The sequence below is a fragment of the Streptomyces sp. NPDC048185 genome, assembly GCF_043202495.1.
In the GTDB taxonomy this organism is placed as follows: domain Bacteria; phylum Actinomycetota; class Actinomycetes; order Streptomycetales; family Streptomycetaceae; genus Streptomyces.
In genome coordinates this window covers 55,256-110,771 of record NZ_JBIDAN010000007.1, presented here as the reverse complement: position 1 = coordinate 110,771, position 55,516 = coordinate 55,256, and the positions used below count along the sequence as shown (strand labels likewise).

General features: G+C 72.9%; 56 protein-coding genes and 1 riboswitch (1 of these 57 only partly in view). Of the genes, 34 read left to right on the top strand and 22 right to left on the bottom strand.

What is annotated here, in order from left to right; genetic code table 11:
• The first annotated feature begins 25 nt into the window (after positions 1-25).
• Genes ACGF3H_RS21585 through ACGF3H_RS21570 form a run of 4 tightly spaced genes read left to right on the top strand, consistent with a single transcriptional unit; the run spans position 26 to position 5,658 of the window.
• The gene (locus ACGF3H_RS21585) at positions 26-1,558 is read left to right on the top strand and encodes a GMC oxidoreductase (protein ID WP_362489590.1); all 1,533 of its coding nucleotides are present in this window, start codon (positions 26-28) and stop codon (positions 1,556-1,558) included.
• Positions 1,555-2,763, top strand: a complete 1,209-nt coding sequence (locus ACGF3H_RS21580; protein WP_362489592.1) for a glycine betaine/L-proline ABC transporter ATP-binding protein — start codon at positions 1,555-1,557, stop codon at positions 2,761-2,763. Before ACGF3H_RS21585 ends, ACGF3H_RS21580 begins: the two co-directional genes overlap by 4 nt.
• Positions 2,763-4,706, top strand: coding sequence for an ABC transporter permease subunit (locus ACGF3H_RS21575; protein ID WP_362489594.1), 1,944 nt, complete (start codon positions 2,763-2,765; stop codon positions 4,704-4,706). The genes ACGF3H_RS21580 and ACGF3H_RS21575 overlap by 1 nt, the downstream gene beginning before the upstream one ends.
• 1 nt (position 4,707) lies before the next feature.
• The gene (locus tag ACGF3H_RS21570; RefSeq protein ID WP_362489596.1) at positions 4,708-5,658 is read left to right on the top strand and encodes an ABC transporter substrate-binding protein; all 951 of its coding nucleotides are present in this window, start codon (positions 4,708-4,710) and stop codon (positions 5,656-5,658) included.
• Between the two features lie 3 nt (positions 5,659-5,661).
• On the opposite strand, the gene ACGF3H_RS21565 is transcribed toward ACGF3H_RS21570, so the two are convergent.
• The 3 genes from ACGF3H_RS21565 to ACGF3H_RS21555 are packed head-to-tail and all read right to left on the bottom strand — an operon-like array spanning position 5,662 to position 7,330.
• Positions 5,662-6,381 carry an isocitrate lyase/phosphoenolpyruvate mutase family protein gene (locus ACGF3H_RS21565; RefSeq protein WP_362489598.1) on the bottom strand — a complete coding sequence of 240 codons (720 nt, stop codon included), beginning with the start codon at positions 6,379-6,381 and terminating at the stop codon, positions 5,662-5,664.
• Positions 6,378-6,824 carry a carboxymuconolactone decarboxylase family protein gene (locus ACGF3H_RS21560; RefSeq protein WP_362489600.1) on the bottom strand — a complete coding sequence of 149 codons (447 nt, stop codon included), beginning with the start codon at positions 6,822-6,824 and terminating at the stop codon, positions 6,378-6,380. The genes ACGF3H_RS21565 and ACGF3H_RS21560 overlap by 4 nt, the downstream gene beginning before the upstream one ends.
• On the bottom strand, positions 6,821-7,330 hold the full coding sequence (locus ACGF3H_RS21555; RefSeq protein ID WP_362489602.1) for a carboxymuconolactone decarboxylase family protein: 510 nt from the start codon (positions 7,328-7,330) through the stop codon (positions 6,821-6,823). The genes ACGF3H_RS21560 and ACGF3H_RS21555 overlap by 4 nt, the downstream gene beginning before the upstream one ends.
• A 47-nt stretch (positions 7,331-7,377) precedes the next feature.
• On the opposite strand from ACGF3H_RS21555, the gene ACGF3H_RS21550 reads away from it, so the two are divergent.
• From ACGF3H_RS21550 to ACGF3H_RS21525, 6 genes are all read left to right on the top strand, one after another.
• Positions 7,378-8,763: a PLP-dependent aminotransferase family protein gene (locus ACGF3H_RS21550; RefSeq protein ID WP_362489604.1), complete on the top strand. Its 1,386-nt coding sequence runs from the start codon at positions 7,378-7,380 to the stop codon at positions 8,761-8,763.
• 78 nt (positions 8,764-8,841) lie between these two features.
• A complete protein-coding gene (locus ACGF3H_RS21545; protein WP_362489606.1) occupies positions 8,842-9,192 on the top strand; it encodes a hypothetical protein in 351 nt (116 codons plus the stop codon).
• A 5-nt stretch (positions 9,193-9,197) separates the two neighbouring features.
• Positions 9,198-10,382: a glutathionylspermidine synthase family protein gene (locus ACGF3H_RS21540; RefSeq protein WP_362489607.1), complete on the top strand. Its 1,185-nt coding sequence runs from the start codon at positions 9,198-9,200 to the stop codon at positions 10,380-10,382.
• 187 nt (positions 10,383-10,569) lie between these two features.
• Positions 10,570-10,656, top strand: a riboswitch (ZMP/ZTP riboswitch).
• A 29-nt stretch (positions 10,657-10,685) separates the two neighbouring features.
• A complete protein-coding gene (locus ACGF3H_RS21535) occupies positions 10,686-12,131 on the top strand; it encodes a glycine hydroxymethyltransferase (protein WP_362489609.1) in 1,446 nt (481 codons plus the stop codon).
• Between the two features lie 157 nt (positions 12,132-12,288).
• Entirely contained in the window at positions 12,289-13,299 is a 1,011-nt protein-coding gene (gene trpS, locus ACGF3H_RS21530) for a tryptophan--tRNA ligase (RefSeq protein WP_362489611.1), read from the top strand.
• Positions 13,300-13,473: 174 nt separating this feature from the next.
• Entirely contained in the window at positions 13,474-14,052 is a 579-nt protein-coding gene (locus tag ACGF3H_RS21525) for a 2'-5' RNA ligase family protein (protein ID WP_362489613.1), read from the top strand.
• Positions 14,053-14,060: 8 nt separating this feature from the next.
• Here the strand turns inward: ACGF3H_RS21525 and ACGF3H_RS21520 are convergent, their stop codons facing one another.
• Entirely contained in the window at positions 14,061-14,816 is a 756-nt protein-coding gene (locus tag ACGF3H_RS21520; protein ID WP_362489615.1) for a decaprenylphospho-beta-D-erythro-pentofuranosid-2-ulose 2-reductase, read from the bottom strand.
• Between the two features lie 17 nt (positions 14,817-14,833).
• Positions 14,834-16,201: an FAD-binding oxidoreductase gene (locus ACGF3H_RS21515; protein WP_362489616.1), complete on the bottom strand. Its 1,368-nt coding sequence runs from the start codon at positions 16,199-16,201 to the stop codon at positions 14,834-14,836.
• Between the two features lie 133 nt (positions 16,202-16,334).
• Here ACGF3H_RS21515 and ACGF3H_RS21510 point away from each other — a divergent pair, with 133 nt between their 5' ends.
• From ACGF3H_RS21510 to ACGF3H_RS21495, 4 genes are read left to right on the top strand one after another with little or no spacing between them, the layout of a single operon-like run.
• Entirely contained in the window at positions 16,335-16,841 is a 507-nt protein-coding gene (locus ACGF3H_RS21510; protein WP_362489618.1) for a phosphatase PAP2 family protein, read from the top strand.
• The gene (locus ACGF3H_RS21505; protein WP_362489620.1) at positions 16,838-17,788 is read left to right on the top strand and encodes a decaprenyl-phosphate phosphoribosyltransferase; all 951 of its coding nucleotides are present in this window, start codon (positions 16,838-16,840) and stop codon (positions 17,786-17,788) included. Before ACGF3H_RS21510 ends, ACGF3H_RS21505 begins: the two co-directional genes overlap by 4 nt.
• Positions 17,782-18,252, top strand: a complete 471-nt coding sequence (locus ACGF3H_RS21500) for a GtrA family protein (RefSeq protein WP_362489622.1) — start codon at positions 17,782-17,784, stop codon at positions 18,250-18,252. The genes ACGF3H_RS21505 and ACGF3H_RS21500 overlap by 7 nt, the downstream gene beginning before the upstream one ends.
• A complete protein-coding gene (locus ACGF3H_RS21495; protein ID WP_362489624.1) occupies positions 18,240-19,148 on the top strand; it encodes a YihY/virulence factor BrkB family protein in 909 nt (302 codons plus the stop codon). Before ACGF3H_RS21500 ends, ACGF3H_RS21495 begins: the two co-directional genes overlap by 13 nt.
• On the opposite strand, the gene ACGF3H_RS21490 is transcribed toward ACGF3H_RS21495, so the two are convergent.
• Positions 19,096-20,370, bottom strand: a complete 1,275-nt coding sequence (locus tag ACGF3H_RS21490) for a D-alanyl-D-alanine carboxypeptidase (protein WP_362489626.1) — start codon at positions 20,368-20,370, stop codon at positions 19,096-19,098. The genes ACGF3H_RS21495 and ACGF3H_RS21490 overlap by 53 nt on opposite strands.
• Positions 20,371-20,461: 91 nt before the next feature.
• On the opposite strand from ACGF3H_RS21490, the gene ACGF3H_RS21485 reads away from it, so the two are divergent.
• Positions 20,462-20,701: an SCO4848 family membrane protein gene (locus tag ACGF3H_RS21485; RefSeq protein WP_115743824.1), complete on the top strand. Its 240-nt coding sequence runs from the start codon at positions 20,462-20,464 to the stop codon at positions 20,699-20,701.
• 35 nt (positions 20,702-20,736) lie between these two features.
• A complete protein-coding gene (locus ACGF3H_RS21480) occupies positions 20,737-22,035 on the top strand; it encodes a metallophosphoesterase (RefSeq protein ID WP_362489629.1) in 1,299 nt (432 codons plus the stop codon).
• Here the strand turns inward: ACGF3H_RS21480 and ACGF3H_RS21475 are convergent.
• The 9 genes from ACGF3H_RS21475 to sdhC all read right to left on the bottom strand — a co-directional run bounded on the left by ACGF3H_RS21475 (position 22,026) and on the right by sdhC (position 28,442).
• Complete coding sequence (locus ACGF3H_RS21475; RefSeq protein WP_362489631.1) at positions 22,026-22,772, bottom strand: TetR family transcriptional regulator; 747 nt, start codon at positions 22,770-22,772, stop codon at positions 22,026-22,028. The two genes, ACGF3H_RS21480 and ACGF3H_RS21475, sit on opposite strands and share 10 nt — an antisense overlap.
• A gap of 11 nt (positions 22,773-22,783) precedes the next feature.
• Positions 22,784-23,269: a DCC1-like thiol-disulfide oxidoreductase family protein gene (locus ACGF3H_RS21470; protein ID WP_362489633.1), complete on the bottom strand. Its 486-nt coding sequence runs from the start codon at positions 23,267-23,269 to the stop codon at positions 22,784-22,786.
• 4 nt (positions 23,270-23,273) lie between these two features.
• Positions 23,274-23,681 (bottom strand): hypothetical protein, encoded by a 408-nt coding sequence (locus tag ACGF3H_RS21465; RefSeq protein WP_362489635.1) that lies wholly within the window; start codon positions 23,679-23,681, stop codon positions 23,274-23,276.
• Positions 23,682-23,790: 109 nt separating this feature from the next.
• Positions 23,791-24,201, bottom strand: coding sequence for a VOC family protein (locus tag ACGF3H_RS21460; protein WP_189229025.1), 411 nt, complete (start codon positions 24,199-24,201; stop codon positions 23,791-23,793).
• 41 nt (positions 24,202-24,242) lie between these two features.
• Positions 24,243-24,863 carry a Uma2 family endonuclease gene (locus ACGF3H_RS21455; protein WP_362489637.1) on the bottom strand — a complete coding sequence of 207 codons (621 nt, stop codon included), beginning with the start codon at positions 24,861-24,863 and terminating at the stop codon, positions 24,243-24,245.
• 163 nt (positions 24,864-25,026) lie between these two features.
• The gene (locus tag ACGF3H_RS21450) at positions 25,027-25,800 is read right to left on the bottom strand and encodes a succinate dehydrogenase iron-sulfur subunit (RefSeq protein WP_239765570.1); all 774 of its coding nucleotides are present in this window, start codon (positions 25,798-25,800) and stop codon (positions 25,027-25,029) included.
• Positions 25,800-27,554, bottom strand: a complete 1,755-nt coding sequence (sdhA, locus tag ACGF3H_RS21445; RefSeq protein ID WP_362489640.1) for a succinate dehydrogenase flavoprotein subunit — start codon at positions 27,552-27,554, stop codon at positions 25,800-25,802. Before sdhA ends, ACGF3H_RS21450 begins: the two co-directional genes overlap by 1 nt.
• Before the next feature lie 19 nt (positions 27,555-27,573).
• Positions 27,574-28,056: a succinate dehydrogenase hydrophobic membrane anchor subunit gene (locus ACGF3H_RS21440; protein ID WP_362489642.1), complete on the bottom strand. Its 483-nt coding sequence runs from the start codon at positions 28,054-28,056 to the stop codon at positions 27,574-27,576.
• A gap of 5 nt (positions 28,057-28,061) precedes the next feature.
• On the bottom strand, positions 28,062-28,442 hold the full coding sequence (gene sdhC, locus ACGF3H_RS21435; RefSeq protein WP_164332902.1) for a succinate dehydrogenase, cytochrome b556 subunit: 381 nt from the start codon (positions 28,440-28,442) through the stop codon (positions 28,062-28,064).
• Positions 28,443-28,585: 143 nt separating this feature from the next.
• On the opposite strand from sdhC, the gene ACGF3H_RS21430 reads away from it, so the two are divergent.
• Positions 28,586-28,687: a 2Fe-2S iron-sulfur cluster-binding protein gene (locus tag ACGF3H_RS21430; RefSeq protein ID WP_362489644.1), complete on the top strand. Its 102-nt coding sequence runs from the start codon at positions 28,586-28,588 to the stop codon at positions 28,685-28,687.
• Here the strand turns inward: ACGF3H_RS21430 and ACGF3H_RS21425 are convergent.
• Complete coding sequence (locus ACGF3H_RS21425) at positions 28,653-29,168, bottom strand: 2-oxo-4-hydroxy-4-carboxy-5-ureidoimidazoline decarboxylase (protein ID WP_362489646.1); 516 nt, start codon at positions 29,166-29,168, stop codon at positions 28,653-28,655. The two genes, ACGF3H_RS21430 and ACGF3H_RS21425, sit on opposite strands and share 35 nt — an antisense overlap.
• 273 nt (positions 29,169-29,441) lie before the next feature.
• Between ACGF3H_RS21425 and ACGF3H_RS21420 the strand changes: the two genes are divergently transcribed.
• The 8 genes from ACGF3H_RS21420 (at position 29,442) to ACGF3H_RS21385 (ending at position 37,257) form a co-directional block, all read left to right on the top strand.
• Positions 29,442-31,013, top strand: coding sequence for a glycoside hydrolase family 20 protein (locus tag ACGF3H_RS21420; protein WP_362489671.1), 1,572 nt, complete (start codon positions 29,442-29,444; stop codon positions 31,011-31,013).
• A gap of 104 nt (positions 31,014-31,117) precedes the next feature.
• Complete coding sequence (locus ACGF3H_RS21415) at positions 31,118-31,660, top strand: hypothetical protein (RefSeq protein ID WP_362489648.1); 543 nt, start codon at positions 31,118-31,120, stop codon at positions 31,658-31,660.
• Between the two features lie 87 nt (positions 31,661-31,747).
• On the top strand, positions 31,748-32,317 hold the full coding sequence (locus tag ACGF3H_RS21410) for a hypothetical protein (RefSeq protein ID WP_362489650.1): 570 nt from the start codon (positions 31,748-31,750) through the stop codon (positions 32,315-32,317).
• A gap of 233 nt (positions 32,318-32,550) precedes the next feature.
• Positions 32,551-32,925, top strand: a complete 375-nt coding sequence (locus ACGF3H_RS21405; RefSeq protein ID WP_362489651.1) for a hypothetical protein — start codon at positions 32,551-32,553, stop codon at positions 32,923-32,925.
• A gap of 143 nt (positions 32,926-33,068) precedes the next feature.
• The gene (locus ACGF3H_RS21400) at positions 33,069-33,686 is read left to right on the top strand and encodes an RNA polymerase sigma factor (protein WP_362489653.1); all 618 of its coding nucleotides are present in this window, start codon (positions 33,069-33,071) and stop codon (positions 33,684-33,686) included.
• Positions 33,687-33,736: 50 nt separating this feature from the next.
• On the top strand, positions 33,737-35,011 hold the full coding sequence (locus tag ACGF3H_RS21395; protein ID WP_393816524.1) for a hypothetical protein: 1,275 nt from the start codon (positions 33,737-33,739) through the stop codon (positions 35,009-35,011).
• Between the two features lie 360 nt (positions 35,012-35,371).
• Positions 35,372-36,034: an RNA polymerase sigma factor gene (locus tag ACGF3H_RS21390; protein WP_189229014.1), complete on the top strand. Its 663-nt coding sequence runs from the start codon at positions 35,372-35,374 to the stop codon at positions 36,032-36,034.
• A complete protein-coding gene (locus tag ACGF3H_RS21385; RefSeq protein WP_362490486.1) occupies positions 36,034-37,257 on the top strand; it encodes a hypothetical protein in 1,224 nt (407 codons plus the stop codon). Before ACGF3H_RS21390 ends, ACGF3H_RS21385 begins: the two co-directional genes overlap by 1 nt.
• Before the next feature lie 204 nt (positions 37,258-37,461).
• Here the strand turns inward: ACGF3H_RS21385 and ACGF3H_RS21380 are convergent, their stop codons facing one another.
• The gene (locus tag ACGF3H_RS21380) at positions 37,462-38,403 is read right to left on the bottom strand and encodes a L,D-transpeptidase family protein (RefSeq protein WP_362490484.1); all 942 of its coding nucleotides are present in this window, start codon (positions 38,401-38,403) and stop codon (positions 37,462-37,464) included.
• Between the two features lie 252 nt (positions 38,404-38,655).
• Here ACGF3H_RS21380 and ACGF3H_RS21375 point away from each other — a divergent pair, with 252 nt between their 5' ends.
• Both ACGF3H_RS21375 and leuE read left to right on the top strand, forming a co-directional pair.
• A complete protein-coding gene (locus tag ACGF3H_RS21375; RefSeq protein ID WP_362490482.1) occupies positions 38,656-40,254 on the top strand; it encodes a methylmalonyl-CoA mutase family protein in 1,599 nt (532 codons plus the stop codon).
• A gap of 99 nt (positions 40,255-40,353) precedes the next feature.
• Positions 40,354-41,004: a leucine efflux protein LeuE gene (gene leuE / locus ACGF3H_RS21370; protein ID WP_362490480.1), complete on the top strand. Its 651-nt coding sequence runs from the start codon at positions 40,354-40,356 to the stop codon at positions 41,002-41,004.
• A gap of 25 nt (positions 41,005-41,029) precedes the next feature.
• Here the strand turns inward: leuE and ACGF3H_RS21365 are convergent, their stop codons facing one another.
• Positions 41,030-42,433 carry an FAD-dependent oxidoreductase gene (locus ACGF3H_RS21365; RefSeq protein ID WP_362490477.1) on the bottom strand — a complete coding sequence of 468 codons (1,404 nt, stop codon included), beginning with the start codon at positions 42,431-42,433 and terminating at the stop codon, positions 41,030-41,032.
• A 79-nt stretch (positions 42,434-42,512) separates the two neighbouring features.
• Between ACGF3H_RS21365 and ACGF3H_RS21360 the strand changes: the two genes are divergently transcribed.
• A complete protein-coding gene (locus ACGF3H_RS21360; protein WP_362490474.1) occupies positions 42,513-43,163 on the top strand; it encodes a TetR/AcrR family transcriptional regulator in 651 nt (216 codons plus the stop codon).
• Here ACGF3H_RS21360 and ACGF3H_RS21355 read toward each other — a convergent pair.
• The 4 genes from ACGF3H_RS21355 to ACGF3H_RS21340 form a co-directional block, all read right to left on the bottom strand.
• A complete protein-coding gene (locus tag ACGF3H_RS21355; protein ID WP_362490471.1) occupies positions 43,148-44,143 on the bottom strand; it encodes a class I SAM-dependent methyltransferase in 996 nt (331 codons plus the stop codon). The genes ACGF3H_RS21360 and ACGF3H_RS21355 overlap by 16 nt on opposite strands.
• A gap of 77 nt (positions 44,144-44,220) precedes the next feature.
• A complete protein-coding gene (locus ACGF3H_RS21350; protein ID WP_393816523.1) occupies positions 44,221-45,375 on the bottom strand; it encodes an acyltransferase family protein in 1,155 nt (384 codons plus the stop codon).
• A gap of 244 nt (positions 45,376-45,619) precedes the next feature.
• Positions 45,620-46,954, bottom strand: a complete 1,335-nt coding sequence (locus tag ACGF3H_RS21345; RefSeq protein WP_362490468.1) for a polysialyltransferase family glycosyltransferase — start codon at positions 46,952-46,954, stop codon at positions 45,620-45,622.
• Positions 46,951-47,931 carry a glycosyltransferase family 2 protein gene (locus ACGF3H_RS21340; RefSeq protein ID WP_362490465.1) on the bottom strand — a complete coding sequence of 327 codons (981 nt, stop codon included), beginning with the start codon at positions 47,929-47,931 and terminating at the stop codon, positions 46,951-46,953. Before ACGF3H_RS21340 ends, ACGF3H_RS21345 begins: the two co-directional genes overlap by 4 nt.
• Positions 47,932-48,129: 198 nt before the next feature.
• Here ACGF3H_RS21340 and ACGF3H_RS21335 point away from each other — a divergent pair, with 198 nt between their 5' ends.
• The 6 genes from ACGF3H_RS21335 to ACGF3H_RS21310 form a co-directional block, all read left to right on the top strand.
• Positions 48,130-49,446 (top strand): DUF6716 putative glycosyltransferase, encoded by a 1,317-nt coding sequence (locus ACGF3H_RS21335; protein WP_362490463.1) that lies wholly within the window; start codon positions 48,130-48,132, stop codon positions 49,444-49,446.
• 65 nt (positions 49,447-49,511) lie between these two features.
• Positions 49,512-50,774 carry an N-acylneuraminate cytidylyltransferase gene (locus ACGF3H_RS21330; protein WP_362490461.1) on the top strand — a complete coding sequence of 421 codons (1,263 nt, stop codon included), beginning with the start codon at positions 49,512-49,514 and terminating at the stop codon, positions 50,772-50,774.
• A gap of 13 nt (positions 50,775-50,787) precedes the next feature.
• On the top strand, positions 50,788-51,726 hold the full coding sequence (locus ACGF3H_RS21325; protein ID WP_362490458.1) for an N-acetylneuraminate synthase family protein: 939 nt from the start codon (positions 50,788-50,790) through the stop codon (positions 51,724-51,726).
• A gap of 48 nt (positions 51,727-51,774) precedes the next feature.
• Entirely contained in the window at positions 51,775-52,842 is a 1,068-nt protein-coding gene (locus tag ACGF3H_RS21320) for a hypothetical protein (protein ID WP_362490456.1), read from the top strand.
• Positions 52,843-53,084: 242 nt separating this feature from the next.
• Positions 53,085-54,317, top strand: coding sequence for a M20 family metallopeptidase (locus ACGF3H_RS21315; protein WP_362490453.1), 1,233 nt, complete (start codon positions 53,085-53,087; stop codon positions 54,315-54,317).
• Positions 54,318-54,491: 174 nt separating this feature from the next.
• Positions 54,492-55,516: the 5' portion of a BMP family ABC transporter substrate-binding protein gene (locus ACGF3H_RS21310; RefSeq protein WP_362490451.1), read on the top strand. It continues 28 nt past the right edge of the window; 1,025 of the gene's 1,053 nt are visible here — the first part of the coding sequence; it begins with the start codon at positions 54,492-54,494; the stop codon falls past the right edge of the window.

Genomic DNA, 55,516 nt, shown 5'->3' with positions numbered 1-55,516 from the left:
CCCACGCCCTCCTGGAGTACCCCCCATGCCCGAGACCCCCCAGGTCTACGACTACGTCGTCGTCGGCGGCGGCACCGCAGGCTCCGTCATCGCCTCCCGCCTCACCGAGAACCCGGACGTCACCGTCGCCGTCATCGAGGGCGGCCCCAGCGACGTCGGCCGCGACGACGTGCTGACCCTGCGCCGCTGGATGGGCCTGCTCGGCGGCGAACTCGACTACGACTACCCCACCACCGAGCAGCCGCGTGGCAACTCCCACATCCGGCACAGCCGCGCCCGCGTCCTCGGCGGCTGCTCCTCCCACAACACCCTCATCGCCTTCAAGCCGCTGCCGTCCGACTGGGACGAGTGGGAGGCCGCCGGCGCCAAGGGCTGGGGCGCGGTGCAGATGGAGGCGTACTTCGCCCGGCTGCAGAACAACATCGTCCCGGTCGACGAGAAGGACCGGAACGCCATCGCCCGCGACTTCGTCGACGCGGCGCAGAAGGCGCTCGAGGTGCCCCGCGTCGAGGGCTTCAACAAGAAGCCGTTCACCGAGGGCGTCGGCTTCTTCGACCTGGCCTACCACCCGGAGGACAACAAGCGCTCCTCGGCCTCGGTGGCGTACCTGCACCCGGTGATGGACGAGCGCCCCAACCTGACGATCATGCTGGAGACGTGGGCGTACAGGCTCCGGCTCGACGGCACCCGCGCCACGGGCGTCCACGTCCGCACCAAGGACGGCGAGGAGATCCTGGTCGAGGCGCGCAACGAGGTCGTGCTGTGCGCCGGGGCCGTCGACTCGCCGCGTCTGCTGCTGCACTCCGGCATCGGCCCCCGCGAGGACCTCGAGGCGCTCGGCATACCCGTGGCGCTCGACCTGCCCGGCGTCGGCGAGAACCTGCTCGACCACCCCGAGTCGGTGATCGTGTGGGAGACGAACGGCCCCATCCCGGAGAACTCCGCGATGGACTCCGACGCCGGTCTGTTCGTGCGCCGCGACCCCGAACACGCGGGCCCCGACCTGATGTTCCACTTCTACCAGATCCCGTTCACGGACAATCCGGAGCGACTGGGCTACGAGCGCCCGGAGTTCGGCGTCTCCATGACCCCGAACATCCCCAAGCCGAAGAGCCGCGGCCGCCTCTACCTCACCAGCGCCGACCCGGAGGTCAAGCCCGCCCTCGACTTCCGCTACTTCACCGACGAGGACGACTACGACGGCCGCACCCTGGTCGACGGCATCCGCATCGCCCGTGAGATCGCCAGGACCGAGCCGCTCGCGAACTGGCTCGCACGCGAGGTGTGCCCCGGCCCGGACATCACCGGCGACGAGGAGCTGAGCGAGTACGCCCGCAAGGTCGCGCACACCGTCTACCACCCGGCGGGCACGTGCCGGATGGGCGCCGCCGACGACGAACTGGCCGTCGTCGACCCCGAGCTGCGCATCCGCGGCCTGGACGGCATCCGCGTCGCCGACGCCTCCGTCTTCCCGACCATGCCCGCCGTGAACCCGATGATCGGCGTCCTCATGGTCGGGGAACGCGCCGTCGAGCTGATCGGCGGTGACGCCCGATGACCGCCACCGTCAACGGCACCGCCGCCGAGCGTCCCCCGGTCTTCTCCGTGGACGGCCTGTGGAAGGTCTTCGGCCCGAAGGCCGCCCGCGTCCCCGCCGCCCCCGAGCTGACCGCCCTGACCCCGGCCGAGCTGCGCTCCCGCACCGGCTGCACGGCCGCCGTCCGCGACGTCTCCTTCGACGTCCGCAAGGGCGAGGTCTTCGTCGTCATGGGCCTGTCCGGTTCCGGCAAGTCCACGCTGGTGCGCTGCCTGACCCGGCTGATCGAGCCGACCGCCGGCACCATCGCCATCGACGGCGAGGACGTCCGCGCCATGGACAGGGCCCGGCTGCGCGAACTGCGCCGCCACCGCGCCGCGATGGTCTTCCAGCACTTCGGCCTGCTCCCGCACCGCACGGTCCTCGACAACGTGGCGTACGGCCTGGAGGTCCAGGGCATGGGCCGCGCCGAGCGCCGCGAGCGCGCCGCCGCGATCGTCGCCAAGGTCGGCCTGGAGGGCCTGGAGCACCGCCGCCCCGGCCAGCTCTCCGGCGGCCAGCGCCAGCGCGTCGGCCTGGCCCGCGCCCTCGCCGTCGACCCCGAGGTGCTGCTGTTCGACGAGCCGTTCAGCGCGCTCGACCCGCTGATCCGGCGGGACATGCAGGAGGAGGTCGTCCGGCTGCACCGCGAGGAGGGCCGCACGATGGTCTTCATCACCCACGACCTCCAGGAAGCCCTGAAGCTGGGCGACCGCATCGCCCTGATGCGCGACGGCCGCGTCGTGCAGCTCGGCACCCCCGAGGAGATCGTCGGCTCACCCGCCGACGACTACGTCCGTGAGTTCGTCCGCGACGTCCCGCGCGAGCAGGTCCTGACGGCCCGTACGGCCATGCGTCCCGCCTCCTGCGCCGACGAGGCCGGCAGCGGCCCCGCGCTGCGGCCCGACGCCACGGTGTCCGAGGCCATCGAGGCGGTGGCCCGCGCGGGCTCCCCGGCCCGCGTGATGTCCGACGGCCGCTGCCTGGGCGTGATCGATGCGGACGCGTTGCTGTCGGTGGTGGCGGGCACATCCGGCACACCCGCACCCGCCCCGGCGGCCCCCGCTGCCGCAGCGCACCCAGCGGACCCGGCGGCCCCCGCCGACGTGGCTGCGGGCAGTCGTGCCGCCGGGGCGGACGAGCACCGTGAGCCGGCCGCCCCCGCCACCAGCGAGGAGCCGGTCTGATGGCGACGATCACCGCAACGTCCCAGAAGGTGTCGCCGCCGGGCCCCCTCACCCGCCCCGCCGTGCGCAAGCTCCTCACGCTGGCGGTCCTCGCCGCCGTCCTCGTCCCCCTCGCCGCCACGCAGTGGCCCGGCACCACCTGGCCCACCGCGCTCACCGTCGACGTCTCCGCCCCGCTCGGCAGCGCCAGCGACTGGATCATCGACAACCGCGACAGCCACCCCCTCTTCCTCTACTTCTTCGGCCACGTCAGCAACGCCGTCGTCATCGCCGTACGCGCCGTCTACCTCGCCCTCCTCGCCGTCGGCTGGGCCGGGGTCACCGCGATCGGCGCGCTGGTCGCCTGGCGCGTGGCCGGCGTGCGGCTGGCACTCGGCACCGCCGCCGCGTTCCTGGCCTGCGGCCTGCTCGGCATGTGGGTGCCGACCATGCAGACCCTCGCCCTGATGGTCGTCGCCGTCGTCGCATCGGTGGTCGTGGGCGCCCTGCTGGGCCTGGCCGGGGGGCTCTCCGGCCGGATGGACCGCGTCCTGCGCCCGGTGCTCGACACCATGCAGGTGCTGCCCGCCTTCGCCTACCTCCTCCCCGTCGTCCTGGTCTTCGGCATCGGAGTCCCCGCGGCCGTCCTGGCCACGGTCGTCTACGCCGCCCCGCCCATGGCCCGGCTCACCGCCCTCGGCCTGCGGGGCGCCGACAAGGAGGTCCTGGAGGCCGTCGAGTCCCTCGGCACCACCGCCCGCCAGCGGCTGCTGACCGCCCGCATCCCGCTGGCCCGCAAGGAACTCCTCCTCGGCGTCAACCAGACGATCATGATGGCGCTGTCCATGGCCGTCATCGCCTCCGTCATCGGCGCCGGCGGCCTCGGCGACCGCGTCTACCAGGCGCTCGCCTCGGTCGACGTCGGCGCGGCCCTCGCCGCCGGCATCCCGATCGTGCTGCTCGCCGTCGTCCTGGACCGCGTCACCGGCGCGGCCGGGGAGCGGCTCGGAGAGCCCGGGAAGTCCCCCGTCACCTGGCTGTACGCCCTGGCCGTCGCCGTCGCGGTGGCACTCGCCGGACGTCTCGCGGGCCTCCTCGACTGGCCCGAGGCGTGGGAGGTGGACATCGCCGAGCCCGTCAACCGGGCCGTCGACTGGATGACCGCCCACCTCTACTCCGGCGTCCCCGTGGTCGGCGGCACCGCGGACTGGGCGGCCCACTTCACCGACTGGGTGCTCAACCCGCTGCGGAGCGGCCTCCAGTGGCTGCCCTGGTGGTCCGTGCTGCTGATCGTCGCCGCCCTGGCCTGGCTGATCGGCACCTGGCGCACCGCCCTCACCGCCGTCCTCGCCATGGCCGCGATCGGCGTCCTCGGCGTGTGGAACCCGTCCCTGGACACCCTCTCCCAGGTGCTGGCCGCCGTCGCCGTCACCCTGGTCGTCGGCTTCGCGACCGGCATCGCCGCCGCCCGCAGCGACCGCTTCGAACGCCTGCTGCGGCCCGTGCTGGACGTCTTCCAGACGATGCCGCAGTTCGTCTACCTGATCCCGGTCGTCGCCCTGTTCGGCGTCGGCCGCGCCCCCGCCGTCGCCGCCGCCGTCGTCTACGCCCTCCCGGCCGTCGTCCGCATCACCACCCAAGGGCTGCGCCAGGTCGACCCGGCCGCGCTGGAGTCGGCCCGCTCGCTCGGGGCGACCAGCGGACAGCAACTGCGCCAGGTCCAGCTCCCGCTGGCCCGCAGGTCCCTGCTGCTCGCCGTCAACCAGGGCGTCGTCCTCGTCCTCGCCGTCGTCATCATCGGCGGCCTGGTCGGCGGCGGGGCGCTCGGCTACCAGGTCGTCTTCGGCCTGGCCCAGGGCGACCTGGCGACCGGCCTGGTGGCCGGAGCGGCGATCGTCTGCCTCGGTCTGATGCTCGACCGGGTCACCCAGCCCACCGAACGCCGTACGAAGAAGGGAGCCTGAGATGTCCCGCAAGCGGATCACGGCGGCCGTCGCCGTGCTGCTGCTGGCGACCGGCTGCGGCGCCGCCGACATGACCGAGCAGGCGTCCCCGTTCGCGAACGCCCAGGGCGCGAAGACCGTCACCCTGTCCGTGCAGTCCTGGGTCGGCGCCCAGGCCAACGTGGCCGTCGCCCAGTACCTCCTCGAGCACGAGCTCGGCTACCGCGTCGACACCGTCCAGGTCGACGAGGTCCCCGCCTGGGACGCGCTCAGCCAGGGCCGGGTCGACGCCATCCTGGAGGACTGGGGCCACCCCGAGCAGGAACAGCGCTACGTCGCGGACAAGAGGACCATCGCCGCCGGCGGCGACCTCGGCGTCACCGGGCACATCGGCTGGTTCGTCCCGACGTACTTCGCCAAGAAGCACCCGGACGTCACGAACTGGAAGAACCTGAACAAGTACGCCGAGCTGCTGCGCACCGCCGAGAGCGGCGGCAAGGGCCAGCTCATGGACGGCTCCCCCTCGTACGTCACCAACGACAAGGCGCTGGTGAAGAACCTCGGCCTGGACTACCAGGTCGTCTTCGCCGGCTCCGAGGCCGCCCAGATCACCCAGATGAAGCAGTTCGCCAAGGAGGAGAAGCCCTTCCTCACCTACTGGTACACACCCCAGTGGCTGTTCGAGAAGGTGCCGATGACCGAGGTGAAGCTGCCGCCGTACAAGGAGGGCTGCGACGCCGACCCGGAGAAGGTCGACTGCGCCTACCCGGTCACGCCGCTGCAGAAGTACCTCAACGCCGGCTTCGCGCGGCACGGCGGCAAGGCGGCGGAGTTCCTCAAGAACTTCCGGTGGACGACCGAGGACCAGAACCAGGTCTCCCTGATGATCGCCGAGCAGAAGATGCGGCCCGAGGAGGCGGCGGAGAAGTGGGTGGACAGCCACGAGTCCGTCTGGCGGAAGTGGCTGCCCTGACCCTCACTTCGTCAGCCCGGCCGCGATCTCCCGCACCGCCCGCTCCGCGCGCCGCTGGAGACCCGGCCCGAACGTGACCCGGGTGGCCCCGAGTTCGCCGAGTTCGGCGGGTGAGGGGCCCTCCCCGGGCCGCCCCACCACGTTCACCGGCCCCTGGATCCCGGCCCGCAGCAGCGGCAGCACGGCGGTGGGGGCGGCGATGGGGTACACGCAGTCGGCGCCCGCGGCGACGTAGGCCGCGGCCCGCTCGATCGCCGCTGCCGGATCGCCGACGCCCCTGAGGAACGTGTCGATCCGGGCGTTCAGGAAGAGCCGGTCGCCCGCCTCCGCCCGCACCTCGGCCAGCCATTCGGCGTGCTCCGCCGGGTCCTTGAGCACCCCGTCCGCGGAGTCCTCCAGGTTGCAGCCCACGACGCCCGCCTCCAGCAGCCGCGCCACCAGCTCCTTCGGAGCCAGCCCGTAGCCGCCCTCGACGTCCGCCGACACGGGCACGTCCACGGCACGCACGATCCGCGCGACGGCCGCGAACATCTCGTCGGCCGGGGTCGACCCGTCCTCGTACCCGAGCGAGGCCGCCACCCCGGCGCTCGGAGTGGCGAGCGCCGGGAACCCGGCGTCCGCGAACACGCGGGCGCTCGCCGCGTCCCAGGGGCCGGGCAGGACGAGGGGATCGCCCGGAGCCCGGCCGCGGTGCAGGGCGCGGAAGACGCCGACCTTGCTCATGGTGTGTAACCCCCCGGCGGGATGCGACGGCTGACCATCAGCCGGTTCCAGCTGTTGATGACCGCGACCAGCCCGACGAGGTGGGCCAGCTCGCTCTCGGAGAAGTGCGCGGCGGCCCGCTCGTACACGGCGTCGGGCACGAAGCCCTCCGTCAGGACCGTCACCGCCTCGGTCAGCGCGAGCGCGGCCCGCTCCCGCTCGCCGTAGAGCTCCTCGGCCTCCTCCCAGGCGTCGAGCAGACCGAGCCGCTGCTCGCTCTCCCCGTTCTTCCGGGCGAGGGTGAGGTGCATGTCCAGGCAGAACGCGCAGTGGTTGAGCTGCGAGGCCCGGATCATCACCAGCTCGGCGAGCACGGGATCGCCGAGCCCCTTCTTGGCCGCGGCGCTGAGCGCGGACATGGCCTGGGCGACCTCCCGGTCCAGGAGCCGCGTGCGGGCCGTCATCCGTGCTGTCCCGGCCGGTAGTGCCCCGGGGTCAGGCGGCAGGTCACGCCGAAGCGGTTCCAGGCGTTGATCACCGTGACGACGGCGATCAGCTGCGCCAGCTCCGGCTCGTCGAAGTGCTGCGCGGCCCGCTCGTAGACCTCGTCGGGGACGAAACCGTCCGTCAGCACGGTCACGGCCTCCGTCAGCTCCAGCGCCGCCAGCTCCTTCTCGGTGTAGAAGTGCCGCGACTCGTCCCAGGCGCTGAGCTGGATGATCCGCTCGACGCTCTCCCCGGCCGCCAGGGCGTCCTTGCTGTGCATGTCGATGCACAGGGCGCAGCGGTTGATCTGCGAGGCGCGGATCTTCACCAGCTCGAACAGCGTCGGGTCCACCCCCCGCCGGGCGGCCGTGTCCAGCCGGATCATCGCCTTGTACACCTCGGGTGCGTGCTTGGCCCATTCCAGCCGTACGGGCAGTTCGGAAGCGTACTCCGCGGTCCTCGTGTCATCGGTGTGCGTCGTCATGCCCTCGACCCTAGGAAGGAAGCAGCCCAGGGGTATGGTCCATTTCCATGGCGAAAACGTGGGCCACTCTCGGCGTCGACCTGCACCTGGAACCCACCGGGCCGGGCCTGCGCCGCGGCCTCACGGACGCCCTGCGCGAGGCCGTCCGCACCGGCCGCCTGGCCCCGGGCACCCGGCTGCCCGCCTCCCGCGTCCTCGCCGCCGACCTCGGCATCGCCCGCAACACCGTCGCCGACGCCTACGCCGACCTCGTCGCCGAGGGCTGGCTCACCGCGCGCCAGGGCTCCGGCACCCGCGTCGCGGACCGCGCCGTCGTCCCGCCCGCCGGCTCCTCCCCGCGCCCCCGTACCCCCACCCGCCCCGCCTACGACCTCCGCCCGGGCACGCCCGACCTGTCCTCCTTCCCGCGCGCGGAGTGGCTCAAGGCGGCCCGCCGCGCCCTCACCGCCGCCCCCCACGACGCCCTCGGCTACGGCGACCCGCGCGGGCACCCGGAGCTGCGCACCGCGCTGGCCGGCTACCTCGCCCGGGCCCGCGGCGTGCGCGCCGACCCCGAACGCGTCGTGGTCCTCGGCGGGTTCGCGCACGGACTGACCCTGCTCGCCGCCGTGCTGAAGGCCCGCGGCGTGCACACCGTCGCCGTCGAGTCGTACGGCCTCCACGTGCACCGCGACCTGCTCACCGCCGCCGGACTGCGCACCGTCCCACTGCCCTTCGACGCGCGCGGCACCGACCCCGTCGGGCCGGCCGGCGCGGGCGCCGTCCTGCTCACCCCCGCCCACCAGTTCCCGATGGGCGTGCCCCTGCTCCCGGACCGGCGGGCCGCCGTCGTCGACTGGGCGCGGCGCACCGGCGGCCTGGTCCTGGAGGACGACTACGACGGCGAGTTCCGCTACGACCGCCAGCCCGTCGGCGCCCTCCAGGGCCTGGACCCCGACCGCGTCGTCTACCTCGGCACCGCGAGCAAGTCCCTCGCCCCCGGCCTCCGGCTGGCCTGGGCCGTGCTCCCGCCGGGCCTCGCCGACGACCTCACCGCGACCCGCGGGGGCCTCGACACCACCGGCGTGCTGGACCAGCTGACCCTGGCCGAGTTCCTCACCTCCGGCGCCTACGACCGGCACGTCCGCTCGGCCCGCCTGCGCTACCGGCGCCGCCGGGACGCCCTGGTCGCGGCGCTCGCCGACCGTGCGCCCGAGGTGCGGGTCACCGGGATCGCGGCCGGCCTGCACGCCGTGCTCGGGCTGCCGCCCGGCACCGAGCAGCAGGTGGTCCGCGCGGCGGCCTGGCAGGGCCTCGGCCTGTACGGGCTGTCCGTCTTCCGTCATCCCGAGGCGGTGACCGAGCCGCGGGACGCCGTGGTCGTCGGCTACGGCACCCCGCCCGACCACGCCTGGGCGGGGGCCCTGGACGCGCTGTGCCGGGCGCTGCCGTAGAGTCCACCCGCGGCGCGGGCCGTACACTCGATCGGCCCAACTGTCGTACAGGTGCGTGGACAACGGGGAGACAAGGACATGGCAGAGACCCGGCGGCGGCTGCGGTCGAGCACCGTGGTGCTCGGCGGCATGGGAGTGCTCGCGGCGGCCCTGAGCGCGTGCGGCTCGGACCCCGACCGCCGCTGCGTGGACCGTGACAGCTACGACTACCTCAACGGCTACAAGGTCGTCGCCGACAAGAACTGCAAGTCCGGCTCGTCCGGCAGCTCCTCGAGCAAGGGCCGCAAGACCTCGCGGGTCTCGGACGCCGACTGGTACTACGACGCCGACGTCAGCAAGGGCTGGGCCGACTCCGGCACCTTCAGCCGCGACGAGGCCGTCGACCGCGGCGGCTTCGGCTGCTCGGGCTCCGGCAGCGGCGGCGGCTGAGCCGCGTGGAACGCCGCACCGTCGAGCCCCGCCCCGGCTGGCAGCAGACCGTCGAGGAGCAGGGGCTCATCTACCCCCTCACCCGCTACCCCGACGACTCCCTGCGGCCCTACTGGGACGAGAGCGCCTACTACGTCTTCCCCCTGGACGAGGTGGAGGCGCTGGAGGAGGTCGTCGAGGAACTGCACCGCATGTGCCTGGCGGCGGCCGAGCACATCGTGACCGCCGGCCGCTTCGGCGACCTCGGCATCACCGACCCGCGCGTCGTCCACGCGGTCACCGAGGCCTGGCGGCGGCGCTCCGAACTCCCCTCCGTCTACGCCCGCTTCGACCTGCGGTACGACGGCACGGGCCCGGCCAAGCTCCTGGAGTACAACGCCGACACCCCGACCTCCCTGGTCGAGGCGGCCTCCCCGCAGTGGTTCTGGATGGAGGAGCGCTTTCCCGGCGCCGACCAGTGGAACTCGCTCCACGAGCGCCTCGTGGACGCCTGGAAGAAGCAGGCCGCCCTCCTCCCGCCGGGCAGCCCCCTGTACTTCGCGCACTCCTCGGACGACGAGCTCGGCGAGGACCTGATGACGGTCGCCTACCTCAAGGAGACCGCCGAGCAGGCGGGGCTGGCCACCGACTGGATCTCCATGGAGGAGATCGGCTGGGACCGCCTCTCGGGCCGCTTCGTCGACAACAGGCTCCGCTTCATCCGCAGCATCTTCAAGCTCTACCCCTGGGAGTGGCTCACCACCGACCGCTTCGCCGACCACGTCCTGGAGACCCTGGACAACGGCGGCGGCACCGGCACCACTCTGTGGATCGAGCCCGCCTGGAAGATGCTGCTCAGCAACAAGGCCCTGCTGGCGATCCTCTGGGAGCTCTACCCCGGCCACCCGAACCTCCTCCCGGCCTACCTGGACGGCCCGCGCGAGCTGGCCGGCACCACGGGCTGGGTCGCCAAGCCCCTCCTCGGCCGCGAGGGCGCCGGCGTCACGGTCCACGCCCCCGGCACCGACCCGGCGCCCCGCGACGAGCCCTGCTGCTACCAGGAACTGGCCCCCCTGCCCGCCTTCGACGGCAACCACGTGGTCCTGGGCGCGTGGGTGGTCGAGAACGAGTCGGCGGGCCTGGGCATCAGGGAGTCGAGCGGCCTGATCACGGACGAATACGCCCGCTTCCTGCCCCACGTGATCCTGTGACCGGCCCCGACCGGCCCCGAACGGCCCCGTAGGGACCGCCGAGGGGCGCGGGGCCGTGGCATGTGCGGCTCCGCCGCGTGGGCGCGACCAGCCACTACGGCGCCGCAGCCCGCGACGGACGACGACCCCGCAGACGCTCCCGCATCCCGGACACGACACGCATCGCCGGAACACACCCGGTACCCTGACCACGGGCCGTGACTGGCGCGCAAGGATGGGACGAACCATCGGGAAGCGGTCCGAGCGACGAGTGCCGAGCGCCTGGGCCGACCTGAACGCTGATCCCCACGTCCGGAGGCCCCCGTGTCCGCAGACCTGACCCCCGAGTCCGTCGCCTACCGTGCCGCGCTGCAGGCGATCCGCGCCGTCGAGCCGCGCGTCGCCGACGCCATCGGCCAGGAGGTCGCCGACCAGCGCGAGATGCTCAAGCTGATCGCCTCCGAGAACTACGCCTCCCCGGCCACCCTGCTGACCATGGGCAACTGGTTCAGCGACAAGTACGCCGAGGGCACCGTCGGCCGCCGCTTCTACGCCGGCTGCCGCAACGTCGACACCGTCGAGTCGCTGGCCGCCGAGCACGCCCGTGAGCTCTTCGGCGCCCGCCACGCCTACGTCCAGCCGCACTCCGGCATCGACGCCAACCTGGTCGCCTTCTGGGCCGTGCTCGCCGACCGCGTGGAGGCGCCGTTCCTCCAGAAGACCGGCGTCCGCCAGATCAACGACCTCTCCGAGGCCGACTGGGCCGAGCTGCGCCAGGCCTTCGGAAACCAGCGCATGCTCGGCATGTCCCTCGACGCGGGCGGCCACCTCACCCACGGCTTCCGCCCGAACATCTCCGGCAAGATGTTCGACCAGCGTTCCTACGGCACGGACCCCGAGACCGGTCTCATCGACTACGAGGCCCTGCGCGCCCAGGCCCGCGAGTTCAAGCCGCTGATCATCGTCGCCGGCTACTCCGCCTACCCCCGCCTGGTGAACTTCCGGATCATGCGCGAGATCGCCGACGAGGTCGGCGCGACCCTCATGGTCGACATGGCGCACTTCGCCGGCCTGGTCGCGGGCAAGGTCCTCACCGGCGACTTCGACCCGGTCCCGCACGCCCAGATCGTCACGACGACCACGCACAAGTCGCTGCGCGGCCCGCGCGGCGGCATGGTGCTGTGCGACGACTCCCTCAAGGACCAGGTCGACCGGGGCTGCCCGATGGTCCTCGGCGGCCCGCTCCCGCACGTCATGGCCGCCAAGGCCGTCGCCCTCGCCGAGGCCCGGCAGCCCGCGTTCCAGGACTACGCGCAGCGCATCGTCGACAACTCCCGCGCCCTCGCCGAGGGCCTGACGCGCCGCGGCGCCACCCTGGTGACCGGCGGCACGGACAACCACCTGAACCTGATCGACGTGGCGTCCTCCTACGGCCTCACCGGCCGCCAGGCCGAGCAGGCCCTGCTGGACTCCGGCATCGTCACCAACCGCAACGCCATCCCGGCCGACCCGAACGGCGCCTGGTACACCTCCGGCATCCGGATCGGCACCCCGGCGCTGACCACGCGGGGCCTCGGCACCGCCGAGATGGACGAGGTCGCGGGTCTCATCGACCGCGTCCTCGCGGCCGCCGAGCCGGGCACCACCAAGTCGGGCGCCCCCTCCAAGGCGTCCCACGTCCTGGACGAGAAGATCTCCGACGAGATCTCCCGCCGCGCGACGGACCTGGTGGCGGGCTTCCCGCTGTACCCGGAGATCGACCTGGGCTGAGGCGCCCCGTCAGGGGCGCGGGGAACTGCGCGATCAGCACCCCACGATCCGCAGTTCCCCACGCACAGAACCCCCCGGGCGCTCTGAGACAATGAAAAACATGGCCTCTGAACGCCCTCCCGTCTCCCACCACCACCCTCAGGGGAATGGCTCCGCCATGCGGCACCGTCCTCGCGTGCTCTCCGGTATCCAGCCGACCTCCGGCTCGTTCCACCTCGGCAACTACCTCGGCGCCGTCCGCCAGTGGGTCGACATGCAGAACACCCACGACGCGTTCTACATGGTCGTCGACCTGCACGCGATCACGGTCCCGCAGGACCCGAAGGTGCTCCGGGAGAACACCCGCGTCGCCGCCGCCCAGCTCCTCGCGGCCGGTCTCGACCCCGAGCACTGCACGCTGTTCGTGCAGAGCCACGTGCCCGAGCACGCCCAGCTCGGCTGGCTCATGAACTGCATCACCGGTTTCGGCGAGGCCTCGCGGATGACCCAGTTCAAGGACAAGTCCGCCAAGCAGGGCAGCGACCGCACCACCGTCGGCCTGTTCACGTACCCGATGCTGATGGTCGCCGACATCCTGCTCTACCAGGCCGACCAGGTCCCCGTCGGCGAGGACCAGCGCCAGCACCTCGAACTGACCCGCGACCTCGCCGACCGGTTCAACCAGACCTACGGCGACACCTTCACCATGCCGAGCGCCTACATCCTCAAGGAGACGGCGAAGATCTACGACCTTCAGGACCCGACCGCCAAGATGAGCAAGTCGGCGGCCACCCCGAAGGGCCTGATCAACCTCCTCGACGAGCCGAAGGCCACCGCGAAGAAGGTCAAGAGCGCGGTCACGGACACCGACACGGTGATCCGCTTCGACCGTGAGCACAAGCCCGGCGTCAGCAACCTGCTGACGATCTACTCCACCCTCACCGGTACGACGGTCCCCGAGTTGGAGCAGCAGTACGAGGGCAAGGGCTACGGCGCCCTGAAGACGGATCTCGCCGAGATCATGGTCGAGTTCGTGTCGCCCTTCCGGGAGCGGACCCAGCAGTACCTGGACGACCCGGAGACCCTCGACGCGGTGCTGGCCAAGGGCGCGGAGAAGGCGCGCAGCGTCGCCGCGGAGACCCTCGCCCGGGCCTACGACGGCATGGGCTTCCTGCCCGCCAAGCACTGACCCGGCGGTACCGCACCGAGCCCCCGGCACGCCACCGGAGCGCTGCACATCACTCCGGTTGCGCCTGCCCGGGACAGGGTGGTGGCCGTACAGTCGATAACCGGGTGGCCGCATCGGCGGCCACCGCCGCACGCCGGTGGGCGGGCGGCACCGACAGAACGACAGGGAGACGACGTGGGGACCGTAACGATCGGCGTGTCGATCGCGGTCCCGGAGCCTCACGGCAGCCGGCTTCAGCAGCTGCGCGCGGGCTTCGGCGACGCCGCGGCGCACGGCATCCCCACGCACGTCACGCTGCTGCCGCCGACCGAGATCGACGGGGCCGTGCTGCCCGCCGTCGAGTCGCACCTGGCGGAGGTGGCGGCCCGTGGCCGGCCCTTCCCGATGCGGCTGTCCGGCACCGGGACCTTCCGCCCGCTGTCGCCCGTGGTCTTCGTCCGGGTCGTCGAGGGCGCCGCGGCCTGCTCCTGGCTCCAGAAGCGGGTCCGCGACTCCTCCGGGCCGGTCCCGCGCGAACTGCAGTTCCCGTACCACCCGCACGTCACGGTCGCGCACGGCATCGACGAGGCCGCGATGGACCGCGCCTACGAGGAGCTGGCCGACTACGAGGCCCAGTGGCCGTGCACCGGCTTCGCGCTCTACGAGCAGGGCGCCGACGGGGTGTGGCGCAAGCTGCGCGAGTTCCCCTTCGGCAGCGCGGTCGTGCCCCCGCAGGCCGGACGCGTGGAGAGCAGCTCCCTGCCGGCCCGCTGACGCGGCCGCTACAGCGGAAGCCGTCGGAACACCCCCCGCGGCAGGTGCCGCAGCGCCGACATCACCACGCGCAGCGCGCCCGGCACCCACACCGTCTCCGAGCGGCGCCGCAGCCCCAGTTCGATGGCCGTGGCGACCGCCTCGGGCGTCGTGGCGAACGGCGCCTCCTCCATCCCGGCGGTCATCCGCGACCGCACGAACCCGGGGCGTACGACCATGACGTGCACGCCCGTGCCGTGCAGCGCGTCGCCGAGGCCCTGCGCGAAGACGTCCAGGCCGGCCTTGCTGGAGCCGTAGATGAAGTTGGCCCGGCGGGCCCGCTCCCCGGCCACGGACGACAGCACCACCAGCGAACCGTGCCCCTGCGCCTGGAGCGCGCGGGCGCTCACCAGACCGGCCGAGACCGCGCCGGTGTAGTTGGTCTGCGCGACCCGCACGGCGTTCAGCGGCTCCCGCTCGTCGTGCGCCTGGTCCCCGAGGACGCCGAACGCGAGCAGCACCAGGTCGACGTCGCCCTCGGCGAACACCTTGCCCAGCGCCTCCTCGTGGGACCCGGGGTCCAGCGCGTCGAAGGCGACGGTGCGCACCTCGGCGCCCAGCCCGCGCAGCTGTCCGGCCGCCGCGTCCAGCGCGGGCGAGGGGCGGCCGGCCAGCCACACGGTGCGGGTGCGGCGGGCGACCAGCCGGCGCGCGGTGGCCAGCGCGATCTCGGACGTACCGCCGAGGACGAGAAGGGACTGGGGGAGGCCGAAGGCGTCCTTCACGACAGCTCCAGAGGGGGTCACAGGGCGAGGCGCCGGGACAGGTCGGACATGAACACCCCGCGCGGGTCCAGCTCCGCGCGCAGCGCGCGGAAGTCGTCCAGGCGCGGGTACATCGCGGCCAGCAACTCGGGCCGCAGCCGGGAGTCCTTGGCGAGGTAGACCCGGCCGCCGGCCGCGGCGACCTCCTCGTCGAGCTCGTCGAGGAAGGCACCGAGCCCCGGCAGCCCGGCCGGGACGTCCAGCGCCAGGGTCCAGCCGGGCACGGGGAACGACAGCCAGCCCGGGTCGGCGTCCCCGAAGCGCTTGAGGACGGCCAGGAAGGACGGGCAGCGGTGCGCGGAGATGCGCCGCACGATCCGGCGCAGGGTCTCCTCCCGGCCGTGACCGACGACGAACTGGTACTGCAGGAAGCCGCCGCGGCCGTAGATGCGGTTCCAATGGGGCACCCCGTCCAGGGGGTGGAAGAAGGTGGGGATCCGCTGGAGCTGCCCGCGGCGCGCACGGGGGGCCTTGCGGTACCAGAGCTCGTTGAACAGGCCCACGCTCGTCCGGCTGAGCAGCCCCTCCGGGAGGAAACCCGGCGCGGCCGGCAGGCGCGAGGTGCGGAAGGCCGTCGGTTCGCGGCGGGCCCGGGCGGGCAGCGCGTCCAGCGGGGCGTGGTCGCCGCGGGTGAGCACCGCTCGCCCGGTCGCCGCGCCGTGCGCGAGGAGGTCGATCCAGGCCACCGAGTAGCGGTAGCGGTGGTCGGTGGCCGTCAGACGGGCCATGAGGTCGTCGAGGTCGGCGGCGCGTTCGGTGTCCACCGACATGAGCGCGGTCTCGACCCGCTGGAGCCGTACGGTCGCGGTGAGGATCACCCCGGTCAGGCCCATGCCCCCGGCGGTGGCGTCGAACAGCGGCGTGCCCCGCTCGACGGTGCGGACCCCGCCGTCGGCGGTGAGCAGCTCCAGGGACGGCACGTGGCGGGAGAACGAGCCCGACACGTGGTGGTTCTTGCCGTGGATGTCGGCGCCGATCGCCCCGCCGACGGTCACGTAGCGGGTGCCGGGCGTCACCGGCACGAACCAGCCGAGCGGCAGCAGGACCTCCATCAGCCGGTGCAGGGAGACGCCCGCGCCGCACAGCACGGTGCCGCCGTCGACGTCGATGGCGTGGATGCGGTCCAGACCCGTCATGTCGAGCACGGCACCGCCCGCGTTCTGCGCCGCGTCGCCGTACGCCCGGCCCAGGCCCCTCGGGATGCCGCCGCGGGCCCCGCAGTCCCGGACCGCCGCCGCGGCCTCCTCGTACGTCCGCGGACGGATCAGACGGGCCGCGGTGGGCGCGGTGCGCCCCCAGCCGGTGACGGGGCCCCACTCGTCGACGGGAACGGTGTCGGCAGACATGCCGGTGACCGTATCCCCCGAGGGCGAACGATCTGTTCCAAAACATCCCGTCCCTCCCCGAAACGGGTGATTAATGGTATGTCGCTCGATCATGCCGGACTTACCGCGCCGTCGGCGTGAACAGTGAGTCCCCATGGACGACCTCGACGACATGGACCACCGGATCGTGACGGCGCTCAGAGCCTGCGGCACGGACCCGCGTGTGGCCGCTGCCGCGCGCGCCCTGTCCTGGGCCGGGGAACACGGAGCGCTGTGGGTCGCCGCGGGCCTCGCGTCGGCCGCCGTGGACCGCCCGCGACGGGCGGCCTGGCTGCGCGGCACCGCCCTCACCGCGGGCGCGCACCTGGCCAGCATGGGGGTGAAGCGGGTCGTGCGCCGTCCCCGCCCCGCGCACGTCCAGCCCCTGGTGCGCACCGCGGGCCGGCACTCCTTCCCCAGCTCCCACGCCACCTCCGCCGCGGCCGCCGCCGTCGTCTTCGGCGCGCTCGGCGTGCGCGCGGCCTGGCCGCTGGCCGCCGCCGTGTGCGTGTCCCGGCTGGTCGTCGGCGTCCACTACCCGTCCGACGTGGCGGCGGGCGCGGCCCTCGGTGCGCTCACCGCCCGGCTCGGCGCCGACTGGATGCGGGGAGGGACCCGGTGACCGACACGGCCGTCCTGCGGCAACGCGCCCCCGAACAGCCCCCGCAGCCCGCCCCGCCCCGCCGCGGGGGCCTCGCGGGCGGCCTGCTCAGGACCGCACGCCCCCGCCAGTGGATCAAGAACGTCCTGGTCGTCGCCGCCCCGGCCGCCGCCGGCGAGCTGTTCTCCCGGCACGCCCTGGGCCGGCTCGCCCTCGTCTTCGTCCTGTTCACCGCCTGCGCCGCCGCCGTCTACCTCGTCAACGACGCCCGCGACGCCGAGGCCGACCGCGCCCACCCGGTCAAACGCCACCGCCCGGTCGCCGCCGGACAGGTCCCGGTGCCGGTCGCCCACGCCGTCGGGGCCCTTCTGGGGGTGCTCGCGCCCGTCGTCGCGGCCTGGCTGTGCCCACCGCCCGTCGTGGCCCTGCTGATCGCCTACCTCGCGATGCAACTGGCGTACTGCGTCAGCCTCAAGCACGTCCTGGTCGTCGACCTCGCCGTCGTCACCACCGGCTTCCTGATGCGCGCCATGATCGGCGGGCTCGCGCTGGGCATCCCGCTGTCGCGCTGGTTCCTCATCACCACCGGCTTCGGCGCCCTGTTCATGGTCTCCGCCAAGCGCTACAGCGAGGCCGTGCAGATGACCGGCAAGGCGGGCGCCACCCGCGCCCTGCTCACCGAGTACACCACCGGCTACCTGCGCTTCGTCTGGCAGCTCGCGGCCGGCGTCGCCGTCCTCGGCTACTGCCTGTGGGCCATGGAGGAGGGCGGCGTCCCGCACACCAGCGTGCTGCCCTGGCGCCAGCTGTCCATGGTCGCCTTCATCCTCGCCGTGCTGCGCTACGCCGTCTTCGCCGACCGCGGCACCGCGGGCGAACCCGAGGACGTCGTCCTGCGCGACCGCGCCCTCGCGCTGATCGGCCTGGTGTGGGTGGCGATGTACGGCCTGGCGGTGGCCAATTGGTGATCGGCCGGCGCGAACTGGTGGGCTTCGCCACCGCCGGACTGCTCGCCTACGCCGTCGACCTCGGTCTCTTCACCGTGCTGCGCGGCCCCGCCGGACTCGGCCCGCTCACCGCGAAGACCCTGTCCTTCGTCGCCGGCTGCTCCGTGGCCTACGCGGGCAACGCGCTGGGCACCTACCGGCACACCCGGCCGCGCGGCCTGCGCCCGTACGCCGTGTTCTTCGCGGTGAACCTCGCCGGCGCCGCCGTGCAGTTGCTGTGCCTGGCCGTCAGCCACTACGGCCTCGGCCTCGCCTCGCAGCGCGCCGACACCGTCTCGGGGGCGGGAATCGGCATGGCACTGGCCACCATCCTGCGTTTCTGGGGCACAAGGACACTGGTCTTCCGCTCCGGGGAGACGACCGGCCACCGGCCGGGATCATGGACCGGGACAACCGGGGGCAGAGTCGGATCATGGACTGGCTGAAGAAGCTCCCCGTGGTGGGGCCGTGGATCGCACGGCTGATGACCACGCACGCGTGGCGGTCGTACGAACGGCTGGACCGGGTCACGTGGACGCGGCTGGCCGCCGCGATGACCTTCACCAGCTTCGTGGCGCTCTTCCCGCTGCTCAGCCTCGCCGCCGCCGTCGCCGCCGCCACGCTCAGCGAGAAGCAGCAGGACCAGCTGCAGGACAAGATCGCCGAGCAGGTGCCGGGCATCTCCGACCAGCTGAACATCCAGGGTCTGGTCGACAACGCCGGCACCATCGGCCTCATCTCCGGCCTCCTGCTGCTCTTCACCGGCATCGGCTGGGTCGACGCCACCCGGGGCTGTCTGCGCGCCGTCTGGGAGCTGCCGGACGAGGAGGAGAACCCGTTCCTGCACCGGGCCAAGGACGCGGGCGTCCTCGTCGGCATCGGCGGTGCCGTCCTGGTCACCGTCGGCATCTCCACCGTCGCCTCGGCGCTCGTCGGCTGGATCATCCGCCAGCTGGGCATCTCCGAGGGCGGCTTCGGCAGCGTCCTGCTGCACATCGCCGCCTTCGCCGTCGCCGTCCTCGCCGACTTCCTCCTGCTGCTGTACGTGCTGACCCTGCTCCCCGGCGTCCAGCCGACCCGTCGCCGCCTGCTGGTGGCCGCGCTGATCGGCGCGGTCGGCTTCGAACTGCTCAAGCTGCTGCTGAGCGGCTACATGCAGGGAGTGGCCACGAAGAGCATGTACGGCGCCTTCGGCGTCCCCGTCGCCCTGCTGCTGTGGATCAACTTCACGTCGAAGCTGGTGCTGTTCTGCGCCGCCTGGACGGCCACCGGCAGCAAGGCGGAGGAACTCACGGACGGGACCGGCGACGCATCAGCTCCGGCAGCGGCCAGCGACGGTTGACCAGGAACGCGCCGCCCGCGAGCAGCACCAGCACCCCGGCGGCGATGCCGGCCGCGATCCCGACACCGCCGGAGCCGTCCGCCGCCGGGGCGCCCGCCACCGGCTTCGTCCCCGCGGCGGCCTTGCCGCTGCCGCCACCGGCCTGACCCGAGGCGTCGGGCCCCGGGCTCGTCTGCACCGCGCTCCTCGGCGGCACCAGCTCACCGACCGGCTTCACCTTGCCGGCCGCCTGGAAACCCCAGTCGAGCAGCCGTGCGGTCTCCTTGTAGACCTCGTTGTGCTCGTTCTTCGCCGGGTTCATCACGGTGACCAGCAGCACCCTGCCGCCGCGCTCGGCGACACCGGTGAAGGTGGCGCCCGCGTTGGTGGTGTTGCCGTTCTTCACGCCGGCGATGCCGGGATAGACGTCCATGTCCGAGTCGCCCCGCAGCAGGCGGTTGGTGTTCTGGATCTCGAAGGACTTGCGGTACGTCTTGCCCTTCTTGTCCTTGGCCGTCTCGCCCGGGAACTTCGCGCGGACCGTCGAGGCGTACTCGCGGAAGTCCTTCTTCTGCAGCCCCGAACGGGCGAACAGCGTCAGGTCGTACGCGGAGGAGACCTGGCCCGGCATGTCGTAGCCGTCGGGGCTGACCACGGTGGTGTCGAGGGCCTGGAGTTCCGCGGCGTGCTCGTTCATCTCCTCGACCGTCCTGTCGACCCCGCCGTTCATCGCCGACAGCACGTGCACGGCGTCGTTCCCGGAGCGCAGGAAGACGCCGAGCCACAGGTCGTGAACGGTGTACGTCTCCTCCTCCTTGATGCCGACCAGGCTGGACCCGGCGCCGACGCCCGCGAGGTCGGAGACCGCGACCTTGTGCTGCGTGGTCTTCGGCCACTTCGGCAGCAGCGTGTCGGCGAACAGCATCTTCAGGGTGCTCGCCGGGGCCAGCCGCCAGTGGGCGTTGTGCGCGGCGAGCACGTCGCCGGACTCGGCGTCGGCCACGATCCAGGAGCGAGCGGTGAGGTCCTTGGGCAGGACGGGGGCGCCGCCCGCGAGGTCGACCTGGTTCCCGGGCTGCCCGAGCCGGGTGCCGCCCACGGACGACATCGTCGCCGGGGGCGTGACCGACGGGCTCGCCGACGGGCCGGGCGCCGCGTACGCGGTCGGTGTGAGGGTCAGGGCGGTCAGGGCGGCGGAGGTGACCAGCAGGGAGCGCCGGCCGGTCTTCTTGGGTGCGGGCACGAGCGAGAACGTACCGCCCGTCCGCGGCACCGGCCCAGCCCCCTCCCCACCCCGGACACGGAACCGGACAGGCGGCGGAGATACTGAGGGCATGAAGCTCAGCCGCCCCGTCTCCTGGTTCCTGCTCGCCTTCGGGGTGTGGAGCTGGATCATCTGGATCACTTTCGTCAAAAACCTGGTCAAGGACGGCAGCGGGCTGGCCTTCGAGGACGGCGACCCCACGGCGTACTTCTGGGTGCACCTGCTGCTCGCGATCGTCTCCTTCGTATTGGGGACGGTCGTCGGGGGCATCGGGTTGCGCGGAGTGCGCGCACTGCGCCGAACGTCATAACGTCACCGACGTCACAACCGAGGGGATCCGACGGCATGGTGGTCGTCTTCGCGCTCGTCGCACTGGCCGTGGTGGGCGTCCTGGTGACGGCCAACTGGTACGTGTGGCGGCGCCTGTTCCGCGACACGACCCGGGGCCCCGGCACCGCGCGCCGCGTCGGCGCGGTGGTCGTCGCCGGGGGCTGGGCGCTGGCCGTCGGCGCGCTGGTCGCCGAGCGCGCCGGCGCCCCCTTCTGGCTCCAGCGCGTCCTGGCCTGGCCGGGCTTCCTGTGGCTGGCCCTGTCGCTCTACCTGCTGCTGGCGGTGCTCGCGGGCGAGGTCGTACGGCCGCTGCTGCGCAGGGTCCTGGAGCGGCGGGCAGCCGCGCGGCCGGCGGACCCGGGTGAGCTGCCCGACCCGGCCGCGGACCCGGAGCGCATACCGGCGGGCACCGCGCCGCCCCGGACGCCGCCCGCCGGCCCCGAGCAGACCGCCGCGTCCGGCGCCACGCCACCGAGCCCCCTCGCCGTCCCCTCGCGCCGCCTGTTCGTCTCCCGCGTCGTCGCCGGTGCCGCGGCCGCGGCGGCCGTCGGGACGGTCGGATACGGCACGTACGGAGTGCTGCGCGGTCCGAAGGTGAAGCGGGTCACCGTGCCGCTGGCCAAGCTGCCGCGCGCCGCGCACGGCTTCCGCATCGCCGTGGTCAGCGACATCCACCTCGGCCCGGTGCTCGGCCGGGGCTTCGCGCAGACGGTCGTCGACACGGTCAACTCCACGCAGCCCGACCTCATCGCCGTCGTCGGCGACCTGGTGGACGGCAGCGTGAAGGACCTCGGCCCGGCCGCCTCCCCGCTCGCGCGGCTGCGGGCCCGGCACGGCGCGTACTTCGTCACCGGCAACCACGAGTACTTCTCCGGCGCCGAGCAGTGGGTCGCCGAGGTACGCCGGCTGGGCCTGGTCCCGCTGGAGAACGCCCGCACCGAGCTGCCCCACTTCGACCTGGCCGGCGTCAACGACGTGGCGGGCGAGGACGAGGGCCAGGGCCCCGACTACGCCAAGGCCCTCGGCGACCGCGACCGGGCCCGTGCCGTCGTGCTCCTGGCCCACCAGCCGATCCAGATCCACGACGCCGTCGACCACGGCGTCGACCTCCAGCTCTCCGGCCACACCCACGGCGGCCAGCTCTGGCCGGGCAGCCTCGTCGCCGAGGCCGCGAACCCCACGGTGGCCGGCCTGGAACGCTACGGCGACACCCAGCTCTACGTCAGCCGCGGCGCCGGCGCCTGGGGCCCGCCCACACGCGTGGGGGCGCCGTCGGACATCACGGTGATCGAGCTGGCGTCCCGTCAGGCCTGACGCGGGGGCTTCCGGTCCGAGGGGTCGGGGAGCGCCTTGGTCATGCCGGGCAGGAAGTCCGTGAACAGCTCGTGCACCTCGCGCACCAGCGGGCGCAGCACCCGGAAGCGGGCCAGCGCGACACCCCGCGCGGTGAGCCGGGCGCCGCGCTCGGCCAGCCGGTAGCTGCGCTCGCGGCCCGGGGTGCGGTCGAAGACCCAGTACAGGACCAGGCCCATCTGGGAGAGCCACATCAGCTCGGGGAGGATGTCCCGCAGGTCCTCGGGCACCTTGGTCTTCGTGCCCGCCAGCACGGCGCGGTGGACGCTGATGGCCTCCACCCGCGCGTGCTCCGACTCCGGGGAGAAGGGGCTGAGCGGGCTGTCCGGGTCGGCCGCGTTCTTGAAGAACTGCACCGCGAACTCGTGGTACGGCGTCGCGATGTCCAGCCACACCTTCAGCACGCCGGCGAGCCGCGCCTCCAGGTCGGTCTCCCGCGCCAGGACCTCCCGGACCGCCGCCTGGTGCTCGGCGGCGATCCGGTCGTAGAAGCCCTGGATCAGGTGTTCCTTGCCGGCGAAGTAGTAGTACGCGTTGCCGACGGAGACGCCGGCCTCCTGGGCGATGGCCCGCATGGTCGTCCGGTCGTAGCCGCGTTCCTGGAACAGCCGCATGGCCGTCTCCAGGATCAGCGCGCGGGTCTGCTCGGACTTGCTGAGGGGGGCTCCGTCGTCGGGGCCGTCGTTCTTCGCAGGCACAGGAAGAGAGCCTAACGATTGACGCAGGCGCCGTCGTCGCAGCCCGGTCCGGTGTACAGCCAGCCGAGCCCCGGCTCGTACACCCACCCGTCGGCGCGGCGGTACCCGTTACCGCCCCACCGCTTCTGCCCGTCCCGCCACTTGGCGGCGGCCAGGACGGCTCCGCGGGCCAGCCGGGCCCCGGCGGGCGTGCTGAGCCGGTGGGCGAGCCGGCGGTACTTGCGCAGCGACCACAGGACGACGACCCAGGCGGCGGCGCCCCGGTAGACCTGCCCGGCGTCGCCCACGGCGGTGACCTCGTCGAGGGAGGCGCCGTGGTCGAGGCCGGGGAACCGCCGCCGGGCCTCGTCCGACCCCGCCGGGACCAGGTCCAGCGGCACCAGCCGGGGCTGGCGCAGCAGCCAGTCCCGCACATGGGCGCACAGGGAGCATTCGGCGTCGTAGAGGACGGTGAGCCGGCGCACGGGGGCGCCGGCCGTCCCGGGAGCGGGAGCCATCGGCTCAGGCCCCGGCCGTCGGGGCCGCCCAGCCCTGCGGCGGGACCGGCGGGATCTGCTCCCGCTCCATCATCCCGCGCCGCCGGATCTTGTTGAGCACGTACACGTTGCCCAGGTGCATCACGCCGAGCACCAGCAGCACCACGCCGAGCTTGGTCGACAGCGCCTCGAAGATGCCGCGGGTGTCGGTGATGGTCTCGTCGTCGCTCAGGTAGAGGGCCACGAAGCCGAGGTTCACGAGGTAGAAGCCGACCACCAGGAGGTGGTTGACGGCGTCGGCGAGCTTCTCGTTGCCGTGCAGGACGTCGGCGAGGAAGACCCGCCCGTTGCGGCTGAGCGTGCGGGCCACCCAGACGGTCAGACCGATGCTGACGACCAGGTAGATGACGTAGGCGATGACGGTGCGGTCCATGCCCCACCCCTTCTTGAACGCGTTCAAAACGCTGACAGGACTGACTGTAGACCTGCTTTTGAACATGTTCAACTCAAGGGTGGAGTGGTCCGCGTCACGCGGCCGGCGGCTACGGCCGGCGGCCGAGCTCGGGACGCTTGGAGTAGTCGGTCAGGCCGATGACGTTGCCCCAGGGGTCGGCGAACTCGACGGTCCATCCGGTGGCGACGGGGAAGGGCTCGTCCAGCGGCGTGATGCCCGCCTCGCGCAGCGCCCCGGCAGCCGTGCGGGCGTCGGGCACCTCCAGCCACACCCGCGCGGAGGGCCACAGCGGCGGGCGCCGCCCGAACTCCTCCTCGGCCCGCAGCAGGACGCCCGGCGTCTCCCCGCCGACCTTCAGCAGCGCGATCCCGGCCTCGTCGAGCCGGAAGGCGACCGGGAAGCCGGCCCGCTCGTAGAACCCGACGGCCTCACCGAGGTCACCGACGGGCAGCAGCACGTTGTCGAACCCGAGCAGTTCGTACGACTCGTCATCTGACATGGCGTCAGGCTAGGACGCTCATCGCCCGGAACGGCTGATTGTCAGCCCTCGTCGGGCGCGCTCTTCGTCCGTCCGGCGGCAAGGATCTCGGCGACGTCCAGCGTGACCTCGGCACCGAGGGAGTCGGGCAGGGTGACGGTCTCACCGGGGGAGTGGACGCGGTGGGTGGAGTAATCGGCGCAGTCGGGGTCGGTCAGGACGTGGAGGCGCTGGTGCTTGCGGTCGACGATCACGTACACGGGGACCATGGCGGCGGCGTAGGCGGTGACCTTGGTCTTCAAGTCGTTCTTCCAGTTGCTGGAGGTGACCTCCAGGACGAGGCGGAAGCAGACCGGGTCGTAGCAGTTGTTCTCGACGAGGTGATCGTCGACATCGGCGTCCACGATCGCCAGATCCGGAATCGCGTAGTCCTCGGCGTCGGTGGGCAACCAGAGACCGATGCCCTGGACCACCTTCGAATACGCGCCATGAAGGCCTGCGGCCGCGATGGGCAGGACGAGGTCGGTCAGGACTACGGCGTGCGGGCCGTCCGGTGGCGGGGCCACGACGAGCTGGCCTCCGATGATCTCGACGCGGTAGCCCGGGAGCCGGTCCATGATGCGGTTCGCCTCCGCGATCAGCGGGAGTTCGCCGTGGGGCAGCTCGACGGATGCTGCAGACATCGCGTGCCTCCTGGGGGCTGGTGTCGAGGCCATCATCGTAGGCCGGACCGGGCCCACGAGGCCCTTCATCGCCCCATCACTCGATCGTGTGGCATATGCCAGAGGGCCCCGCTCCCAGGGGAAACGGGGCCCTCACCGGCCTACGGCGGCGAACCGACGGATGTCAGAAGCGGCGCGTGATCAGCGCCCGCTTCACCTCCGCGATCGCCTTGGTGACCTCGATGCCGCGCGGGCAGGCGTCCGTGCAGTTGAAGGTCGTGCGGCAGCGCCAGACGCCGTCGCGGTCGTTCAGGATCTCCAGCCGCTGCTCGCCGGCCTCGTCGCGCGAGTCGAAGATGAAGCGGTGGGCGTTCACGATCGCGGCCGGGCCGAAGTACTGGCCGTCGTTCCAGAACACCGGGCACGAGGACGTGCAGGCGGCGCACAGGATGCACTTCGTCGTGTCGTCGAAGCGCTCGCGGTCCTCGGCGGACTGCAGACGCTCACGCGTCGGCTCGTTGGTGTCCTTCGTGATCAGGAAGGGCATCACGTCCCGGTACGCCTGGAAGAACGGCTCCATGTCGACGACCAGGTCCTTGAGGACCGTCAGGCCCTTGATGGGCTCGACCGTGATCGGCTTCTCGGGGCTGATGTCCTTGATCAGCGTCTTGCAGGCCAGCCGGTTCTTGCCGTTGATCCGCATGGCGTCGGACCCGCAGATGCCGTGGGCGCAGGAACGGCGGAAGGTCAGCGTGCCGTCCAGGTCCCACTTGATCTTGTGAAGGGCGTCGAGGACGCGCTCCTTCGGGTCGATCTCCAGCTGGAAGTCCTGCCAGGTCGCCTCCGCCGAGACCTCCGGGTTGAACCGGCGGACCCGCATGGTGACAGTGATGTAGGGGGAGTCGGCGAAACCGGGCTCGGGGGCCTTGTCGCTCTTCTCCATGACAGGGGTAGCCATCAGTACTTACGCTCCATCGGCTGGTAGCGGGTCTGGACGACCGGCTTGTAGTCCAGACGGATGGACTCGGAGCCGTCGTCGCCCACCTCGCGGTACGCCATGGTGTGGCGCATGAAGTTGACGTCGTCGCGGTTGGGGTAGTCCTCGCGGTAGTGACCGCCGCGGGACTCCTTGCGGGCGAGCGCGGAGACCGCCATGACCTCGGCCAGGTCGAGCAGGTTGCCCAGCTCGACGGCCTCCAGCAGGTCGGTGTTGAACCGGCGGCCCTTGTCCTGGATCGCCACGTTCTTGTACCGCTTGCGCAGCTCGGCGATCTTCTCGACGGCCGTCTTGATCGTCTGCTCGGTGCGGAACACCATGACGTTGGCGTCCATGGTCTCCTGCAGCTCGCGGCGCAGCTCGGCCACCCGCTCGTTGCCGGTGGAGGTGCGCAGCCGCTCGATCTGCTCGACGACCAGGGACTCCGGGTTCTCCGGCAGCTCGACGAAGTCCGCCTTCTGGGAGTACTCCGCGGCGGCGATGCCCGCGCGGCGCCCGAAGACGTTGATGTCGAGCAGCGAGTTGGTGCCCAGGCGGTTGGCGCCGTGCACGGAGACGCAGGCCACCTCGCCGGCCGCGTACAGGCCGGGGACGACGGTGGTGTTGTCCGCGAGGACCTCACCCTCGACGTTGGTCGGGATGCCGCCCATGGCGTAGTGCGCGGTGGGCTGGATCGGGATCGGGTCCGTGTAGGGCTCGATGCCGAGGTAGGTCCGCGCGAACTCCGTGATGTCGGGCAGCTTGGCGTCCAGCTGCTCCGGCGGGAGGTGGGTGAGGTCCAGGTAGACGTGGTCGCCCTCGGGACCGCAGCCGCGGCCCTCACGGATCTCCGTGTAGATGGAGCGCGAGACGACGTCACGCGAGGCGAGGTCCTTCATGACCGGCGCGTACTTCTCCATGAAGCGCTCGCCGTCCTTGTTGCGCAGGATGCCGCCCTCACCGCGGGCGCCCTCCGTCAGCAGGATGCCCATGCGCCAGATGCCGGTCGGGTGGAACTGGAAGAACTCCATGTCCTCCAGCGGCAGCCCGCGCCGGTACACGGCCGCCTGGCCGTCGCCGGTCAGCGTGTGCGCGTTGGACGTGACCTTGAAGAACTTGCCGGTGCCGCCGGACGCGTAGATCACGGCCTTCGCCTGGAAGACGTGGATCTCGCCGGTCGCCAGCTCGTAGGCGACCACGCCGGCCGACTTCTTGACGCCGTCGACCTCGGTGATCAGCTGGTCCAGGACGTAGAACTCGTTGAAGAACTCCACGCCCTCCTTGACGCAGTTCTGGTACAGCGTCTGGAGGATCATGTGGCCGGTGCGGTCGGCCGCGTAGCAGGAGCGGCGGACCGGGGCCTCGCCGTGGTTGCGGCTGTGACCGCCGAAGCGGCGCTGGTCGATGGTGCCGTTCGGGGTGCGGTTGAACGGCAGGCCCATCTTCTCCAGGTCGAGGACCGAGTCGATGGCCTCCTTCGCCAGGATCTCGGCGGCGTCCTGGTCGACCAGGTAGTCACCGCCCTTGACCGTGTCGAAGGTGTGCCACTCCCAGTTGTCCTCCTCCACGTTGGCCAGCGCGGCGGCCATGCCGCCCTGCGCGGCGCCCGTGTGGGAGCGGGTGGGGTAGAGCTTCGTCAGGACGGCGGTGCGGCTGCGCTTGGTCGACTCGATGGCCGCGCGCATGCCGGCGCCACCGGCGCCGACGATGACGGTGTCGTACTTGTGGATCTTCATGATTCTCGCAGCCCCGTGCCTAGCGGATGTTCGGGTCGAAGGTGAAGATCACCAGCGTGCCCAGCAGGATGGTGAACACCGTGGCGGTGTAGAGCAGGCCCTTGAGCCACAGCCGGGTGTTCGCGCGCTCCGCGTAGTCGTTGATGACCGTGCGCAGGCCGTTGGCACCGTGCAGCATCGCGAGCCAGAGCATCAGCAGGTCCCAGACCTGCCAGAACGGCGAGGCCCAGCGGCCGGCCACGAAGGCGAAGCCGATCTTCGAGACGCCGCCGTCCAGCACGAGCTGGATGAGCAGGTGCCCGATGACCAGGACGACCAGCACCACGCCGGACAGGCGCATGAAGAGCCAGGCGGCCATCTCGAAGTTGCCGCGCGTGGACTTCGGGGACTTCTTGGTGCGCTTGCGGGGCGGCTCGATCAGCGGCGCGGGGTTGTCGACCGTGTGGACGGACGCACCCTCGACGGGGCCGATGCCCGAGGCGGACTTCTCAACAGTGGACATGCGCGTCAGCTCCCGAACAGTTCACGAGCGGCGTGGCCGAGGACGGGGTAGATCGCCCCGAGCATCAGCACGACCCAGACGGCGACGACGGTCCAGAGCATCTGCTTCTGGTAGCGAGCGCCCTTGATCCAGAAGTCGACGGCGATGACACGCAGGCCGTTGAGCGCGTGGAACAGGATGGCGGCGACGAGGCCGTACTCCAGCAGCGCGACGATCGGCGTCTTGTACGTGGCCACGACGGTGTCGTAGGCCTCGGGGGACACACGGACGAGAGCGGTGTCCAGCACGTGAACGAACAGGAAGAAGAAAATGAGGACGCCGGTGACTCGGTGAGCCACCCAGGACCACATTCCTTCCCGGCCGCGGTACAGCGTTCCAGCCGGCACGGAAGTTTCCTCCGGGAGCGGGGATTGGGGCCGCGCCGGCTTTCCTTGTCGGTCGGGCCCGGCCGGGTACGGTCCACCGGCCCCCAGCATCGTAGCGACGGTTGCCCGTGGTGCTTACGGGGGGCCTGCCTATGTGATCAAAGTTGCACTCAAAGGAGCAGTCCGCCGGCTGTGGGGCGGGGGTTTGTCTTCAATGCCGGGTGCGTGTCGTCAGTGGCTGGTCGCGCAGTTCCCCGCGCCCCTGAGGGTGCTCGTCAGTCTGCCCCGTGCCAGGCGCCGGAGTTCTTCCGCCGCCACCTGGCGTTCCTCGTCGGGATCGTTCGCCAATCGTGACCGGATGTCCGCGAGGGCGTGGTCCAGGGCCTCGCCCGCGGGCAGGCCGTCCAGGCAGATGGCGAACGCGTGTCCGAAGCGACTCTCGTACGCCGCGGTCGCCGCGGTCAGAGCCGTGTGGGCCGCCGCGTACGTGTCCGCGGCCAGGGCGGGCACCGCCTCCCTCGCCAGGGCCTCTGTGAGGTCGGTCGAGCTCAGGTCGTACGCCGCCTCGTCGGCCGCCGCGAGGAGGGCCGGGAGGTCCGGATAGGGGCGGTGGGCGGCCAGGCGGTGGGCCCACTCGTGGCTGTTCAGGCAGGTGAGCAGGGTTCGGACGGCCTCATCGGCGGGGGCGGTGTTGAAGCGCTCCAGCGAGGAGGGTGTGACCTGTGCGGCGCGGGTTTGCACCGGCACGGGTATGGCGACTCGGCCGGGGAGGTCTGGAAGACGATGGGCAGGCAGCGTGGGTCCTTGTGGGCGTCACGTGTGTCGGCAGGGGATTGTGCGAAATAAGTGACGACACGTTATCGAGAGAGGGCATCGGATGTCCGTACGCTGCCCGAATTTCACCCGAACGGGAGAGTTTCGGAACATGTGGTGGACGCATGGTGGAGTCGTCGGCCGTAGGTTGACGTCGTGAGCCAGCACGGACGCCGGACACCGGCGCGCACAGTGAGGCAGCGAGCGGTGATCGCCGGAGCGGCGGTCGCGGCGCTCGGCGTGGGAGTCGGCCTCTGGGCCGCCGACGGCGACGGGAACGGCGGGCCCGCGGGCTCCACGGGGCGGTCCTCCGCCGAGGCGGCCGCCCCCTCGCCCAGCCCCAGCCGCTCCTATCCCCTGTCGACGGAGCCGCGGACGGTGCCCGCCGTACGGCAGCACACCCCGGCCCGCGGCCCCGGCTGGCAGCCGGGCCCCGGCCACCGGGTCGTCGTCACCGACCCGTCCCTCGCCGACGAGGGGCGGCTGGTCGCCGGTGAGCTGGGGATGGCGTACGCCGGTGAGCAGGACGACGCGCGCTCCGGGGACCTGCGGCTGGAGGTCAAGGCCGACCGGGGAGCGAACCCGGAGTCGTACTCCATGACGGTGCGCGACGGCCGCGTCACCGTCAGCGGGCCGGCCGAGGCGGGCGTCTTCTACGGCACCCGCACCCTGAAGCAGGAGGTGGACGGCGGCGGCACCGCACCGGAGGGCGTGGTGAAGGACGAGCCGGCCAAACCCAAGCGCGGCTTCATGCTCGACATCGCCCGCAAGCACTACGACGCCGACTGGATCAAGGACCGGGTCCGCGAGCTGGGCGACCTGAAGTACAACGAGCTGGGCCTGCACTTCTCCGACGACCAGGCCTTCCGCATCGAGTCCGACTCGCACCCGGAGATCGTCTCCCAGGACCACCTGACCAAGGCCGAGGTCAAGGAGATCACCGACCTCGCCGCCTCCCGGCACATCACCGTCGTCCCCGAGATCGACTCGCCGGGCCACCTCGGCGCGGTCATCGCCGCGCACCCCGACCTCCAGCTGCGCAACGCCCGGGGCACGGCCACGCGCGGGGCGATCGACATCTCCAAGCCGGAGGCCGCCGAGATCGTCGACGACCTGCTGGACGAGTACGCCGACCTCTTCCCCGGCACCCAGTTCCACCTCGGCGCCGACGAGTACCAGGCGCTCGTGGTGCCGGACCCCGAGGCGTCCTACCCGACGCTGGCCGCCGCCGCCCGCGACGCCTACGGCTCCGGCGGCACCGTCGCCGACCTCACCACCGGCTGGCTCAACGGCCGCGCCAAGACGGTCATGGCCCACGACCGCACCCCGCGGGCCTGGAACGACGGCTTCTTCAAGGACACGTCCGTCGAGCCCATGAAGGACATCAAGGTCGCCTACTGGACCGGCAAGGAGATCGGCGCCCGCCCGCCGGCGGAGTACCTGAGCGCCGGCCGCGAGGTCCTCAACTACAACGACGAGTTCCTCTACTACGTGCTGGGTGAGCCCCAGACCTTCGTCTACCCGACCGGCGAGCGCATCTACGAGCAGTGGACCCCGCGCGTCCTGCGGGGCACCACGGCGGTCGACGCGAAGTACGACGACCAGATCCTCGGCGGCAGCTTCGCCGTCTGGGGCGACATCCCGAACGCCCAGACGCAGGCACAGGTCGCCGCCGGCATCCGGCTGCCGCTGGCGGCGACGGTCCAGAAACTCTGGGACCCGGACAAGCCCGAGCTGTCCTGGACGGAGTTCAAGGCGCTGGCCGACCGGCTCGACTGACGGCCGGCCGGGCCGCCCCGGATTGTCCGATACGGCTCCGAACTCCCGTACGGCTGTGGTGATGTTTGGGCGAGCCGAACCGTCACGCCGGGGGGAGCCGGGACATGGGCTACTGGGGGTACTTCGTCGTGGGCCGCGCGGAACGGCCGCTCGTGGAGCTGGGCGCGCTGCCGGGCGCGGCGGACATGACGCTGCGGGTGACCGCGCCGGACGGCTGGCAGGTGTGGGAGTACCCGGGCGGCGAGGGGGACGTCGGGAACATGAACGACCTGGCCGCGCGGACCGGCGCGCCCGCGCTGTTCGGGTACGTCATGGACAGCGACTGCGTGGTCGTCGAGGCGGCGGCACCCGGCAGCGGGGCGTGGACGACCTGCCTGGTGCGCACCGCGATGGCCGGGTACCTCGGGGCCGAGAACGAGGGGCTCACGCTGGAGGACTACTTCCTCGAGCCCCGGGACGCCGCCGAGCGTGCCGTCGCCTGGGCCGCCGAGGCCGGGCGCACCGCGGACGCCGGGGAGCTGGCCGACGTGCTGGCGGCGGACCCGGGGGGCGACGCGGCTCCCGGCCCGGACCCGTCCGAGGCTTCCCCGGCGGCCGAGGACCTCTTCTTCCGCTTCCTCGACCGGCTCGGCGTGGTGCCGCTGTGACACTCCCGGGTCCTCGCACGCAGTAGGGGGAAGTGCGGGTTCCGTGGTGGAACGCGGGCCGGGGCGGTAGGGACGAGGAGGCGCCGGATGAGTCTGGTGGAACTGATCGCGCAGGCCGACGCACGCGGGCTCGCCGCGAGCGGACTGGCCTGTCTGGACCGATGCCTGCCGCTGCTGGACGGCGACGACGACGTGCTGCGGCCGTTGTGGGCGACCCTCGCCGACGGGGACGTGACCGAGGGCGGGCCGGCCTGGGCACAGGGGTGGGAGCAGGTCCGCGGCAAGCTCGCCGGGCCCGACGCGGCCGGCGAGGACGAGGCCGTCCTGCTGGCCCGGCGGATGCTGGCCGCCGCCCCGGCCGGGTGCTCGGCCGCCGAGGTACGGGCCTGGGCCGACGCCTGTTCCGTGGCCTCCCTGCGGATCCACCGGCTCCTGGACCCGGCCGGGGACAGCGGCGCCGGTGCCGACGCCGGCCCTGAGGGAGCGGCGCACGGCACGTCGCCGCTCGTCGCCGCCGAACTGCGCCGCCAGGTCTCCGTCCTGGAGCTGCTCGCGGGCCACGGCCCGGCCGGGCTGCGGGGCGCCCTGGACGTGTCCACGGAGGGCCGCCGGGTGCTTCGGGCGGTGGTCTCCCGCAGGGCGCGCGGGCGGGGCTGACGCCGGCCGGGCTGTGACCGTCCTGCGGGGACGGCGCGGCGGTGCTGCGGCGGACGTGGGGGAGGTGGGGCGGTCCTGCGCCGGTTGCGGAACGACGGGCGGAACCGTGTGACGAAACGCCGCCGGGCGACGCTCTTGCGGATGTGACGACTGTGACGAGCGAAGCGACGGTGACCAGTGGGACCACTGCCCCGACCACCCCGACTCCCGGGCCCACGGATGCCGGTCCGACGGTGCCGGACCGGCCCCGGGCCGCCACCAAGCCGGCGCGGTGGGCGGCCGACACGGTGGCCGTGATGCGCGAGGGCGCACGGCTGCGTCTGGACTACTCGCCCCAGAGCCTGTGGCGCGTCGACCGCATGATCGACGGCATCCGGGGCGAGGGAGCGCCCTACGCCGCGGTCGAGACCGTGCTGCGCGGGCTCGGGGCCTACGCCGGTGAGGTGATCGTGCGGGAGAGCGGTGCCGAATGGTGGGCGACCGGCGGCGACCACTGGGTCCGCACCCGCGACGGCCGCCTCTGGGACCCGATCGACGAGGCCCGCCGCTGCTTCGCCGGCCACGGGTCGTTGCGCCTGCTGTGCCGGGAGGCGACGGCGGCACGGTGACGCCGGGGGCGTACCGCCCGGCGGCCGCGGGCGGGCGGGCGTACGGGCCGTTCGCTGTGACACTTCCGTGCGGCCCGACGCTGATGACCTTGGGGGCGGGCTCGACGAGCGCGCCGGGTATCCGGTACGGACGAGGACGCTTCTTGGGCCAGGGAGGGGAAACCCGCCGCGTACAGGCGTACGACGGGGAACTGGGCGCGGCCGTCGCGCTGGCCCAGGAGGGGGACGAGGCCGCCTTCGCGGTCGCCTACCGGCTCGTGCAGCCCGGCCTGCTCGGCTATCTGCGCGGGCTGGTCGGGGACGACGCCGAGGACGTTGCCTCGGACGCCTGGCTGGAGATCGCGCGCGACCTGGGACGCTTCCGCGGCGACGGGGCCGGTTTCCGGGGCTGGACGGCGACCATCGCCCGGCACCGGGCGCTGGACCACCTGCGGCGCCAGAAGGTGCGGCCCCGGGCGTCGGCGCTGGAGCAGGACGTGCTGGACCTGCCCGGCGGGCACTCCACCCACGACCAGGCGCTGGAGACGCTGTCCACCCGGGCCGCGCTGAGCCTGGTCCGAGGGCTGCCGCGTGACCAGGCGGAGGCCGTGCTGCTGCGCGTCGTCGTCGGTCTCGACGGCCCCGCCGCCGCACGCGTACTGGGCAAGCGGCCGGGCGCGGTGCGCACGGCCACGTACCGGGGTCTGAAGCGGCTGGCCCGGCAACTGGGCGCCGACGGTGTGACGGATGAGGGGCCCAGGACGCTGGGGGAGTCGACATGAGGGGCGCCGACGGCGGCGGCCCCGGGGACCGAGCGGGAACGGAAGCGGGCATGGGCGCACAGCGGAGCGACGGCGGACACGCCCGCCGGCCTGCCCACCCCGCCCCCCGGACCACCCCCGGCGACCTGCGGGGCGGCGACGCCGGCTCCCGGGGCCGGCGGTCCGAGCCCGGTGCCGGGGATGCCCGTGACGCCTGGGCCGCCTCCGAGGTCTCGCGGGGCGGCGACGCCGGCTCCCAGGGGCGGCGGTCTGCCGAGTCCGATGCCGGGGATGCCCGTGACGCCTGGGCCGCCTCCGAGGTCGCGCGGGGCGGCGACGCCGGCTCCCAGGGGCGGCGGTCTGCCGAGTCCGATGCCGGGGATGCCCGTGACGCCTGGGCCGCCTCCGAGGTCGCGCGGGGCGGCGACGCCGGCTCCCAGGGGCGGCGGTCTGCCGAGCCCGATGCCGGGGATGCCCGCGATGCCCGGGCCACCCCTGGCGACCCGCGGGGCGGTGGCGGCGGGTGCCGGGGCCGGCGGTCCGCTCTCCCCGGTGCCCAGGACGCCCGGTGTGCCGGTGACGCCCTCGACGTGCCGGCCGTCGAGGAGCTGCTCGCCGCTGCCCTGCGCGGTGGTGCCGAGGGCGAGCGGCGGGCCGTGGAAGCCTTCCGGGCCGCCCGGGACACGGGGGCCCACCGCGCGGCGCGGACCGCGTGCGTCCGCCGCCGGGACGACTGGCGGCCCAGGGAGAGGCGACGCGCCCGGCGTTCCCTGCGGACCACCCTGTCCGTCCTCCTGGCGAGCCTCACGCTCGGTGGAGTGGCGTACGCGGCGATCGGGGCGGGCGACGCGGGCGGTTCCCCGGCCGAGGGCACTCCCTCCGCCGGGAACCGGGGTCCGGTACCCACCGCCGCCCCGACCGGTACGGGCAGCGTCGGCCGCCCCGTCGCGCCCGGGCCCTCCGGCGCCACCACCGCGTCCGGAGCCCCGGCCGCCGGCCGGGACACCGAGGCCCACTGCCGTGCCTACGAGCGGGTCGAGGGACGCGGCCACGCGCTGGAGGCCACGGCCTGGCGGCGGCTCGTCGAGGCGGCGGGCGGTGAGGGACACGTCGCGGAGTACTGCGCCCGGCAGCACGCACGGCAGACGGGACCCGCCACCGCAGGCCACGGGAACGACGGGGCCGGAGCCACCGGGAACAACGGGACCGCGGCGAACGCCGGGGGCGGGCCGGGTGAGCCGGCCCGGGCGAGCGGCAACCCCGGCGACGGCAACGGCGACGGCAACGACGGCGGGAACGCCACTGGCGGGAAGAAGACGGGGCAGGACCGCGGTCGGGGCGAGTAGCCCTGGGCCGAAGGCGGTGGCCAAGGCAACGGCCGGGGCCGCCACCCCCCACAGGAGAGGCCCCGGCCGTCGCGCGGCACGGGCCGCGCGGCGACCCGTACTCCCTACAGCGCCGCCGATGCGTTTTCTGTCACACCCCACCCCGTCACGGCTTAGTTGCATCTTGTACGGCAATGCGATGAGGACATGGACGAGCGGCGGTTTCAAGACGTAACGTGCCTTTCGCGCCGATCAGCGGGGGACCTTCCTCCCGCATCACACCAGCGGTGGACCACCGCGACGACTCGATGAGGAACCACGACGGCGAGCACCCGGCACGCGAGAGCGGCGCCGGCTCAGGCGCAAGGAGAGGCGCGTTCGGTGCTGGGGGACGACGCGGAGCTGACCGCCGCGGTGCGTGCGGCGCAGGACGGGGACGAGACCGCGTTCCGGACTGTGTACCGCGCTGTGCACCCGCGGTTGCTCACCTACGTGCGGACGCTGGTCGGTGATCCGGACGCCGAGGACGTGGCGTCCGAGGCGTGGCTGCAGATCGCCCGCGACCTGGAACGATTCGACGGCGACGCGGACCGGTTCCGCGGCTGGGCCGCCCGGATCGCCCGCAACCGCGCCCTGGACCACATCCGCATGCGCGGACGCCGGCCGGCGATCGGCGGCGACGAGACGGAGCTGACCGGCAAGCCCGCCGAGTCCGACACCGCCGGCGAGGCCATCGAGGCCCTGGCCACCGACAGCACGCTCTCCCTCATCGCGCGGCTGCCGCAGGACCAGGCCGAGGCGGTCGTCCTGCGCGTGGTCGTCGGGCTCGACGCCAAGAGCGCGGCCGAGACGCTGGGCAAGCGCCCCGGCGCCGTCCGCACGGCGGCGCACCGCGGCCTCAAGCGCCTGGCCGAACTGCTCGGCGGCGATCCGGAATCCACCGGGGTGCTCGACGCCCTGCCGCCCCAGCGAGAACCGCGCCGCCGCGCGGTGACGTCCGCGACTGTGACGCATACGCGTGCGCGGACGCAGAAGGACATGTGATGTCGGACGAGCAGGACGGGTGGCTGGACCGCGAAACGGCGGAGACCTTGCTGCGCGGAGAGTCACTGAAAGCTGTCGACCCCGCGGTCCGGGACCGCGCCGAACGGCTCGCCCACACCCTGGACGCGCTGGCGGCGCACCCCGTGCCGACCAGCGGAGAACTGCCCGGCGAGGCCGCCGCGCTGGCCGCCTTCCGCAAGGCGCGCGCCGACGACGCGGCGGAGTGGGCCGACGTACCGGCCGCACGCGTCCGCGGCACGGCGGCGCGGCCGTCCGACGCCGGGCTGGTCCGCATCGGCCCGCGCCGCGACGGCGCCGGGCGTTCGCGCTGGGGCCGCCCGCTGCGCCTCGGACTGGCCGCCGCGCTGACCGCCGGCATGGTCGGCGGGGTCGCGGTGGCGGCCGGAACCGGAGTCCTGCCGACGCCGTTCCGCGGTGCCGTACCGGAGGACCCCGCCGCCACCGTCTCGGCCGCGGCCAGCCCCGACCGTCCGCTCGGCTCGCCCACCCCCCTGGACGGTCTGCGGGAGGGACCCGCGTCCGACGGCGCCACGTCCGGCCCCTCCGGCGGCGGGACCACGCGCGACGAGGCGGGCGGCGCCACGGCCGGCGGCCCCGACGCGGGCGACCGGACGTCGGACGGTGCGGACGGCCACCGGCGCGAACTCGCCACGTCCTGCCGTGAGGTGGACGCCGGCCGGGCTCTCGACGGCGCCCGCAGGCGCGCGCTGACGGAGGCGGCCGGCGGCACCGCACGGGTGGGCGCGTACTGCAGGAGCGTCCTCGCCGGCACCGGTGCCACGGACCGGGACCGGAGCGGGGGTGGTGCCGGGGAGGCCGCGGCGGGTGCCCTGGACGGGACGGCGAGCGAGGGCGAGCCCCGCAAGGACACCGGCGGCAAGAGCGAGAACGCCGGCAACAACAGCCAGAACGGCAACAGCGGGAAGAACGGCAAGGGCGGCAAGACCGTCAAAGCCGATAAGGGCGGCAAGGGCGGCAAGGGAAGCAAGAACGACAAGAGCGGCAAAGGCGGTAAAGGCAGTAAAGGGGGCGAAGGCAAGCAGGACGGCGGGGGCGAGGGCGACAACGGTGACGGCGAGGGCGACGACCGTCCTCACACAGCCCCCCACGCCGTGGGCGGCCCGGTGGCCGTTCTGCCCCTGCCGGACCTGCTGCCGAAGCGTGCCCCGCAGCAGCTTCCGATCCTTGGCAATACCGTCTGACCTGCACTTTCGCGAGCGGACGGAATTTCTTCCGCGGCAGGTGTGACACTTTCGGCCGCCGGAGCGCAGTACAGAGTGAGCCGACTGGTCATCGGCTCCCTGCACTGAGCCGGGGTTCCCCCCGTACCTGCGGCTCGTGCACCTCGGCGCGGGCGGGACACGTTCCCCCGGTCCCGCCCGCGCCCCATCCGCCTCCGCGGCGCCTCACCGGTACACGACGACCTTGTCGCCCTTGCGCACCTGCGCGTACAGGGCCGCGATCGCCGCCTCGTCCCGCACGTTGACGCATCCGTGCGAGGCCCCCGCGTAACCGCGCGCGGCGAAGTCGTACGAGTAGTGCACGGCCTGGCCGCCGCTGAAGAACATCGCGTACGGCATCGGCGAGTGGTAGATCGTCGACCAGTGGTGGCGGGACTTCCAGTAGACGTGGAAGACGCCCTCCCGGGTCGGCGTGTACTGGGAGCCGAACCGCACCGCCATCGTCGACACCGTCCGGCCGTCGACCATCCAGCGCAACGTCCGGCTCGACTTGCTGAGGCACAGCACCCGGCCGGTCATGCAGCGCGGGTCGGGTGCGGCGGCCGGCTGCCCGCCCGTCGCGTAGAGCTGCCACCTGCCCGGCTCGCGCGTCATCGCCGTCAGCCGCCGCCAGGTGACGGTGTCCGTCCGGCCCGTCCGGGGCAGTCCGCGCTTGCGCTGGAAGCCGCTCACCGCGCGCGCGGTCCGGTCGTCGTACGTCCCCGTCGGGCCGCCGGCGAACCAGCCGACCTGACGCAGCCGTGCCTGGAGTTCGCGGACGTCGCGGCCCTTGTCGCCCCGCTGCCACAGCACCCGCGGCGCGGGCCGGGCGGGCGGAGCGGCGGCCGGCCGGCGGGCGGCGGACGGGGCGCGCTTCGGGGGCGCCGCCGGGGCGGCGCCGGCTGCGGGCGAGCGTCCCGCGGCGTTGGCGCCGGGCGCCGGTGCGCCCGCCGGACCGTGGGCGCCGGGTGCCTGCGGGCCCGTGCCGCCGACGCCCGGCGCCGGCGGTCCGGTGCCGTCGATGCCGGGGCCCGTCACCGTGCAGCCGCCCGCCGCCAGCACGGCGCCCAGGGCGCAGGCGACCGCGCCCGACCTGTACCGCGCACTCCTCATGCCCCTCATACGCATCACTGTCCCCGTCGTCTCACGGTTCGGCACGGATGTCCCCCAGAGATGCTCCCCGCGGATGACGTGCCGCGAACGGCGCGGCATCGTTGTGACCGGGACCGCAACGCGGCTGTGAGCAAGGTCCCAGCGTGTGCCCCTCCACCCGGGCGCGCGCCCGCCGATACAGTCCGACGGAGGGTCGGTCTGTACTGGCGAGTAACTGACGGGTAGTTCGAGCAGCTCGAACACATGCTCAGCGGGAGGCAACACACCATGACGCGCGAGTCGGGCAGTGTCCGATCCACCGAGAGCGGACTGCCCATCGAACCGGTCTACGGGCCCGGCACCCGTGAGGGCTGGGACCCGGCCGAGAAGCTCGGCGAACCGGGCCGGTACCCCTTCACCCGCGGCGTGTACCCGACGATGTACACCGGCCGCCCGTGGACGATGCGCCAGTACGCCGGATTCGGCACGGCCACGGAGTCCAACGCCCGCTACAAGCAGCTGATCGCCAACGGCACGATGGGCCTGTCCGTCGCCTTCGACCTGCCCACCCAGATGGGCCACGACTCCGACGCCCCGATCGCCTCGGGCGAGGTCGGCAAGGTCGGCGTGGCGATCGACTCGATCGACGACATGCGGGTGCTGTTCGGCGGGATCCCGCTGGACAAGGTCTCCACGTCCATGACGATCAACGCGCCCGCCTCGCTGCTGCTCCTGCTCTACCAACTCGTCGCGGAGGAACAGGGCGTCGGCGCGGACCAGTTGACCGGCACGATCCAGAACGACGTGCTGAAGGAGTACATCGCGCGCGGGACGTACATCTTCCCGCCCAAGCCCTCGCTCCGGCTGATCGCGGACATCTTCAAGTACTGCAAGGCCGAGATCCCGAAGTGGAACACCATCTCGATCTCCGGCTACCACATGGCCGAGGCGGGCGCCTCCCCCGCGCAGGAGATCGCCTTCACCCTCGCCGACGGCATCGAGTACGTGCGCACGGCCGTCGCGGCCGGCATGGACGTCGACGACTTCGCGCCCCGCCTCTCCTTCTTCTTCGTGGCCCGTACGACGATCCTGGAGGAGGTCGCCAAGTTCCGCGCGGCCCGCCGGATCTGGGCGCGGGTCATGAAGGAGGAGTTCGGCGCGAAGAACCCCAAGTCGCTGATGCTGCGCTTCCACACCCAGACGGCCGGCGTCCAGCTGACGGCCCAGCAGCCCGAGGTCAACCTGGTCCGCGTCGCCGTCCAGGGACTCGCGGCCGTCCTCGGCGGCACCCAGTCGCTGCACACCAACTCCTTCGACGAGGCCATCGCGCTGCCGACCGACAAGTCCGCCCGCCTCGCCCTGCGCACGCAGCAGGTCCTCGCCTACGAGACGGACGTGACGGCGACGGTCGACCCGTTCGCCGGGTCCTACGTCATCGAGAAGATGACCGACGACGTCGAGGCCGCCGCCCTGGAGCTGATGCAGAAGGTCGAGGACCTCGGCGGCGCGGTCAGCGCCATCGAACACGGCTTCCAGAAGAACGAGATCGAGCGCAGCGCCTACCGCATCGCCCAGGAGACCGACTCCGGCGAGCGCGTCGTCGTCGGCGTCAACCGCTACCAGCTCGACGAGGAGGAGCCGTACGAGCCCCTCCGCGTCGACCCGGCCATCGAGGCCCAGCAGGCCGAACGCCTCGCCAGGCTGCGCGCCGAGCGCGACCAGCAGGCGGTGGACACGGCGCTGACCGCCCTGAAGAAGGCCGCCGAGGGCGAGGACAACGTCCTCTACCCGATGAAGGACGCGCTGCGGGCCCGGGCGACGGTGGGCGAGGTGTGCAACGCGCTGCGCGAGGTGTGGGGGACGTACGTGCCCTCGGACGCCTTCTGAGGGCGTTTCTGATTACCCGTCGGACGCGCTGCGTGCGCGTCCGTACCGACGTCTGAAACGCGGGCGCGGAGTGTCGCACCCCCGTGCGACACTCCCTCCATGTTCGGCGTCATAGACCTCCCCACCTACCTGGCAGGCCTCGTCCTCATCGTCCTGCTGCCCGGTCCCAACTCCCTCTACGTCCTCTCCGTGGCCGCCCGCCGGGGCGTGCGCGCCGGGTACACGGCCGCCGCCGGTGTCTGGTGCGGGGACACGGTGCTGATGACGCTGTCGGCCGCCGGAGTGGCCTCGCTGCTCCAGGCCAACGCCCTGCTGTTCGGGATCGTGAAGTACGCCGGTGCCGGCTACCTCACGTGGCTCGCGGTCGGGATGATGCGGGCCGCGTGGGGGATGTGGCGGACCCGGCGGGAGCAGGCGGCGCCGGACGCCGCCGCCCCGGTGGCCGGGGACGAGCGGCCCTTCCGCCGGGCCCTGGTCGTCAGCCTCTTCAACCCGAAGGCGATCCTCTTCTTCGTCGCCTTCTTCGTGCAGTTCGTCGACCCGGGCTACGCCTACCCGGCCCTGTCCTTCGTCGTCCTCGGCGCCTTCGCCCAGTTCTTCAGCTTCCTCTACCTGAGCGCGCTGATCTTCAGCGGCACCAAGCTGGCCGCCGCCTTCCGTCGCCGCAAGCGGCTGTCGGCGGGGGCCACCTCGGCGGCGGGCGCGCTGTTCCTGGGCTTCGCGGTGAAGCTGTCGGTGGCCAGCGCGTAGCGCCTGCCGCGCCGGGGGCCCACCGTCAGGCCAGGCCGAAGCGGGCCAGGTAGCCGCCGAGCCCGGTCGCGTCCTGGCCCGCCCAGCCGACGTAGCCGTCCGGCCGGACCAGGAACAGCCCCGTGCCGTACGTCCCGTGTCCGGGCCCCCGGACGACGGGCACCGACTCCGGCACCGGCGGCGCCGTGGCGCCCAGCGCCAGCAGCGTCCAGTGCGGTCCCCGGAAGGCGTCGAAGATCCGTACGCCGTCCACCCTTCCGTCGGGCGCGCGGTCACCGGCCCGTATCGCACCCTCGTCGACGGTGTCCCGCGTCTCCACCGTCAGCGACGACTGCCGGTACCCGATCCCCAGCTGCCGGGTCGCCCCGCCGCGCCGCACCTCGCCGCGGTGGACGGCGGTCGACAGGTCGAGCATCTCCGCGGCGACGGGGCGCCGTTCCTCCTCGTAGCTGTCCAGGAGCGTGGCCGGAGCGCTGCCCGTCAGCACCGCGTCCAGCTTCCAACCCAGGTTGTAGGCGTCCTGGACGCTGGTGTTCAGCCCCTGACCGCCCGCCGGTGAGTGCACGTGGGCCGCGTCGCCGGCGATGAAGACCCGGCCCGAGCGGAAACGGTCGGCCAGGGCCGCCCGCGGCCGGAAGTCGGAGGCCCAGCGCACCTCGGTCACGTCCTCGGCGGCGATGTGCGAGCGCTCCGCGACGACCTTGCGGACGCCGTCCGGGGAGGTGTCCACGTCCGCGCCCTCCGGGAACCGCGCCATCACCTGGAAGTCCTCGGTGCCGGCCAGCGGGCAGATCGCGAGGAGGTCGTCGCCTTCGCGCGGCGGGAAGACGTGCCAGTTGTCCCGGTCCAGGCCGTTGATCCGGACGTCCGCCACCAGCGTCGGGTTCGGGTCGACGGGCTCGCCGGTCATGCCGATGCCCAGCGCGCGGCGCACCGCCGACCGGCCGCCGTCCGCCGCGACCAGGTAGCGGGCGCGCACCGTCCCGCCCGAGGAGAGGCGCGCGGTGACGCTCTCGTCGTCCTGCGAGACCCCGACGACCTCGTGACCGAAGGCGATCCCGCCCCCCAGTTCCGCGAGCCGGGCCGCCAGGATCTCCTGCGTGCGCCACTGCGGCACCATCCACGCCCTGTTGTACGGCGAGTCCTCGCTCGGCTCGGCCGGGTCGAACATGTGGTGCTCGCCGGCCCGCTCGCCGTTCTTCCAGATCATGCCGACCGGGTAGGTGCCGCCCGCCGCGTGGATCGCGTCGATGACGCCGAGGTCGTCGAAGACCTCCATGGTGCGGGGCTGGAAGCCCTTGCCGCGCGAGCCGGGGAACAGCGTCCCCTCCCGCTCCACGACCAGCGCGTCCACGCCGCGCCGGGCCAGATCGATGCCGAGCGCGAGTCCGGTGGGGCCCGCGCCGGCGATCAGGACGTCCGTGTGCATGCCGCATCTCCTTAACGCTGCTAAGTGCCGCTTGCCCCCGAGCATCTCCTTAACAGCGTTAAGGTGTCAAGCTGTGCCCGTGGGAACGGAACGACGCGCCCCCCTCGACCGCCGACGGGTCGCGGACACGGCGCTGACGCTGCTGAACGAGGTGGGCCTCGACGGCCTGACCCTGCGCACCATCGCCCGGGAACTGGACGTCAAGGCGCCCGCCCTGTACTGGCACTTCAAGGACAAACAGGCCCTGCTCGACGAGATGGCCACCGAGATGTACCGCCGGATGATCGCCGAGGGTTCGCTCGACCCGGAGGACACCTGGCGCGAACGGCTGCTCAAGTCCAACCGCGGCCTGCGCGCGGCGCTGCTCCGCTACCGCGACGGCGCCAAGGTCTTCAGCGGCTCACGCTTCACCGGCCTGGAGCACGCCGAGCAGATGGAGGACGGCCTGCGCCTGTTCACCGCGGCCGGCTTCACCCTCCCCCAGGCGGTGCGGGCGACCTCGACGACGTACGTCTACACGCTCGGCTTCGTCACCGAGGAACAGGGCGTCGCGCCCCTGCCCGACCAGCGGCGCGAGGGCTACGACGTGAACGAACGCGCCCGCCGGATGGCCGACTTCCCCCTGTCGGCCGCGGCGGGCGCGGAGATCTTCGCGGACTACGACCGGCACTTCGAGGAAGGGCTGGCGCTGGTGATCGACGGAATCGCGGTGCGTTACGGCCTCGGCTGAGACCCGGCCGCCGCCCTGCGCCGGGCCGCCAGCCGGCGCCGCACGGCCCGGGTGACGACCGGCGGCAGCAGGTCCAGGGCGAGGCGGCGGGCCCGGTCGCGGGGGGACGGCGCGGACGCCGGCCGTGCCGTGCGGCCCGCCTGCGGCGCCGCCTTCGTCTGGCCCGGCAGGGCCGCGGCACCCGGTTGCGGGCCCGCAGGATCCGGCGCGGACGCGCGGTGCCGGGAGACCGGCAGCGACGGCAGCAGCATCGTCTTGCCCTTGGCGCGGAACCGGACCAGCCGGTGCCCGGCGGCCTGCTCCACGGTCACCGAGCAGTCGTCTCGTCCGCGCAGCGCGGCGAGCAACCGCTCCTGGACGGGCTCGGGGTCGCCCCAGGTGGCGTACAGCTTCTGGGTGCTCAGGCAGACCGGGCGCAGCCCTCGGTTGAGCACGGCCTCCCAGGCGGCGACGGCCACGCCCGGCGTGTGCTCGGTGCGGTAGTCGTCGAGGACGACGATGCCCTCGGGCAGCAGCAGGTCGCGGACCGCGCCGATGTCCCCTGCGACGTGCTCGTACAGGTGCGAGGCGTCGATGTGCGCGAAGCGGCAGGTGCCGGGCGCGACCTCCCCGGTGATCGCGGAGCTGGGCGCCTGCACGATCACCGGCAGGCTGTCGTGGAAGGACAGGTAGTTCCGCTCGAAGGCCTGCCGGGTGAGCGTGGAGTACGACTTCGCGGACTCGGCGCGGTTCGCCTCGTCGGGGGCGTCCGCCTCGAAGAGGTCGCAGACGGTGAGCTTCTCGCCGTCCTGCAGGTGGTGGCCCAGCAGGATCGCGCTCTTGCCGAGGTAGGCGCCGAGTTCGAGCAGGTCGCCGCGGGTGCCCGCGGTCTCCTGCCGTTCCAGGAACCAGGAGAACAGCACCTGGTCGAGCGGCCAGAACCAGCCGGGGACGTCGTTCAGCTCAGCGGGATACGTGTGCGTAGCTTGCGCGGTCGCCATGAAGGGAGGATGCCTCCTCGGATCCGGAAAGGCAGCGGGCGCGCGCGGCCCGGTGGGCGGAATATCGCACGAATCGCTCAATGTGACCGGTTCAGCACCGTCCGAAGCCGCGGCGTCAGCGGCTTCTCGACGAACCGGTACAGCAGCCACGCCAGCACCAGCATCCCGGCCACCGTCAGCGCGAAGGTCGCAGCCGACGGCACGTGCAGCCCGCGGTGCAGGAAGCGGATCGCCACCCAGCCCAGGTGCTCGTGGACCAGGTAGAACGGGTACGTCAGCGCGCCGGCCACCGTCAGCCAGCGCCAGTTCGCCCGGTTCAGCCAGCCCAGCGCGACCGCCGCGACCGCCACGAAGCCGAAGGCGACGACCAGGACGATGCCGAAGGTCGTCCGGTGCGCGAAGGCGTTCGGATCGGTGGCGTTCCACAGGTCGCGCACCGCGAAGTGCTGCCCGATCAGGAAGCCGGCGGCCACCAGGCCCCACGCGTGCGCGTCCCGCCGGTCGCGGTGGACGAGGTAGAGGCCGACGCCGCCCACGAAGAACGGCGCGTACTCCGGCATCAGCACCAGCTCGAGCAGCGGCTCGTGCGCGGCCTGCGCGAGCGCCGCGGCCAGCAGCCAGCCGGCGCAGAACATCAGGACCCGTCGGCGGTTCGCGCCGGGCAGGACGACGCACAGCGCGAACAGCGCGTAGAAGCGCACCTCCACCCACAGCGTCCAGCACACGCCCAGCACCCGGTCCGCGCCGAGGGGCTGCTGGAGCATCGTCAGGTTCACCAGGGCGTCGCTCGGCGAGACGGCGTCGTAGACCACCACCGGCAGCGCGAACACCGCCGTCACGAGGATCACCGCCGCCCAGTACGCCGGCAGCAGCCGGGAGGCGCGGGAGGCGACGAACGACGTCAGGGACCGGCCCCAGCCGCTCATGCAGATCACGAAGCCGCTGATCACGAAGAAGACCTGGACGCCGAGGCAGCCGTAGGAGAAGAAGGTGTGCAGCGTGGGGAACTGGAGCTGGGCCGAGCTGCCCCAGGCGTCGGTGACGGAACCGCCGCGGCCGCCGTAGTGGTACGCCGCCACCATCAGGGCGGCCACCAGCCGCAGCCCGTCCAGGGCACGCAGCCGGGCCGGCGCCGCCTTCGCCCGCGGTGCCGCGGGTATCGGTGCGCCGGGTGCCGGGGCGGAGGCCGCGCCCGGCCCCGCCGCCGTCGTGCTCACGACCGTCTCGGTCACTGCTCGTCTCCTTCGGCCGTTCCCTCACTCGTCGTCGGTCAGGACGCCCGCGGACAGGCCGAGTTGCGAACGGCAGTGCGAGGAACGCGTGTGTGGTGGGTGGGGCAAGGCTAGGCATGCCCCCGGCCGGGAACGGCGCCGCCGGGCGGACCACTGGGGGAATTTCCGCGGAACGCCGGATGACGCGGCGGCGACGGCGGCCCATTCCCCCGTCCGGTTCACCTTTCCGTCACCCGGCATCCCCTCAGCGTTTGATCGAGCGCCGAATGGCCCGCGCCCGCCGCACCACCTTCCGCGCGGTGGAATTGTGCGGCAGAAAGGCCAGCCGCTCCGGAATCCCGCCGGGCAGCCCCAGCGACGTGAGCCGCCGCTTCTTGAAATACCGCCGGGTGCGTGCGTCCGTGTTCCCGCGCAGGAATTCCTCCGCGTCCGGCCGCAGCTCGGTCAGGATCTTCGGCTGCATCGCGAAACCCACCGCCCGCACCAGGGCGCCGAGGGCGTCCGTGTCCAGGCCCCGGCGCCGCTCCGCGACGGCCGCCGCGTCGTCCGGCCCGGGCAGCAGCGCGTCGACGATCGTGACGGGCACCCGGTTGCTGTTCTCGTACGGCGTCAGCCGGTCCAGCAGCGTCTCGGTGCCGACCCGCGCGACCGGCAGGCCGTACAGCGCGGACGCGGTGAGCAGCGCCGTGGAGAAGCAGCCGACCACCAGCGCCGGGCGCATCCGCTGGTACAGCACCTCCGCCAGCACCGGCGTGTCCACCACCGTGAGGACGACGCCGAGCCGCTCCGCCTCCTCCTCCAGCGTGCGCGTGAAGCGGGCCGGGGCCGTGGGGTGCGGCTTGAACACCACCCGGGTGTGCCCGAGGCCGACCGCGCCGGTGAGCATCCGCACGTGCAGGGCCTCCTCCTCCTCGGCGGTGAGGATGCCCAGCGCCGACAGGTACTGACCGAGCAGCAGCGCGGGCTCCTCGACGTCCGGCAGACCGGCGCCGGTGTCCGCCAGCTCGGCCAGCACCTTGGTGAACGCCGGGGTCGGCACGAGCTCCGGGCCCACCCCGAACTCGGTCAGCAGCAGCGGGGTGAGCCCCGGCACCAGGTCGAGGTGGAGCAGCCGCTCCACGCGGGTGCCGACCAGCGGATCGAGCTTGTTGCGGGTCGGCCCGTAGCTCATCAGGCCGTCCGCGTACACGGTCAGCGGCGCGTCCGGGAAGAGCTGCGCCACCCCCAGCGCCGGCTGCACCTGGATCGACTCCACGACCAGCGCCACGTCGTCGTCCCCGAGCCCCCAGGCCAGCCGCAGATACCGCTCCCACATCGGGGCGTCGTCCACGCGCGGCACCCAGCCGCCCGGGTGGAACGGGAAGATCGTCTCGTTCCACGACACCACGTCGTCGAACCGGTCCCGCAGCCGCTCGAACCCCGGCATCGCGTCCAGGGACGGCGTCGTCTCGGGCGTCGCCGCGTTGTTGGACACCAGCAGGATCCGCCGGTCGGCGGCCTCGAAGCAGCCGGCGTCCAGGGCGGCGGCGAGCGTGGCCGTGCCGTACAGCGTCGACGCCAGGAAGATCTGCGTGCTCACGCCGCCACCTCCGCGGCCGGCGCCGGACGGCGGCGCAGCCGGCGCAGCCGCGTCGCACGCTCGGCGTCCATCGACGCGAGCACCTCGTCGAGCGCGTCCTGCGGCATCCGCCGCAGCGCGGCGGCGCTCATCGTCTTCAGTTTGCGTGCCACGGCAGGCTCGAACCTCTCGATGGAACCCAGATGGTGGGAGATGATCGCGCAGTACGTGCGCACCGCCTTCGGCAGCAGCCGCCCGGCGTCGGCGTCCGTGGCCGTCTCCGCGACGACCTGGTCGAAGGCCCGGACGAAGTCCAGCCGGCGGACGTCCCCGATCTGGGTGAGCGACGACGCCACCCCGCGCCGGTAGAAGACGCCGAGCAGCCCGGTCACCGCGAAGGACTCCGCCTCCCGGTGCAGCTTCCAGATCCACGGCCGGTCCTCGGCCGTGCGCAGCCCGTCGGTGAAGTGCAGCAGGCCCCGGTCGGCCAGCCGGCGGTGGTAGATCCCCGCCCAGGCGTACGCGTAGTCGACCGAGGTGGAGCGGTGGGCGGGCAGGATCGCGTCGCGCGGACGCAGGGAGACGTTCCTGCGCCCGTGCGGCACCCGGAACACGGTGCGGGACCTCGCCGTGCACTGCACGTGGTCGGTGCGCACGAAGTCGCAGCCCAGGTCCTCGATCGCGGCGACCAGACGGCCGTAGTGGCCCGGGGCCAGCCAGTCGTCGCCGTCCAGGAAGGTCAGGTACTCGCCGCGCGCCCGGTCGATGCCGGTGTTGCGGGCGGTCGCCAGGCCGCCGTTGCGCTCGTGGCGGACCAGCACCGCCCCCGGCAGCTCGCCTTCCGCGCGCGCGAGGAGGTCGGCGGTGCCGTCGGACGAACAGTCGTCGACGAGAATGAATTCGAAGTCGTCCCGCGCGTTCGCGCGCAGACTCCGCAGGGTGTCGGGTGCGTATTGCCGCACGTTGTAGAACGGCACGATGACGGAGAGCTTGGGCACGTCCGTGACGTTAGGCGGCGGCCCGGCCTGCGGCTTTACCCCTGCCTTGATGAGAGGTGAACGGGGCGTGGCGAAGCCGTGAAGTGGACGGTATCACCGGCGCCCGGCGGCCCGATTCGCCGTTCGGCGATGTGCTGTTCACCGTTTGTTGCATTCCGGTTGGGCAGTTACTAGAAATGGCTTCCTAGCGTCTTGGACGTGCCAGCAAGTGCAACGAAGGCCCTGCGAGTCGCCGTTCTCGCGGATTCCGACACCCGGTGGAAATGGGGCGCGCTCACCGCGTCCCGCATCGCCCCCGGCGGTGCGGACCTCCGCCTGGACGGCTACCTCCTGCGGGGCCGAGCCACCCCCACCGCCCGCCAGTTGGCGGAGGTCGGCGCCGACGCGGACTCGCTCCGCGAGGTGACCGCCGCCGAGTTCCTGCGCGCCATGGCCGGGGAGCCGTACGACGTGCTCGTCCTCGCCCTGGTCGGCGGCGGCGTGCAGGCCGTGCTGCACGGCCTGCGGCACGTGTGGGAAGGCCGCACCGGCCGGCCCGTCGTCGTCACCGGCTACGTCGGCGTCGTCTACGAGAAGCTCACCGACGGCCTGCTGCTGCGCCACGGAGCCGACCTCGTCCTCGCCAACTCCCGCCAGGACGCCGACCGTTTCCGCGCCGTGTACGAGGGCGTCGGCGCCGACGCCTCGGCGGTCACCGAGGTCGCGCTGCCCTTCCTGGGCGGGGCGGAGCACACCGGCGGGCACGGCCACCCCTACACGGTGGTCTTCGCCGCCCAGCCCTCCGTCCCGGACAACCGCAGGGACCGCACGTACCTGCTCGACCGGCTCGTGCGGCACGCCCGCCGGCACCCCGAGCGGGAGGTGCTGCTCAAGCTGCGCTCCAGGCCCGGCGAACACACCACCCACATCGAGGAGCTGCCCTACCAGAAGCTGGTGCAGAAGACCGACCCGCCGCCCAACTTCCGCCTGGTCTACGGGCACATGGGCGACGTCCTCGACCGCACCGACCTGCTGGTCACCGTCAGCTCCACGGCCGCCCTGGAGTCCCTGCACCGCCGCATCCCGACGGCCGTGCTGACCGACCTCGGGGTGCGCGAGGCCCTCGGCAACCACCACTTCACCGGTTCCGGCTGCCTCGCCTCCTGGGACCAGCTCGACGACGGCCACCTGCCCGTGCCCGACCCGGCGTGGGTCGCCCGGCAGGGCGTCGCGGCCGACGGCGGCTACGCCACCGCCTTCGACACCGCCCGCGCCCGCATCACCGCGCTGCTGGACCGGCCCGGCGGCCTGCCCCCGCTCAGCCCCTACTACACACCCGTCACCGCCCCCGGCTACCTGCCCGGCGTCCTCGCCCGCCACCACCTCGCCCCGGACGGCAGCCCGCTGCCCGGCGCGCCCGCCGCCGACAAGGAGCCCGGCCCGGTCCGCCAGATCGTGCGCCGCGCCGCACGCGGCGCCTACCGGCACGGCGTCCAGCGCGTCGCCCCGGTGATCCGCCGGATGGGGGAGCTGTGACCGGCCCGCCCCCCGCCCGAACCCTGCCCCGCACCACCGCCCGAGGAGACCGAGGAGCCGCTCCCATGACCCAGCCGGACGACCCGGAAGCGGGCCGAGGCGCCACGGTGCGCCGCGTGCTCGCCGTCATCCCCGCGCGCGGCGGCTCCAAGGGCGTGCCCGCGAAGAACCTCGCCGCCGTCGGCGGCGTCCCCCTCGTCACCCGCGCCGTCCGCGAGTGCCGGGCGACCCGCCTGGTGACGGACGTCGTGGTCTCCACCGACGACCGCGCCATCGCCGCCGCGGCCCGCGAGGCCGGCGCCGAGGTCGTGCTGCGCCCCGCCGCCATCGCCGGGGACACGGCCACCTCCGAGGCCGCGGTCCTGCACGCCATGGACACGCACGAGGCCCTGCACGGCGCCGCCGTCGACGTGGTGCTGCTCGTGCAGTGCACCAGCCCCTTCCTCGTCCGCGAGGACGTCGACGCGGTGGCCGGCGCGGTCGCCGAGGACGGCGCCGACACCGCGGTGACCGTCGCCCCCTTCCACGGCTTCGTCTGGCGGGACGGCACCGGCGAGGGCGACGGCGGCCACGGCGTCAACCACGACAAGGCCTACCGCCCCCGCCGCCAGGACCGCCCCCAGGACCTGCTGGAGACCGGCGCCGCCTACGCCATGGACGCGGCCGGCTTCCGCGAGCACGGCCACCGCTTCTTCGGCCGCACCGAACTGGTCCGCACCGACCCGGCCCGCGTCCTGGAGATCGACGACCCGCACGACCTGGCCCGCGCCCGCGCGCTCGCGCCCCTCTTCGACGCCGCCCGGCCCGGCGCCCTGCCGACCGCCGCGGACATCGACGCGGTCGTCCTCGACTTCGACGGCACCCAGACCGACGACCGGGTGCTGATCGACTCCGACGGACGGGAGTTCGTCTCCGTGCACCGCGGCGACGGACTCGGCATCGCCGCCCTGCGCCGCAGCGGCCTGACGATGCTGATCCTCTCCACCGAGGTCAACCCGGTCGTCGCCGCCCGCGCCCGCAAGCTCAAGCTCCCCGTGCTGCACGGCATCGACCGCAAGGACCTCGCGCTCAAGCAGTGGTGCGAGGAGCAGGGCATCGCCCCCGAGCGCGTGCTCTACGTCGGCAACGACGTCAACGACCTGCCGTGCTTCGCCCTCGTCGGCTGGCCGGTCGCGGTCGCCTCCGCCCACGACGTGGTGCGCGGCGCCGCCCGCGCCGTCACCACCGTCCCCGGCGGCGACGGCGCGATCCGCGAGATCGCCGGCTGGCTCCTCGGCCCCTCCCTCGACCCTTCCGCGACCCCCACCCCGCTCACCCAGTCCAGGTAAGGAAACCCCCAGCATGAGCACCGACTCCCGCATCCGCACCTTCGGTACGCGCGAGGCCGGCCCCGGCCGCCCCGTCTACGTCACCGGCGAGATCGGCATCAACCACAACGGCGACATCGAGAACGCCTTTAAGCTGATCGACGCCGCCGCCGAGGCCGGCTGCGACGCCGTCAAGTTCCAGAAGCGCACCCCCGAGATCTGCACCCCGCGCGACCAGTGGGACATCGAGCGCGACACCCCCTGGGGCCGGATGACGTACATCGACTACCGGCACCGCGTCGAGTTCGGCGAGGACGAGTACCGCCAGATCGACGACTACTGCAAGAGCAAGAACATCGCCTGGTTCGCCTCCCCGTGGGACACCGAGGCCGTCGCCTTCCTGGAGAAGTTCGACGTCCCCGCCCACAAGGTCGCCTCCGCGTCCCTCACCGACGACGAGCTGCTGCGCGCCCTGCGCGCCACGGGCCGCACGGTCATCCTGTCCACGGGCATGTCCACCCCCAAGCAGATCCGCCACGCGGTCGAGGTCCTCGGCAGCGACAACATCCTGCTGTGCCACGCGACGTCCACCTACCCGGCGAAGGCCGAGGAGCTGAACCTCCGCGTCATCAACACCCTCCAGCAGGAGTACCCGAACGTCCCGATCGGCTACTCCGGCCACGAGACGGGCCTGCAGACCACCCTCGCCGCGGTCGCCCTCGGCGCCACCTTCGTCGAGCGCCACATCACCCTGGACCGCGCCATGTGGGGCTCCGACCAGGCCGCCTCGGTCGAGCCGCAGGGCCTGACCCGCCTCGTCCGCGACATCCGCACCATCGAGGCCTCCCTCGGCGACGGCGTCAAGAAGGTCTACGACTCCGAGCTCGGCCCCATGAAGAAGCTGCGCCGCGTCACCGGAGTCGTCGCCGAGGCGGAGATCGCCGCCGCGGCCGGCGAGCCGGTCACGGTCTGACCCACTCCCACCCCCCACCACGCCCTACGACGGGACGGTCGTACGCCGATGAGCCCCCGCGCCGGGAACGCCGGCCCCCGCACTCTCGCCTTCGTCGAGAGCCCGGTGCAACTGCTGAACGTGCTGGAGTGGGCGCACACCCGTGCGCCCGGCGCGGAGCTCACCCTCGTCGTCCTGTCCCCGGTGGACCCGATGACCCGCGGCCAGCTGCGCCGCATGGCGGAACTGGCCCGGCGCGAGGGCCACGAAGTCCGCTGGGAGGAGGCACGGGGCGGCGCCACCGCCCCCTTCCGCACGGTGGGGAGCCTGACGACCCCCCTGCGCCGCGCGGACCGGGTCCTCATGGGCGACCCCTTCTCCCGCTACGTCCAACTGCTCCTGACCATCACCCGGGCCCGGGACCTGGTCGTCGTCGACGACGGAACGGCCACCATGGAGTTCGTCACCCAGCTGGCCCGCGGCGAACGCCTGGTCCGCTGGCACCGCAAGGGCAGCCGCCCCGGCCCCCGCGACCTGCTGTTCGCCCCCGTGTCGCGGTCGGCCCGGCGCCGCCTGACCCCGGCACGCGGCCGCGCCGTGGAGGTCTTCTCCGCCATGCCCGTGGCGGAGACCCCGGACGGCGTCACCGTCACGGCCAACGCCTTCGCCTGGACCCGCTCCCGCTTCGGCCCGCCCCGCATCACCAAGGGCGCCGACATGGTCGGCACCTCCCTGGTGGAGACGGGCGTCGTGGACGCCGACCGCTACCTGGACGCCGTCCGCTCCCTGGCGAAGGCGCACGGTGCGGCCCGCTACTTCGCCCACCGGCGCGAGAGCACCGAGAAGCTCCACCGCCTGGCCGTGGAGACGGGCCTGGAGATCGTCCGACCCGACCTCCCCCTGGAACTCATAGCCCGCCGTGGCCCGATCGGCCGTACCGTGCTCAGTTTTCCGTCCACGGTCGTCCACACCCTCCCCCTCGCCCTGGCCGGCACGGACGTCCGCGTCGCCGTCTGCGACATCGACCCCGCCTGGCTCACCCGCTCCGCCTCACCCCGGGCCAGCGGCTTCCTGTCGGGCGTCACCGGCTCGGCCCGCGACGCACACCGGCTCTCGGCGGTGGCGGGGGCCGGTTAGCGGGCGCCCGGCCGGGTCACCCCATGGACCGTCCGGCGTGGCACGCCCGTACCGTGGTATGCGTGGAGGGAGCAAGGAAAGCGGAGACGGGTACGGCGGCCAAAAGCGGGAGAGTTTACCCAGCTCCGTCGGCACCCATGCGCCGTACGGCCAACTTTTCTTCCCCTGACGGGCTGAACTTTTGTTGATCGCAGGACAGTTGACCGCCTCGGCGTCCTACCCTTCAGAGGGTGAAGCAATTGATGTCCCGAGAGTCCGAGGCCGATCCGTCCGGGGAAGCGCTGCTTCCCGGCACCCTGCCCGAGGCGCTGCGCGCTGAGCTCGTGGCCTTCCGCCGCGACCTGCACATGCACCCTGAGCTGGGCAATCAGGAGTTCCGCACCACCGCCGCGATCAAGGAGCGGCTCGAGCGGGCCGGCCTCAAGCCGCGCGTGCTCCCCGTCGGTACGGGACTCGTCTGCGACATCGGCACCGACTCGGGACAGTGGGCCGGCGGGCCCCGCATGCTGGCCCTGCGGGCCGACATCGACGCGCTGCCCATCCCGGACACCAAGAGCGAGTGCCCGTACCGGTCGATCGTCCCGGACCGCGCGCACGCCTGCGGACACGACGTGCACACCACCGTCGTCCTCGGGACCGGCCTCGTGCTCGCCGCCCTGCACGAGCAGGGCCTGCTGCCCCGGCCGGTGCGGCTGATCTTCCAGCCCGCCGAGGAGGTGCTGCCCGGCGGCGCCGCCGACGCCATCGAGGGCGGCGCGCTCGACGGCGTGCGCCGCATCCTGGCCGTGCACTGCGACCCCCGGGTGGACGCCGGGAAGGTCGGCCTGCGGGTGGGCCCCATCACCTCCGCCTGCGACCGGCTGGAGATCTCGCTGAACGGCCCCGGCGGGCACACCGCCCGGCCGCACCTGACCACCGACCTGGTCACCGCCGCCGCGCGCGTCGTCGTCGACGTGCCCGCGATCGTCGCCCGCCGGGTGGACAGCCGCAGCGGCCTCGCCATGACCTGGGGCCGGATCGACTGCGGCCACGCCCCGAACGTCATCCCGCAGCACGCCGAGCTCGCCGGCACCGTGCGCTGCCTCGACCTCGCCGCCTGGCGGCAGGCACCCGACCTCGTGGTGGGCGCCATCGACGAGGTGGCCAACCTGCACCGGGCCAAGTCGGAGATCACCTACGTCCGGGGCGTGCCGCCCGTCGTCAACGAGGTGACGAGCACCGAGCTGCTCCAGGCCGCCATGGCCGCCCGGCGCGGCACGGACTCCATCGAGCCCACCGAGCAGAGCCTCGGCGGCGAGGACTTCTCCTGGTACCTGGAGCACGTGCCCGGCGCGATGGCCCGGCTCGGCGTCCGTCCGCCCGGGGAGCGGACGGTGCGGGACCTGCACCAGGGCGACTTCGACGTGGACGAGCACGCCATCACCGTCGGCGTGGAGATGTTCACCGCGGCCGCCCTCATCGACGCCGTGCAGTAGCCCGCTCCGGTCCCCTTCCGCCGCGTCCGGTCCGGTGGCCCACCGGACCGTGCCGGGCCAGCGGCACGAATGGATAACGGCCCTGCGGAACCCCGTTCCCAGGAGTTTCTACGCGCGTTAATGTGCGCCGAACCGAGCGCCCGCTGCGGGGCTTTGGAGAATGGGGAACTTCAGATGCGTCGGATATCGAGACTCACCCGCGTCGTGGTGGGGGTCGCGTCGCTCGCACTCGCCGCCACGGCCTGCGGAGGCACCAGCAGCGACAGCGACAGCGGCGACGACGGCAAGAAGGGCGACAAGGGCCTCGCCATCGCGTACGACATCGGCGGCAAGGGCGACCAGTCCTTCAACGACGCCGCGTACGCCGGTCTGCAGAGGGCCCAGAAGGAGTTCGGCTACAAGACCGCCGACATCGAGCCCACCGAGGGCGAGACGGACGCGGACAAGGAGCAGCGCCTGGCCTCGCTCGCCAAGCAGGGCTACAACCCCGTCATCGGCGTCGGTTTCGCCTACGGCCCGGCGATGAAGGCCGTCGCCGAGAAGTACCCGGACACCACCTTCGGCATCGTGGACTCCGTGGTCGAGGGCAAGAACGTGGCGTCCCTCGTCTTCGCCGAGAACGAGGCCTCCTACCTGGCCGGCGTCGCCGCGGCCAAGGCCACCAAGACCAACACGGTCGGCTTCGTGGGCGGTGTGGACGTTCCGCTGATCCACAAGTTCGAGGCGGGCTACAAGCAGGGCGTCACGGACACCAACCCGAAGGTCAAGGTGCTGTCGCAGTACCTGACGCAGACGGCGGAGGAGGGCGGCTTCTCCAGCCCCGACAAGGGCCGGGCCGCCGCCGAGGGCCAGATCGAGAAGAAGGCCGATGTCGTCTACCAGGCGGCCGGTCTGTCCGGGCAGGGCGTGATCGAGGCCGCCGCGAAGGCGAAGGTCTGGGCGATCGGCGTCGACTCCGACCAGTACCGGCAGGAAGCGCTCGCCGCGTACAAGGACTACATCCTCACCTCCGCCCTGAAGGACATCGACGGCGCGGTGTTCGCCCTGGCCAAGTCGGTGAAGGACGGCAAGCCGCTGACCGGCACCCAGACCTTCGACCTGAAGTCCGACGGCGTGGGCCTGTCCGACAGCAACCCGAAGTTCGCCGAGGTCGCGGGGGCCAAGGACGCCGTGGCCAAGGCCAAGGAAGGCATCGTCGG

What these genes read in the sequence shown, in the direction of transcription:
- ACGF3H_RS21585 (WP_362489590.1), top strand. Translation starts at nt 26, where the DNA reads ATGCCCGAGACCCCCCAGGTCTACGACTACGTCGTCGTCGGCGGCGGC.
- ACGF3H_RS21580 (WP_362489592.1), top strand. Translation starts at nt 1,555, where the DNA reads ATGACCGCCACCGTCAACGGCACCGCCGCCGAGCGTCCCCCGGTCTTC.
- ACGF3H_RS21575 (WP_362489594.1), top strand. Translation starts at nt 2,763, where the DNA reads ATGGCGACGATCACCGCAACGTCCCAGAAGGTGTCGCCGCCGGGCCCC.
- ACGF3H_RS21570 (WP_362489596.1), top strand. Translation starts at nt 4,708, where the DNA reads ATGTCCCGCAAGCGGATCACGGCGGCCGTCGCCGTGCTGCTGCTGGCG.
- ACGF3H_RS21565 (WP_362489598.1), bottom strand. Translation starts at nt 6,381, where the DNA reads ATGAGCAAGGTCGGCGTCTTCCGCGCCCTGCACCGCGGCCGGGCTCCG.
- ACGF3H_RS21560 (WP_362489600.1), bottom strand. Translation starts at nt 6,824, where the DNA reads ATGACGGCCCGCACGCGGCTCCTGGACCGGGAGGTCGCCCAGGCCATG.
- ACGF3H_RS21555 (WP_362489602.1), bottom strand. Translation starts at nt 7,330, where the DNA reads ATGACGACGCACACCGATGACACGAGGACCGCGGAGTACGCTTCCGAA.
- ACGF3H_RS21550 (WP_362489604.1), top strand. Translation starts at nt 7,378, where the DNA reads ATGGCGAAAACGTGGGCCACTCTCGGCGTCGACCTGCACCTGGAACCC.
- ACGF3H_RS21545 (WP_362489606.1), top strand. Translation starts at nt 8,842, where the DNA reads ATGGCAGAGACCCGGCGGCGGCTGCGGTCGAGCACCGTGGTGCTCGGC.
- trpS (WP_362489611.1), top strand. Translation starts at nt 12,289, where the DNA reads ATGCGGCACCGTCCTCGCGTGCTCTCCGGTATCCAGCCGACCTCCGGC.
- ACGF3H_RS21515 (WP_362489616.1), bottom strand. Translation starts at nt 16,201, where the DNA reads ATGTCTGCCGACACCGTTCCCGTCGACGAGTGGGGCCCCGTCACCGGC.
- ACGF3H_RS21510 (WP_362489618.1), top strand. Translation starts at nt 16,335, where the DNA reads ATGGACGACCTCGACGACATGGACCACCGGATCGTGACGGCGCTCAGA.
- ACGF3H_RS21495 (WP_362489624.1), top strand. Translation starts at nt 18,240, where the DNA reads ATGGACTGGCTGAAGAAGCTCCCCGTGGTGGGGCCGTGGATCGCACGG.
- ACGF3H_RS21485 (WP_115743824.1), top strand. Translation starts at nt 20,462, where the DNA reads ATGAAGCTCAGCCGCCCCGTCTCCTGGTTCCTGCTCGCCTTCGGGGTG.
- ACGF3H_RS21480 (WP_362489629.1), top strand. Translation starts at nt 20,737, where the DNA reads ATGGTGGTCGTCTTCGCGCTCGTCGCACTGGCCGTGGTGGGCGTCCTG.
- ACGF3H_RS21470 (WP_362489633.1), bottom strand. Translation starts at nt 23,269, where the DNA reads ATGGCTCCCGCTCCCGGGACGGCCGGCGCCCCCGTGCGCCGGCTCACC.
- ACGF3H_RS21465 (WP_362489635.1), bottom strand. Translation starts at nt 23,681, where the DNA reads ATGGACCGCACCGTCATCGCCTACGTCATCTACCTGGTCGTCAGCATC.
- ACGF3H_RS21460 (WP_189229025.1), bottom strand. Translation starts at nt 24,201, where the DNA reads ATGTCAGATGACGAGTCGTACGAACTGCTCGGGTTCGACAACGTGCTG.
- ACGF3H_RS21455 (WP_362489637.1), bottom strand. Translation starts at nt 24,863, where the DNA reads ATGTCTGCAGCATCCGTCGAGCTGCCCCACGGCGAACTCCCGCTGATC.
- ACGF3H_RS21450 (WP_239765570.1), bottom strand. Translation starts at nt 25,800, where the DNA reads ATGGCTACCCCTGTCATGGAGAAGAGCGACAAGGCCCCCGAGCCCGGT.
- sdhA (WP_362489640.1), bottom strand. Translation starts at nt 27,554, where the DNA reads ATGAAGATCCACAAGTACGACACCGTCATCGTCGGCGCCGGTGGCGCC.
- ACGF3H_RS21440 (WP_362489642.1), bottom strand. Translation starts at nt 28,056, where the DNA reads ATGTCCACTGTTGAGAAGTCCGCCTCGGGCATCGGCCCCGTCGAGGGT.
- ACGF3H_RS21415 (WP_362489648.1), top strand. Translation starts at nt 31,118, where the DNA reads ATGGGCTACTGGGGGTACTTCGTCGTGGGCCGCGCGGAACGGCCGCTC.
- ACGF3H_RS21410 (WP_362489650.1), top strand. Translation starts at nt 31,748, where the DNA reads ATGAGTCTGGTGGAACTGATCGCGCAGGCCGACGCACGCGGGCTCGCC.
- ACGF3H_RS21395 (WP_393816524.1), top strand. Translation starts at nt 33,737, where the DNA reads ATGGGCGCACAGCGGAGCGACGGCGGACACGCCCGCCGGCCTGCCCAC.
- ACGF3H_RS21385 (WP_362490486.1), top strand. Translation starts at nt 36,034, where the DNA reads ATGTCGGACGAGCAGGACGGGTGGCTGGACCGCGAAACGGCGGAGACC.
- ACGF3H_RS21380 (WP_362490484.1), bottom strand. Translation starts at nt 38,403, where the DNA reads ATGCGTATGAGGGGCATGAGGAGTGCGCGGTACAGGTCGGGCGCGGTC.
- ACGF3H_RS21375 (WP_362490482.1), top strand. Translation starts at nt 38,656, where the DNA reads ATGACGCGCGAGTCGGGCAGTGTCCGATCCACCGAGAGCGGACTGCCC.
- leuE (WP_362490480.1), top strand. Translation starts at nt 40,354, where the DNA reads ATGTTCGGCGTCATAGACCTCCCCACCTACCTGGCAGGCCTCGTCCTC.
- ACGF3H_RS21365 (WP_362490477.1), bottom strand. Translation starts at nt 42,433, where the DNA reads ATGCACACGGACGTCCTGATCGCCGGCGCGGGCCCCACCGGACTCGCG.
- ACGF3H_RS21355 (WP_362490471.1), bottom strand. Translation starts at nt 44,143, where the DNA reads ATGGCGACCGCGCAAGCTACGCACACGTATCCCGCTGAGCTGAACGAC.
- ACGF3H_RS21330 (WP_362490461.1), top strand. Translation starts at nt 49,512, where the DNA reads ATGACCCAGCCGGACGACCCGGAAGCGGGCCGAGGCGCCACGGTGCGC.
- ACGF3H_RS21325 (WP_362490458.1), top strand. Translation starts at nt 50,788, where the DNA reads ATGAGCACCGACTCCCGCATCCGCACCTTCGGTACGCGCGAGGCCGGC.
- ACGF3H_RS21320 (WP_362490456.1), top strand. Translation starts at nt 51,775, where the DNA reads ATGAGCCCCCGCGCCGGGAACGCCGGCCCCCGCACTCTCGCCTTCGTC.
- ACGF3H_RS21315 (WP_362490453.1), top strand. Translation starts at nt 53,085, where the DNA reads ATGTCCCGAGAGTCCGAGGCCGATCCGTCCGGGGAAGCGCTGCTTCCC.